Annotated in this window: 42 protein-coding genes and 1 tRNA gene; 30 read left to right on the top strand and 13 right to left on the bottom strand. The window is 64.3% G+C overall.

Annotation, left to right across the window (positions count from 1 at the left end):
- Both DB708_RS22530 and DB708_RS22525 read left to right on the top strand, forming a co-directional pair.
- The coding region (locus DB708_RS22530) for a condensation domain-containing protein (protein ID WP_235616898.1) at positions 1-1,619 on the top strand (1,619 nt) is incomplete at its 5' end.
- Positions 1,616-2,503 carry a hypothetical protein gene (locus tag DB708_RS22525; RefSeq protein ID WP_108925703.1) on the top strand — a complete coding sequence of 296 codons (888 nt, stop codon included), beginning with the start codon at positions 1,616-1,618 and terminating at the stop codon, positions 2,501-2,503. The genes DB708_RS22530 and DB708_RS22525, both read left to right, overlap by 4 nt.
- 134 nt (positions 2,504-2,637) lie before the next feature.
- On the opposite strand, the gene DB708_RS22520 is transcribed toward DB708_RS22525, so the two are convergent.
- Together DB708_RS22520 and DB708_RS22515 are read right to left on the bottom strand one after the other, a co-directional pair.
- Complete coding sequence (locus DB708_RS22520; RefSeq protein ID WP_108925702.1) at positions 2,638-3,030, bottom strand: Fur family transcriptional regulator; 393 nt, start codon at positions 3,028-3,030, stop codon at positions 2,638-2,640.
- The gene (locus DB708_RS22515; protein WP_409347623.1) at positions 3,027-3,431 is read right to left on the bottom strand and encodes an ArsR/SmtB family transcription factor; all 405 of its coding nucleotides are present in this window, start codon (positions 3,429-3,431) and stop codon (positions 3,027-3,029) included. Before DB708_RS22515 ends, DB708_RS22520 begins: the two co-directional genes overlap by 4 nt.
- Before the next feature lie 184 nt (positions 3,432-3,615).
- Here DB708_RS22515 and DB708_RS22510 point away from each other — a divergent pair, with 184 nt between their 5' ends.
- The 5 genes from DB708_RS22510 to DB708_RS22490 all read left to right on the top strand — a co-directional run bounded on the left by DB708_RS22510 (position 3,616) and on the right by DB708_RS22490 (position 7,928).
- Complete coding sequence (locus DB708_RS22510) at positions 3,616-5,007, top strand: glycine--tRNA ligase (protein WP_108925700.1); 1,392 nt, start codon at positions 3,616-3,618, stop codon at positions 5,005-5,007.
- 155 nt (positions 5,008-5,162) lie between these two features.
- Positions 5,163-6,341, top strand: a complete 1,179-nt coding sequence (locus DB708_RS22505) for a PPE family protein (RefSeq protein ID WP_108925699.1) — start codon at positions 5,163-5,165, stop codon at positions 6,339-6,341.
- 640 nt (positions 6,342-6,981) lie between these two features.
- Positions 6,982-7,227 carry a hypothetical protein gene (locus DB708_RS22500; protein WP_108925698.1) on the top strand — a complete coding sequence of 82 codons (246 nt, stop codon included), beginning with the start codon at positions 6,982-6,984 and terminating at the stop codon, positions 7,225-7,227.
- 71 nt (positions 7,228-7,298) lie between these two features.
- Entirely contained in the window at positions 7,299-7,595 is a 297-nt protein-coding gene (locus tag DB708_RS22495) for a WXG100 family type VII secretion target (RefSeq protein ID WP_108925697.1), read from the top strand.
- 48 nt (positions 7,596-7,643) lie between these two features.
- Complete coding sequence (locus DB708_RS22490; protein ID WP_108925696.1) at positions 7,644-7,928, top strand: WXG100 family type VII secretion target; 285 nt, start codon at positions 7,644-7,646, stop codon at positions 7,926-7,928.
- A gap of 96 nt (positions 7,929-8,024) precedes the next feature.
- Here DB708_RS22490 and DB708_RS22485 read toward each other — a convergent pair whose 3' ends face one another.
- On the bottom strand, positions 8,025-10,001 hold the full coding sequence (locus DB708_RS22485; RefSeq protein WP_108925695.1) for a TPM domain-containing protein: 1,977 nt from the start codon (positions 9,999-10,001) through the stop codon (positions 8,025-8,027).
- A 65-nt stretch (positions 10,002-10,066) separates the two neighbouring features.
- Here DB708_RS22485 and DB708_RS22480 point away from each other — a divergent pair, with 65 nt between their 5' ends.
- From DB708_RS22480 to dnaG, 3 genes are read left to right on the top strand one after another with little or no spacing between them, the layout of a single operon-like run.
- Positions 10,067-11,329 carry a deoxyguanosinetriphosphate triphosphohydrolase gene (locus DB708_RS22480; protein ID WP_108925694.1) on the top strand — a complete coding sequence of 421 codons (1,263 nt, stop codon included), beginning with the start codon at positions 10,067-10,069 and terminating at the stop codon, positions 11,327-11,329.
- Positions 11,330-11,370: 41 nt separating this feature from the next.
- The gene (gene sodC, locus DB708_RS22475; RefSeq protein WP_108925693.1) at positions 11,371-11,976 is read left to right on the top strand and encodes a superoxide dismutase[Cu-Zn]; all 606 of its coding nucleotides are present in this window, start codon (positions 11,371-11,373) and stop codon (positions 11,974-11,976) included.
- 44 nt (positions 11,977-12,020) lie between these two features.
- Entirely contained in the window at positions 12,021-13,955 is a 1,935-nt protein-coding gene (gene dnaG, locus DB708_RS22470) for a DNA primase (protein ID WP_108925692.1), read from the top strand.
- Here dnaG and DB708_RS22465 read toward each other — a convergent pair.
- On the bottom strand, positions 13,930-14,208 hold the full coding sequence (locus tag DB708_RS22465) for a hypothetical protein (protein ID WP_108925691.1): 279 nt from the start codon (positions 14,206-14,208) through the stop codon (positions 13,930-13,932). The genes dnaG and DB708_RS22465 overlap by 26 nt on opposite strands.
- A 173-nt stretch (positions 14,209-14,381) precedes the next feature.
- Between DB708_RS22465 and DB708_RS22460 the strand changes: the two genes are divergently transcribed.
- Positions 14,382-14,454, top strand: a tRNA-Asn gene (locus DB708_RS22460).
- Between the two features lie 158 nt (positions 14,455-14,612).
- Positions 14,613-14,894, top strand: coding sequence for a DUF3349 domain-containing protein (locus tag DB708_RS22455; RefSeq protein WP_165839898.1), 282 nt, complete (start codon positions 14,613-14,615; stop codon positions 14,892-14,894).
- A 43-nt stretch (positions 14,895-14,937) separates the two neighbouring features.
- Here DB708_RS22455 and arr read toward each other — a convergent pair whose 3' ends face one another.
- From arr to DB708_RS22430, 5 genes are all read right to left on the bottom strand, one after another.
- Positions 14,938-15,366 (bottom strand): NAD(+)--rifampin ADP-ribosyltransferase, encoded by a 429-nt coding sequence (arr, locus tag DB708_RS22450; protein ID WP_108925689.1) that lies wholly within the window; start codon positions 15,364-15,366, stop codon positions 14,938-14,940.
- A gap of 10 nt (positions 15,367-15,376) precedes the next feature.
- Positions 15,377-17,023, bottom strand: coding sequence for an NAD-dependent malic enzyme (locus DB708_RS22445; RefSeq protein WP_108925688.1), 1,647 nt, complete (start codon positions 17,021-17,023; stop codon positions 15,377-15,379).
- A 92-nt stretch (positions 17,024-17,115) separates the two neighbouring features.
- On the bottom strand, positions 17,116-17,802 hold the full coding sequence (gene cysE, locus DB708_RS22440; protein ID WP_108925687.1) for a serine O-acetyltransferase: 687 nt from the start codon (positions 17,800-17,802) through the stop codon (positions 17,116-17,118).
- Positions 17,803-17,804: 2 nt separating this feature from the next.
- The gene (cysK, locus tag DB708_RS22435; RefSeq protein WP_108925686.1) at positions 17,805-18,737 is read right to left on the bottom strand and encodes a cysteine synthase A; all 933 of its coding nucleotides are present in this window, start codon (positions 18,735-18,737) and stop codon (positions 17,805-17,807) included.
- Complete coding sequence (locus DB708_RS22430) at positions 18,724-19,986, bottom strand: thioester domain-containing protein (RefSeq protein ID WP_108925685.1); 1,263 nt, start codon at positions 19,984-19,986, stop codon at positions 18,724-18,726. Before DB708_RS22430 ends, cysK begins: the two co-directional genes overlap by 14 nt.
- A 371-nt stretch (positions 19,987-20,357) precedes the next feature.
- Between DB708_RS22430 and DB708_RS22425 the strand changes: the two genes are divergently transcribed.
- From DB708_RS22425 to DB708_RS22360, 14 genes are all read left to right on the top strand, one after another.
- Positions 20,358-21,281 carry a family 2A encapsulin nanocompartment shell protein gene (locus DB708_RS22425; protein ID WP_108925684.1) on the top strand — a complete coding sequence of 308 codons (924 nt, stop codon included), beginning with the start codon at positions 20,358-20,360 and terminating at the stop codon, positions 21,279-21,281.
- Positions 21,268-23,184, top strand: coding sequence for a family 2A encapsulin nanocompartment cargo protein cysteine desulfurase (locus DB708_RS22420; protein WP_108925683.1), 1,917 nt, complete (start codon positions 21,268-21,270; stop codon positions 23,182-23,184). The genes DB708_RS22425 and DB708_RS22420 overlap by 14 nt, the downstream gene beginning before the upstream one ends.
- Positions 23,185-23,756: 572 nt before the next feature.
- Entirely contained in the window at positions 23,757-24,524 is a 768-nt protein-coding gene (locus tag DB708_RS22415; protein ID WP_108925682.1) for an MlaE family ABC transporter permease, read from the top strand.
- Positions 24,521-25,369 carry an ABC transporter permease gene (locus DB708_RS22410; protein ID WP_108925681.1) on the top strand — a complete coding sequence of 283 codons (849 nt, stop codon included), beginning with the start codon at positions 24,521-24,523 and terminating at the stop codon, positions 25,367-25,369. Before DB708_RS22415 ends, DB708_RS22410 begins: the two co-directional genes overlap by 4 nt.
- Positions 25,370-25,373: 4 nt before the next feature.
- A complete protein-coding gene (locus tag DB708_RS22405; protein WP_108925680.1) occupies positions 25,374-26,642 on the top strand; it encodes an MCE family protein in 1,269 nt (422 codons plus the stop codon).
- Complete coding sequence (locus DB708_RS22400) at positions 26,639-27,667, top strand: MCE family protein (protein WP_108925679.1); 1,029 nt, start codon at positions 26,639-26,641, stop codon at positions 27,665-27,667. The genes DB708_RS22405 and DB708_RS22400 overlap by 4 nt, the downstream gene beginning before the upstream one ends.
- Positions 27,664-28,839, top strand: coding sequence for an MCE family protein (locus DB708_RS22395; RefSeq protein ID WP_110980746.1), 1,176 nt, complete (start codon positions 27,664-27,666; stop codon positions 28,837-28,839). Before DB708_RS22400 ends, DB708_RS22395 begins: the two co-directional genes overlap by 4 nt.
- Positions 28,836-30,191, top strand: a complete 1,356-nt coding sequence (locus DB708_RS22390; RefSeq protein WP_108925711.1) for an MCE family protein — start codon at positions 28,836-28,838, stop codon at positions 30,189-30,191. The genes DB708_RS22395 and DB708_RS22390 overlap by 4 nt, the downstream gene beginning before the upstream one ends.
- Positions 30,188-31,309 carry an MCE family protein gene (locus DB708_RS22385; protein WP_108925678.1) on the top strand — a complete coding sequence of 374 codons (1,122 nt, stop codon included), beginning with the start codon at positions 30,188-30,190 and terminating at the stop codon, positions 31,307-31,309. Before DB708_RS22390 ends, DB708_RS22385 begins: the two co-directional genes overlap by 4 nt.
- The gene (locus DB708_RS22380) at positions 31,309-32,778 is read left to right on the top strand and encodes an MCE family protein (protein ID WP_108925677.1); all 1,470 of its coding nucleotides are present in this window, start codon (positions 31,309-31,311) and stop codon (positions 32,776-32,778) included. Before DB708_RS22385 ends, DB708_RS22380 begins: the two co-directional genes overlap by 1 nt.
- A gap of 17 nt (positions 32,779-32,795) precedes the next feature.
- Positions 32,796-33,473, top strand: coding sequence for a tetratricopeptide repeat protein (locus DB708_RS22375; protein ID WP_108925676.1), 678 nt, complete (start codon positions 32,796-32,798; stop codon positions 33,471-33,473).
- Positions 33,470-34,075 (top strand): hypothetical protein, encoded by a 606-nt coding sequence (locus DB708_RS22370; RefSeq protein WP_108925675.1) that lies wholly within the window; start codon positions 33,470-33,472, stop codon positions 34,073-34,075. The genes DB708_RS22375 and DB708_RS22370 overlap by 4 nt, the downstream gene beginning before the upstream one ends.
- A 14-nt stretch (positions 34,076-34,089) precedes the next feature.
- The gene (locus DB708_RS22365; protein WP_108925674.1) at positions 34,090-34,584 is read left to right on the top strand and encodes a CAP domain-containing protein; all 495 of its coding nucleotides are present in this window, start codon (positions 34,090-34,092) and stop codon (positions 34,582-34,584) included.
- Between the two features lie 67 nt (positions 34,585-34,651).
- Positions 34,652-36,043 carry an MBL fold metallo-hydrolase gene (locus DB708_RS22360; protein ID WP_108925673.1) on the top strand — a complete coding sequence of 464 codons (1,392 nt, stop codon included), beginning with the start codon at positions 34,652-34,654 and terminating at the stop codon, positions 36,041-36,043.
- Positions 36,044-36,197: 154 nt separating this feature from the next.
- Here DB708_RS22360 and DB708_RS22355 read toward each other — a convergent pair whose 3' ends face one another.
- A complete protein-coding gene (locus DB708_RS22355; protein WP_108925672.1) occupies positions 36,198-36,416 on the bottom strand; it encodes a hypothetical protein in 219 nt (72 codons plus the stop codon).
- Between the two features lie 113 nt (positions 36,417-36,529).
- On the bottom strand, positions 36,530-40,732 hold the full coding sequence (locus tag DB708_RS22350) for a bifunctional nitrate reductase/sulfite reductase flavoprotein subunit alpha (protein ID WP_108925709.1): 4,203 nt from the start codon (positions 40,730-40,732) through the stop codon (positions 36,530-36,532).
- Between the two features lie 338 nt (positions 40,733-41,070).
- Between DB708_RS22350 and DB708_RS22345 the strand changes: the two genes are divergently transcribed.
- Together DB708_RS22345 and DB708_RS22340 are read left to right on the top strand one after the other, a co-directional pair.
- A complete protein-coding gene (locus tag DB708_RS22345) occupies positions 41,071-41,538 on the top strand; it encodes an LppP/LprE family lipoprotein (RefSeq protein ID WP_108925671.1) in 468 nt (155 codons plus the stop codon).
- Between the two features lie 306 nt (positions 41,539-41,844).
- On the top strand, positions 41,845-43,242 hold the full coding sequence (locus DB708_RS22340; RefSeq protein ID WP_235616899.1) for a nitrate/nitrite transporter: 1,398 nt from the start codon (positions 41,845-41,847) through the stop codon (positions 43,240-43,242).
- Between the two features lie 18 nt (positions 43,243-43,260).
- Here the strand turns inward: DB708_RS22340 and DB708_RS22335 are convergent, their stop codons facing one another.
- On the bottom strand, positions 43,261-45,210 hold the full coding sequence (locus DB708_RS22335; RefSeq protein ID WP_108925669.1) for an acyl-CoA dehydrogenase family protein: 1,950 nt from the start codon (positions 45,208-45,210) through the stop codon (positions 43,261-43,263).
- 99 nt (positions 45,211-45,309) lie between these two features.
- Here DB708_RS22335 and DB708_RS22330 point away from each other — a divergent pair, with 99 nt between their 5' ends.
- Both DB708_RS22330 and DB708_RS22325 read left to right on the top strand, forming a co-directional pair.
- Positions 45,310-46,032, top strand: a complete 723-nt coding sequence (locus DB708_RS22330; RefSeq protein WP_108925708.1) for a VIT1/CCC1 transporter family protein — start codon at positions 45,310-45,312, stop codon at positions 46,030-46,032.
- Positions 46,029-47,159, top strand: coding sequence for an esterase-like activity of phytase family protein (locus DB708_RS22325; protein WP_108925668.1), 1,131 nt, complete (start codon positions 46,029-46,031; stop codon positions 47,157-47,159). The genes DB708_RS22330 and DB708_RS22325 overlap by 4 nt, the downstream gene beginning before the upstream one ends.
- Here DB708_RS22325 and DB708_RS22320 read toward each other — a convergent pair.
- On the bottom strand, positions 47,118-49,133 hold a 2,016-nt coding region (locus DB708_RS22320), incomplete at its 5' end, for an ATP-binding cassette domain-containing protein (RefSeq protein ID WP_235616896.1). The genes DB708_RS22325 and DB708_RS22320 overlap by 42 nt on opposite strands.

Raw genomic sequence — 49,133 nt, 5'->3', positions numbered from 1 at the left:
CACCAACACCACCCCAACCTCCCACCCAAACCCAAACCCCGCCCGAGAACTCAGTGGAGCAGCTGCTGGTTGCCGTGTGGCGCAAGGCTTTTGAGCGTGATGTGGTCGGCGTACACGACAATTTCTACGCATTGGGCGGACACTCGCTGAAGGCATTGGAGATTGTCGGCCTGCTACAAAGGGATGGATACACTATCTCCGCCAACGATTTGTTCCGACATCCGACCATACGGGAGTCGGCGCATGCCGTCCGGCCAGTGGTGACCAGCCCCGGCGTGTCTACCCGGCCGAACCCCGATGAAGGCTTCGCTTTATCGCCCGTGCAGCATCGGTTCTTTCAACGAGATCTCTTTGATCGCAACATCTTCAATAGCCCGTACCTCATCGCGCTGAACGAACGCGTCGATCCCGACATCATCGAGGAGGCCGTGCGCAAAGTTGTGCAAACGCATCGCATCCTCACCGCGCGGTTCCAGGAGCAGGCTCCTGGCGAATGGCGACAGTGTTACCAAGAGCCCCGGACAGAGCGATCCATTGCCCGCGTCGACCTCGGCAGCATCCCGCTATCGGAACACGAATCCACCATCTCGGCGCGTTGCGCCGCACTGCAGCACGAATTTGACTTGGGCACAGGTCATCTCTACCGGGTAGTTCTGTTCGAGGATTACCAACATCGGCGCCAGCAAGTGCTCTTCTTCCTGTTTCATCACTTGGTGTTCGACCGCACGTCATGGGAGGTCTTTCTCGACGAGTTTCGACGACACTGCGTGGGCGAACGGGTAACTCCCAATCGCAGCATTTCCTATGACGACTGGTGTCTGCGTCTGGAGCGCTACGCAAACGACGGGTCATTCACCGACGCCGTCACTCACTGGCAGACGGTGGTGGCGCGCGGCGAGCCGTTCTTGCCGGACAAAAGGCCACGCTCGTATGCGCTACAGAAGGAAATGGTCCATCACACCACGCGCCCACTTTGCAGCGCTGACCATGTGTCGAGCCTGGACCGTGCCGTACAGACCTACCAGGCGAACGCCTTTCATTTGGTACTGGCCGCGTTTAGTCACGCCTGCCACGATCTGCAGCCGCGCACGTCGTTGCCGCTCTACTTGATAAGCGCCCAGCGTGAATCGTTTCTCGCGGATGCGGACATCACGCGATCGGTGGGGTTCTTCGCGGGCGCCTATCCGCTTCGCATCGACATATCGGCCGACGGAAGCATCCCGAAGACTGTCGAGAATGTAAAGGAAGCCGTCTTTAGTACCCCCAGCGGCGGGCTCGACTATTTGATGTTGAGATACATGCCCTCGCTTCAGCGACGGTACGACGGATTGGATCACCCGTACCCGATGCTATTTCACTACGCGAATGATCGCGACGCCACTCCGCACGGTTTCTCCACGCCGTTAAAGCTACCGATTGGCTTGACGCACTCACTGAATAACCCTTCGGCGTACCTCATGAATGTAACCGCAGTCCTAGATTCAACGGGCCTGGATCTGACCATTTATTACAGCCGAGTCCACTTCCGCGCCGCTACCATCCGGCAGCTTGCCCGGTCCTTCGAACAACACCTCAAACATGTCATTCTGGCAGATGGTGATCCGGGAGTCGCACCGTGAAGATATTCGAATTTTGCCCATACTTCAAAGAACGGAAGATAGCAGAGCTCAAGATCAAAGAGGCTAGCTACTGGATAGACGAACTAAATTTCTGCGAAGCGGGTAAGACGTTCAGTTACAATGACAAGCCCTTGAATTTTGACACTGCACTCGTGAGTTCCCGGGTCAAATACCATCGGCTCAACGCCGAAGAATGCTTCGATCCTGTTCAGCCGGATGTTTCGTACTATAACCCAGATACATGCGGTACCCAGTTTTTCGACGAGTGGTATTGGCACTTACTCTCGCATAACTATGGATATTTCAACGAGGCCGTGCAGCGCAATCATTGCACGCTGCTCAATGATATCGTCAACGACGACGATATTGTGATTCTTTCTGATGTTGACGAATTCCTTGATAGTCGCTTGGCTGACCGTATCATCGATACCGTAAAACGGCACCAAGTAATCACAGTGCGGCTCCATTTCTCGGTGTTCTACTTGGATCTATTCTGCGACAAGAGCCATGGTCCAGACGACTTCAGCTACCGCACATATGTGATGACCGGTAGGTATTTTCGGAAGATGCCCTTCACCTCCGACTATCTGCGTAAGAAGGGAGTATCCGGGGGCCTCGCTCGCACTGTGCACTGCCCCGAGGGCTTCATGGGTTTCCACCATTCGTGGCTGCAGCATCAAAGCCATGCCTTCGAAAAGCAGAAGGCAGTCCAATCGAATATCCAAGACAAAGGGCTCATTCGAAGCGACTTCGCCGAGCAATGCATCCGCGACATGCGGCTGCCGCACCTCGACGCGAACCTCTACATCGCCAACGACAAGCCGTTCTTGCGTTCCGTCCTGGAATCGGACACGCAGGGCTTCTGGTTAGGGCACGCCCCATAGCAGCCGGCGGTAAAACGCAGCCGCCAGGGCAAAAAGGACGAATACCGCTTCCCGACCGAAGGGGTGCCCAGATGTGGCTCCGACCGGCTGAGCCCGCTGCACCGCCGAGTGTGCGGGCAGCCGCACACTCGCGATCAGCGCCCGCAGTCCGAGCAGGTGCCGAAGATCTCGATGGTGTGGCTCACCTCGGAATAGCCGTGCTTGGTGGCCACTTGCTCAGCCCACTCCTCGACTTCGTGGTCGCCGACCTCGATGGTGGACCCGCAGCGGCGACACACCAGGTGGTGGTGATGGTGCTCCGAGCAGCGCCGGTAGACCGACTCGCCGGTGTCGGTGCGCAGCGTGTCGACCATTCCCGCCGTCGCCATCGATTGCAGCGTTCGGTAGACCGTGGTCAGCCCGATGTTCTCGCCGCGGCGGCGCAGCTCGTCGTGCAGCTCCTGGGCGGAGCGGAATTCGTCGAGGGTCTCCAACAGCGTGGAAATCGCCGCCCGTTGCCGGGTGGAGCGGACGCTGGGTCCTGTCATGGTGTTTCCTCGCTGGCGTGGGCAACGGCGTCGACGACGATGTGCGCCAGGTGGTGGTCGGCCAGCCGATACAGCACCTCGCGGCCGGATCGCTCCCCGGCGACCACCCCTGCGGCTTTGAGAATCTTCAGATGCTGGCTGACCAGCGGTTGGGGCACGCCCAGCGCGTCGACCAGCTCGTGCACGCAGCGCTGGGATTCGCGCAGTTGCAGCACGATGGCGATGCGCACGGGTGCGGCGAGCGCGCGCAGCAGCTCACCGGCGGCATCGAGAATTTCGCGCGACGGCGGCACCGGATAGTCGACGAATGGGGAGTGCTCGCCGGGTGGCGCGCCGGCGTGCCGGTGGGCGCCCAGATTCGACGCGGGGCCATGGTCGGCGGTCGGCGTTGAGGAGGGCATCACCATGCGAGAGTCATCACCTTGGGAAGTGCGGGTACTCGGCTGCGCACACGGCAGGGAACGACATCCACTTTCACATGCATGATGACGCATGTCAAAGACCCCGGCTCGGTCTATACCATTGCTGATGTTTCGCGGGGCGACGATTCACCGCCCCGCGCCTCGCAATAATCGGAGAAAGGGAGTGGACCACCCCGTGGCGTCCGTCATCGACACCGTCGTTAACCTGGCCAAACGGCGGGGATTCGTCTTTCCCGCGGGTGAGATCTACGGCGGCACCAAGTCGGCGTGGGACTACGGGCCGCTGGGCGTGGAACTCAAAGAAAACATCAAGCGGCAGTGGTGGCGCGCGGTGGTCACCGGCCGCGACGACGTCGTGGGACTCGATTCGTCGATCATCCTGCCGCGGCAGGTCTGGGTGGCTTCGGGCCATGTGGAGGTGTTCCACGACCCGCTGGTGGAGTCGCTGATCACCCACAAGCGCTACCGCGCCGACCACCTAATTGAGGCCTACGAAGCCAAGCACGGGCATCCGCCGCCGAACGGACTCGCCGATATCCGCGACCCGGAGACCGGGGAGCCTGGTCAGTGGACCGAGCCGCGCGAATTCAACATGATGCTCAAGACCTACCTCGGGCCGATCGAGACCGAGGAGGGGCTGCACTACCTGCGGCCCGAGACCGCGCAGGGCATCTTCGTCAACTTCGCTAACGTGGTCACGACCGCGCGGCGCAAGCCGCCATTCGGCATAGGCCAGATCGGCAAGAGTTTTCGCAACGAGATCACCCCGGGCAACTTCATCTTCCGGACCCGCGAGTTCGAGCAGATGGAGATGGAGTTCTTCGTCGAGCCGTCCACCGCCAAGGAATGGCACCAGTACTGGATCGACACCCGGCAGCAGTGGTACATCGACCTCGGCATCAACCCGGAGAACCTGCGCCTGTACGAACACGCGGCAGACAAGCTGTCGCACTATTCCGACCGCACCGTCGACATCGAATACAAGTTTGGTTTCCAAGGCAATCCGTGGGGTGAGCTGGAAGGTGTCGCAAACCGCACTGACTTCGACTTGTCAACGCACGCAAAGCATTCCGGTGTCGACCTGTCCTTCTTCGATCAGGTCAGCGACACCCGGTACACGCCTTACGTGATCGAGCCCGCGGCCGGCCTGACCCGGTCGTTCATGGCGTTTTTGATCGATGCGTACGCCGAAGACGAGGCCCCGAACGCCAAGGGCGGTCTGGACAAGCGCACGGTGCTTCGCCTCGACCCGCGGCTGGCGCCGGTCAAGGCGGCCGTGCTGCCGTTGTCCCGGCACGCCGACCTGAGCCCCAAGGCCAAAGACCTGGCCGCCGAACTGCGGAAGTCCTGGAACATCGATTTCGACGACGCCGGCGCGATCGGACGCCGTTATCGGCGCCAGGACGAGGTCGGGACGCCGTTCTGTGTGACGGTCGATTTCGACTCGCTGGAAGACAACGCCGCAACCGTGCGTGACCGTGACGCGATGACGCAGGAACGGGTGTCGATGGATGCCGTCGCCGACTACCTGGCGGTTCGCCTCAAGGGCGCCTAGGAGCCCGCAATCCAGCCATTTCGACAAATGGGCCAATTTTGGAGTAGTGCTGCCCACGCTCCGGCCTTAGTCTTATACGCAGTGTCCAGTCGCAGTGATGACTGTCGGGGTGCAGTTGTTAGGCCGTAGAAGCGGCGGGGCGTATCGAGGTGCGGATGGTTCTGGATTTTGCGTTTTTGCCGCCGGAGATCAATTCGGCTCTGATGTACGCCGGTGCCGGCTCTGGGCCGCTACTGGCGGCTGCCGCGGCGTGGGACGGGTTGGCCGCGGACATGTGGGCGTCGGCGTCGTCATTCGACTCCGTGGTCTCGGGCCTGGCGTCGAATGGGGAGTGGACGGGTCCGTCGGCTGAGTCGATGACACAGGCGGCGGCGCCGTATCTGCAGTGGTTGCACGGCGCGGCGGCGCACGCCTCCATGTCAGCCGTGCAGGCGCGGGTGGCGGCGACGTCGTACGAGTCGGCATTCGCGGCGACGGTGCCGCCCGCGGCGATAGCGGCCAATCGCATTCAGCTGATGATTTTGATCGCGACGAACATTCTGGGCCAGAACACCGCAGCAATTGCGGCCACCGAATTCGAATACATCCAGATGTGGATTCAGGATGTGGCGGCCATGTTCGGGTATCACGCCGGGGCGCAATCGGTGGTGTCGGCGTTGCCGTCGATCAGTTCGGCACCGTCGAGTTTGGCGGGATTGCTGACGACGCCGCTGAGCAGCTTGGCGTCGCAGTTTGCCGGGGCGTTGTCGTCGGTGGGCGGTCAAATTTTCGGCCCGGGCTTCTCGTCGGCGGTGACCGCGATTCAGTCCGCGCTGACCCAGGTCGGGTCGATAGTTTCGTCGGCACCGGTGTCGTCGTTGATGTCGGTCGCCCAGATCGGCGTGTACCCGGCGAGCGCGTTGATGTCGCCGATGATGGCGCTCTCGCAAGGCGCGGCACCCATCGCTTCGCTGGCCGGTGCCTCGAATGTGGCCGCCGCCAGCGCGTCGCAATACATCAGTTCGACCGCCCCGTCGATGAACGTGGTCGGCAACGGCGGGGGTTGGGGCTCTTCAATTACCGCTGGTCTGGGTAGGGCGCGGCTGGTGGGGGCGATATCGGTGCCCCCGGTGTGGCAGGGGTCTACGCCGGCACCGATTGTCAGCTCGGCAATGGCGGGGGCGGGAGGCGCCGGTGTCTCGGCCCCGCCGACCGGATCCACCAGTGGCATGCCGGTGGCGGCACGGACGGCGGTCGTTGACAACAAGCCGACCGGCATGGTGGGCCGCGCGGGGGCCAGCCCACCCCATGTGGTGCAGTCCCGGCCCAAGGTGGTGCCCCGCAAGGGCGCCTGAGAGGGCAGGGCGCAATTGCCGAAGCGCCCAAACCACTGAAATCGGGGGACGCGCACATTTTTCGACATGCCGCCAACGCGTATTCATCGGTTATACGCTTAATCAAACTATTAGGTACGGTTTGCGGCGGCGAATGAATCGACGCGCGCAATACTCACCCGAACACCCGTACCGTGGGTAGCGACGTCGTTGGCCGCCGGTCCCGTTGTGTGGTCCGGCAACCTCGAACCGATTGCCATCGCGCTGGGGTAGTGCGGTGAACACCCTCCTGAACGCAATCGCTGATTTCCCGCAGAATTGCTGTCGAGCAACATTTTTCGCTCTTGGCGGGGCGGTCGGTCCTGCCAGGCGCACCGCCCCACGCGGTGGCGTTCGTCCATGCCAGGATCGACCGGCTCGCCGACGATCGCGTTCGCGCGTTCCCGCGCGGACGAATTTTGTGTTTAACGCCGACAAAAACCAGAAATTTCCGACAAATGTCCTTAGGTTTGCTTTAGTATGAAAAATACTCGGCGGCCATTAGTGCGCCGTTGGGGTCTGTGTGAACAGAGTTTCGGGTGTGGAAGGGGGCGTCATGCTTTTGCCTCTTGGTTCGCCTCTGCCGGACGATTCGGTGTCGGCAGTTCGGGGTGAGTCAGGCATGCTCGGTCGCTTAACGGTTCCGCTCAGCTGGGGCGTGGCCGTACCGCCGGACGACTATGACCATTGGGCACCGGAGCGTGAAGAGCTCTCCGATACCGATGACATGGCGATCGACGGGCCGGATTCAGAGGCGGCTGCCGACGGCATGAGTGAAAAGAAGGAATGGGGGAAGTGGGAAGACGACGTCGAACCTCGCTTCCTGCCGCGAGTCAGCGTGGTACCGCATTCTCCAGCAGCTGGTTAAGAGCGAAGGACGGTCGGGCAACCGGTCCGGCACGTCTGTGGGTTAGTCCGCATAGCTAAGGAACAGCCAATATGGCAACACGTTTTATGACCGACCCGCACGCGATGCGTGCGATGGCCGGCCGCTTTGAGATGCACGCGCAGACGGTGTCGGATGAGGCTCGCAGGATGTGGTCGTCGTCGATGAACATCGCCGGCGCGGGCTGGAGCGGTCAGGCTCAGGCCACTTCTTACGACACCATGGGTCAGATGAACCAGGCGTTCACCAACATCATCAACATGCTGCACGGCGTGCGTGACGGGCTGATCCGTGACGCCAATAACTACGAGACGCAAGAGCAGGCCTCGCAGCAGGCCCTCGGCCACTAGCCGCGAAACTCGCTGCTACCCAAACACTTTCAAGGGAGGACGTAGATAATGTCGATCAATTATCAGTTCGCAGATGTGGACGCCCACGGCGCCGTGATCCGCGCGCAGGCTGCTTCGCTGGAAGCCGAGCACCAGGCCATCGTTCGCGATGTGCTGGCCGCCGGTGACTTTTGGGGTGGCGCCGGTTCGGTGTCTTGCCAGGAGTTCATCACCCAGTTGGGTCGTAACTTCCAGGTGATCTACGAGCAGGCCAACCAGCACGGCCAGAAGGTGCAGTCCGCGGGCAACAACATGGCCAGCACCGACAGCGCCGTCGGGTCCAGCTGGGCCTAACGCGATTTCGAGCAGTAGGGGTGCACCGATTCGGTGCGCCCCTACTGCTGTTTTAAATCGTCTGCCGGCTCGGAAGAGCGCGCCACTACGTATTGGTTAGAAGCGTCCACCGCCGCCGATGAAGCCGCCATCGGAGCCGCCCGGCGACGAGCTCGAAGAGCCGCCGAACGACGCGGGGCTCCAACCGCCGAATCCGCCGCGCATGCCCCCGCTGAGGAGGTCTCCGATGATAATGCCGCCGAGCATCGCGCCGGTGTCGTTGCCGCCGCGGGTGTAGGCGCGCTGTGCCGACATCACGTCGGCGTTGGCGAGCGATTGAGCGTTGGCAGCCAGTGTCGATGCCGCATTGGCGTGGGCAATCGCCTCGGCCGGGTTGGTCGGCTTTTGGTCGTTTGCAGCCTCCAAATGCCGTTGGGCTTCAGCGAGCCGGGTTCGAGCGTCGGGTCCGATGCTGCCGCGACGGGTGTCGATGAACTCCGAGACACCGCGCACCCGCGCCTCCGCCGTGAACAACGCCTGCTCGAGTGATCGATTGAGCCGGTCGGCGGCCGCCTGCTCCTTGGCCAGGGTGGCCAACTGCCGGTTGAGGTCGGAGTCCGCCTTGGCCAGCGCGGCGAAGGTGCCCAGGGGATCGACGGATCCACCGCCGGCGGCGGCGACGGCTCTGCTGGCGGCGTCACGGGCCGCCACCAGCTCGCTGGTATGCGCGGATTTGACGCCGTGGCTTTGCAGTTGCTCGGTAGCGTGCGCAATGCCCGCCTTGATGTCGGTCATCACCGACGGCAACCGCTCGACGGCACGCCGAATGTCGTTGTCCGCGTTGTCCACCGCGTCGAGCAGCGCGCGGGCCTGCCCGAGCGCCGACTCGGCGGCGCGCACCGCGTCGACCAAACCGCTCTGCTGTCCACTCACGGCCTGGCCGGCCAGCGTCCGGGCCGAGCCGATGTTGCGGTCGGCGAATGCCAATCGCTCCTTGGCGGCGGCGATATTGCCCGACACCGAAGTCAGTGCCGCAGGGCCGAATTCGTTGTTCAACTCGGCCAGCCGCTGTTCGGCCGGCGTGATGCGGGCGGTGAGTTCGACAACCTGCTGGGTCAGCGCGTCCAGCCGCGATGCGGCGTTGACCACCAAATCCCGCAACTGCTCGAACGCCTCGGTCTGGGCTTCCAGCTCGCGGTCGGCGCCGGCCGCCGACACGATCACCTGGGTGAGTAGCTGGCGCTGCTGCGCGGGTGTCTCGGGAGTGTTGTCGTCAAGTTGCTGGCGCACGGTAAAAGCCTGGGACAGAGCTGCTTTGGCGTTGTCGACGGCCTGAGTGAAGGGCTCGGTGCGCTCGGCGCCGAACTCGTCGATCGCGAGGGCGAGCTCGTTGGAGCTGGTCCGCACTGCGTTGTCGACCTCCACCACCATCGCGCGCGACAGGTCGTCGAGTGCTCCCAGCGGCACGGCGGCGAGTGCGGTCGGGTCGGTGGGGTCGACACGCCGGGCGGCAGCCAATTCGGCGGCGCTGCGTCGCCGGCGGCGATAGCGCATGACGAGTAGCAGGGCGACTACCGCGAGAACGATCACACCGAGTGTGCCCAGCAGCCAGAATCGGTTCGACGAATTCGGTGTCGAATTGAGTCCGTCCGCCGCGGAAACCGCTGCACCACTCCAGTCGCCGTCGCGCAGATCGGGTTCGATCCCGTTATGGCGCAGGTCGTCCACCTGAGTCTGGGTCACGCCTTTGACCCCGGATGGCACCAGGAACGCATAAGCGCGTCCGGTGGTGGCCACCGCGAGCAGCGCGTCGTAGGCGCCCAAATCGCTTTCGTGGACGGTGCGCTGTGCCCAGTTCATCGCGTTCTGGCCGGAGAAGTCCTCGACGTAGACCACCCACAACCGGATGTGGCGGTCGGCGTAGAGCTTGTCGATCGCCGCGTCGACCTCGGCGCGACCGGAGATCGACAGCGCGCCCGCGTTGTCGGTGACGTACCCCGCCAGCCGGAACGGGGGCTGCGCTTCGACCGGCGGTGCCACCAGCAGCCCGGTGATGAGCATTGTCAGGATCACGCCGAGTAAGCGGGTGCGCATAGGTCAATTTAGCGCCGAGGCGCAGCACGGCCACTGCCCGGCATTCCCTGGCAGACTGTGCGTCGGTGATCACGAACCTGCAAGACCTATACGACGACTTCGACCGTCAACGGCGGGTGGGCGAAGCGCCGAAGACTGCGGGTCTGCCGGGCACCGACGGTCAGCACCGCACCGACTTCGCCCGGGATCGGGCGCGCGTGTTGCACAGTGCCGCGTTGCGTCGCTTGGCGGACAAGACGCAAGTCGTCGGGCCTCGTGAAGGTGACACCCCGCGCACCCGGCTGACGCACTCGCTGGAGGTCGCGCAGATCGGGCGTGGCATGGCGATCGGACTGGGCTGCGATCTCGATCTCGTCGAGCTGGCCGGGCTGGCTCACGACATCGGGCACCCGCCCTACGGGCACAACGGCGAGCGCGCACTCAACGAGGTCGCCGACCAGTACGGCGGTTTCGAGGGCAATGCCCAGAATTTCCGGATCCTGACCAGTCTCGAGCCCAAAGTGCTTGACGCGCAAGGCAATAGCGCCGGGCTGAATCTGACCCGCGCCTCGCTGGACGCGGTCACGAAATATCCGTGGACGCGTCGTGAGGGACGCAAGTTCGGGTTCTACGAGGCGGACCGCGACACCGCGGACTGGATGCGTGCGGGCGCGCCGACGGACCGAATGTGCCTGGAAGCACAGGTGATGGACTGGGCCGATGATGTCGCCTACTCGGTGCACGACGTCGAGGACGGCGTCGTCTCGCAGCGCATCGATTTGCGGGTGCTTGCCGACGACGACGAGGCGGCGGCGCTGGCGAAGCTGGGGGAGAGCGAATTTTCCCGGGTGAGCGCCGACGATTTCATGGCTGCCGCGCGCCGGCTGTCGGGGCTGCCGGTGGTGGCGGCGGTCGGCAAGTACGACGCCACGCTGGCCGCGTCGGTCGCGCTCAAGCAGTTGACGAGCGAACTCGTAGGCAGGTTCGCCTCGGCCGCGATCGCCACCACGCGCGCGGCGGCCGGTGCCGGGCCGCTGGTGCGTTTCCAGGCTGAGCTGCAGGTGCCCGACTTGGTGCGCGCCGAGGTCGCCCTGCTGAAAATACTGGCGTTGCAGTTCATCATGTCGGACCCACGGCATCTGGAAACCCAAGCCCGCCAGCGCGACCGCATTCATCAAGTGGCGCAGTGGCTGTACGCCGGAGCCCCCCGCACGCTCGATCCGATGTTCGCCGCGGCGTTCGCCACGGCCGCCGACGACGGTGCCCGGTTACGGGTCGTCATCGACCAAATCGCCTCCTACACCGAGGGGCGGCTGGAACGAATCGATGCCGGCCCGACGAGCCCGTAACGGCATTCTTAGGCTGGACTACACAAGTTAGGCTGCGGGGCATGAGCACAAACACCACCGTTGCCGCCCTGTTGTCGATTCCGGTCGTGGCCATCGCCGGCTGCAGTTCGCCCCAGCATGCGAGCACGCAGCCGGGCACCACGCCGCCGGTCCACAACGAGCCGCTGCAATCGTCGGCGACACCCAACGCGTCGCCCAGTGGCCAAGCCCTCAGCGCTGCACTCAAAGCACCCGACGGTCGGCAGGTGGCCACGGCCACGTTCGACTTCACCGACGGCTACATCACCGTCACGGTGAAGACGGACACCCCCGGCATCCTGGCACCCGGTATCCACGGAATGCATGTGCACCAAGTCGGCAAGTGCGAGCCGAACTCGGTTGCGCCGACGGGCGGTCCGGCAGGAAACTTCCTGTCGGCAGGCGGTCACTACCAGGCACCAGGACACACCGGAAAGCCCGAAAGCGGCGACCTGGCGTCGCTGGAGGTGCGTCAGGACGGTTCCGCTTACCTGGTCACCACCACCGATGCGTTGACCAGGGATGATCTGCTGGGCGGGACAAAGACGGCGCTGATGGTGCACGGCCCTCAGGACACCGACATAGCGATGGACCGCGTTGCCTGCGGCGTGATCGGCCCGGCCAGCTGACCTGGTCGGCTACGCCGCCGGATGCGGCGTCCTAGACTGAGCCGATGGCTGGCCGGATCTCCGATCGTGATATCGCCGCCATCCGTGAACGTGCCCGCATCGAGGAAGTCGTCGGCGACTACGTCCAGCTGCGACGCGCGGGCGCCGACTCGCTGAAGGGCTTGTGTCCCTTCCATAACGAGAAGTCGCCGTCGTTTCACGTCCGCCCCAACCACGGCCACTTCCACTGCTTTGGCTGCGGCGAAGGCGGCGACGTGTATGCGTTCATCCAGAAGATCGAACACGTCAGCTTTGTCGAAGCCGTCGAACTGCTCGCCGACCGGCTCGGCCACACGATCACTTACACCGGCGCCGCGGCCACCAACGTGCAGCGCGATCGCGGCAGCCGCAGCAGGCTCATCGCGGCCAACGCCGCCGCCGCCGAGTTCTATGCGGCCGCGCTGGAGTCCGACGAGGCGGCACCGGCCCGTCAGTACCTGAAGGAGCGGAACTTCGATGCCGAGGCCGCTCGACGCTTCGGTTGCGGATTTGCGCCGTCGGGCTGGGAGATGCTGACAAAACATCTGCAGCGCAAGGGCTTTGAGTTCAAAGAGCTCGAGGCCGCCGGCCTGTCCCGAGAGGGGCGCCGCGGGCCGATGGACCGCTTTCACCGCAGGCTGCTGTGGCCGATCCGCAGCTCGGCCGGCGAAGTGATCGGGTTCGGGGCCCGACGGCTGTTCGACGACGACCCGATGGAAGCCAAGTACGTCAATACACCCGAGACGCTGCTCTACAAGAAGTCGTCGGTGATGTTCGGCATCGACTTGGCCAAACGCGACATCGCCCGGGGACACCAGGCCGTCGTCGTCGAGGGCTACACCGACGTGATGGCGATGCATCTGGCCGGGGTCACCACCGCGGTCGCGTCGTGCGGCACCGCATTCGGCGACGAGCATCTGGCGATGCTGCGCAGGCTGATGATGGACGACAGTTTCTTCCGCGGCGAACTGATCTATGTTTTCGACGGCGACGCGGCCGGCCGCGCGGCCGCGCTCAAGGCCTTCGGCGGTGAGCAGAACCTGGCCGGACAGTCCTTCGTCGCGGTCGCCCCGGACGGCATGGATCCCTGCGACCTCCGGCTCAAGTCTGGCGACGGCGCACTGCGCGACCTGGTGGCACGACGAACCCCGTTGTTCGAGTTCGCGATTCGCACCGCGATCGCCGAGTTCGACCTGGACAACGCCGAAGGCAGGGTCGCCACACTGCGCCGCTGCGTACCGATGGTGGGTCAGATCAAAGACCCCACGCTGCGCGACGAGTACGCCCGCCAACTCGCCGGCTGGGTCGGTTGGGACGACGTCGCGCAGGTCATCGACCGGGTGCGGACCGAGGCGAGGACGTCCAAGGCCTCGGCGACCCGGGGTGGTTCCGCGCCCGCTCCGCGGCGTCGCGGTGCCGAGCCGCAGCCGGCGGAAAGCCTCCCCGCCGAGCCCGCCGCCGCCCGTCCCGACCCGCGCGACCCGACACTGTGGCCGCAACGCTTGGCGCTCAAGGCGGCGTTGCAGTACCCGGCGTTCGCCGGCCCGGTGTTCGACACCCTGACAGTCGAGAGCTTCACCCACCCCGGGTATGTGGCCGTGCGCGCGGCCATCGAAGCGGCGGGCGGCACGTCTTCGGGTCTCATCGGGGCGGAGTGGATCGACGCGGTGCGCCAGCGCACCACATCGACCCTGACCGCGGGCCTGGTCAACGAGCTCGGCGTGGAGCCGATTCCGAATGAAGATGACGAGAAGCTGCCCCGCTACATCGCCGGGGTGCTGGCTCGTTTGCAGGAAGTCTGGATGGGCCGGCAGATCGCCGAGGTCAAGTCGAAGCTGCAGCGCATGTCACCCATCGAGCAGGGCGACGAATATCACGCGCTGTTCGGCGACCTGGTCGCCATGGAGGCATACCGGCGCAGCCTGCTGGAGCAGGCTAGCGGCGACGATCTGACGGCGTAAGGGCTTCGTCGGCGGGTCGCTCGACTTCACGCTGCACCACGGCCGTCTCGTTGTCGATCTCGGCCACGGTAACGAACCCCGCGTCGGGTGAGATCCGATTCGCGATCTTTCGCCGGCCGCCTTCGATCACCGACTGCGCCACCGGACTGCTGGTCAGCGCGCGATAGGTACCGACGAGCTGCTCGTATCGGCGACGTCCGGCTTTGGAGCCCAGCACGTAGCCCAGTCCGAGCACGACGACATATCGGATCAAAGCGTCCCTCCCCGACGATGCGGATGGGTCCATCCTGCCTCACGCGGCTGGGTGCGCGCGCGCCCGATTGGTCTAACTGGGCACGAACGGCTGGCCTTGAACTTGGGCGCGGGTGTGCCAGTACGCTAGAGTCGTCCAGCGATCCGCGCCAGAGTTCGTGTGGACCGAGTTAATCCCCTGTAGCTCAATTGGCAGAGCATTCGGCTGTTAACCGAAGGGTTGGTGGTTCGAGTCCACCCGGGGGAGCAGGTAACGGCGATGGCTCGGAATTCAACAAGCGTGGAACGTGCGTTGCGCGCACGTCACCGACTGTTCAGTGGCGGCGCGTACGGTTTGGCCGTCGGACTCGTGTGTCCGCACATGACGGCCGGAGGGGGTGTGGTCCGGTGCCAATGAGCGGTTTGGTGACCACATTCGACGCCTTCATTCGCGCCGGCTACCCGCAGGGTGTGCCGAAGGCCGACTGTGTCCCGCTGTTGGCGTTGTTGCGCCGCCGGATGTCCGACAACGCGGTGGCGGCGGTGGCCGCTCACGTGGCGGCGCGCGGCGACCTGAACATCGATGCCGCCGATATCGGCGCGGCCATCACCCGGGCTGCCGATGAGCTTCCCTGCGCCGCCGATCTCGAGCGCGTCCAGCGTCGGCTCGCGGCGATCATCGAACTGACCCGGCAGCGCGCGTCCTGATCTAGCGGACTCACCTGCACTCGAAAGGCATTTGCGCTCAACGCTAGTCGTAGATAACGGCAAGTCCTCGCCGCTCCAGGTCGGCCAGGCTGTCTCGCATGGCTTGCAGTTGTTCGGATGAATGCCCCACCCAGTCCGTGATCTCACCAATGATTTTCACGGGTTCGGTCGTGCGGTAGGAGCGAGTCGGGTTTCCGGGAAACTTTTTGTCGGTCACGTTCGGGTCGTCCTCCAGCGTGCCCTGCGGTTCCACAATGTAGATGCGGCGCTTGCCTTCTCCTTTAGCCAGCTCGGCTCCCCATACCGCGGCATCCAATGTCCGCGTCACGTAAACGTGGTTCGCCAGACGTCCGCCGCCGAAATTGGACCGACGACCCACCACCAGCAGGTCGCCCACCGCAAGGTCGGCCTTGGTGCCGTGCAAAAGCGCGCCCGACTCGTGCACTTCAAAAGGTTTCGGCGTGCTCGTCACAGCATCGACGCTAGTCGTATTCGGGTCGCCACATCGTGTCGAGGACGACCTGTGCGACGTCGTTGTGGGTCCGGGTAGCCACTCCGTCGTCGACGGCGGCGTGATAGACGGCCTCGGCGACCGCGGTCGAGACGGCGCATAAGTTCTGCACGTCCGGCAACAGCGAATCCCCGGGATTGGTGGGGCTAGCCTGTCCCGCAATGGCTTTCGCGGCCGCGTGCAACATAGCCCGGGTCAGCCGCTGGGCGCCGGCCACGATAATGCCCAGCCCCAGCCCCGGGAACACCAGCACGTTGTTGGCCTGGCCGATGCTGTAGCTGACACCGTTGTATTCCGCAGCGGCAACCGGGGTTCCGGTCGCAACCAGCGCCCGGCCATGCGACCACTCCAGCACATCGGCCGGCATGGCTTCCATGCGTGAGGTCGGGTTGGACAACGGGAAGATCATCGGTCGTTCGCAGGACGCCGTCATCGCCTCCACGACCTCGCGGTTGAACGCGCCGAACACCGTTGAGCAGCCCAGCAAGAGCGTGGGGGAGGCCAGCTTGATCGCCTCGACGAGCCCGATCCGTTCGTCGGCGGCCACCCCCAGCTGCTGGCGGTTCTTGGCGTAGGGCACCTGGAAGTCCTGTAGGTCGTCCATGTCGTCGAACAGCAAGCCCTGCTTGTCGATCGCCCAGATCGCGGCCGTGGCCTGCTCGATCGTGGCACCGTCGTCGACCATCGCGTCGCGGATTTGGTCGGCGACGCCGATTCCGGCAGTTCCGGCGCCGAACACAATCGTTTTCTGGTCGCGCAACGGCACACCTGTGACGTGCGATCCGCCGTGTGCGGCGGCCACCACCACGGCGCCGGTGCCCTGCACGTCGTCGTTGAATACGCAGTAATGGCCGCCGTAGGTCCGCAGAATATTTCGCGCGTTGATCGGGCCGAAGTCCTCGAAATGCAGTATGGCCCGCGGGAATAGCGTGCTGGCGGTCTCGATGTAGCGCTTGACGAAGGCGTCGTATTCGTCGCCCTGGCGGCGTGCGTGGCGATTGCCCAGATAGAACGGATCTTGCAGCAACTGTTCGTTATTCGTGCCGACATCGAGTGATACCGCGATGCAGCGCCGGGGATCGATACCGCCTCCGGCCGTGTAGAGCGCCAGTTTTCCTACCGCGATCTGAATGCCGCCCACACCCCAGTCGCCGATGCCCAGGATGGCTTCGGCGTCGGTGCACACGATCAGGTCGACATCATCGGGACCCAGCCCGAACGTTTGGAAGGCCTCGCGGATCTCACCGGGTTCGTCGATGCTCAGGAACAGCCCGCGCTGGCCGCGGTACTCGTCGGAGAAGCGCTGAATGGCCTCGCCGACCGTGGGTGTGTAGACCACCGGCATCAGCTCGGGCAGGTGGGCTTCGAGCACCTTGTAGTAGAGCAGCTCGTTTCGGTAGTGCAACTGCTCGAGCAGCAGGTTTCGACCGAGATCGGTTGCCATGCTTTGCAATTGGTGCCAAACCCGGTCGGCTTGCTCTTCCAGAGTCAGCACCGCGGACGGCAGCCGGCCAGTCAACCCGAGCCGCCGTCGCTCTTCATGGGTGAAGCCGACACCACGGTTGATACTCGGTGATGACATCGCTATCGGAATCCGTGGCACGTGGCCGTCGCCCATCCCCAACCTCCGTCGTCGAGTCGCTACGTCAAGTCACGGTAGCGCTGATCGGGGTGAACGCATCTTCAAGAGCGGCTGACAGCAGGCGTTGTTCAGATGGAGAAGTCCTCGCCGTGCCAGACGCCGGCTTCGGGCGGCCGGATCACGCGGCCGGTTTGCGTGTCGTCACCACTCAACTTTTCGAGCCGGGCCACGCGGGTGAGCAAGGACTGCAGGCTGACACCCACCAGGTCGGGCATCAGCGCGTCGTCCTCGTTGCCGCGGGCGAGCCGAGTGATGACCTGTCCGGGCACCCCGATCACAACGGAGCTGGTCGGCACCTCTTTGACGACGACGGCGTTGGCGCCGATGCGGCTGTCGTCGCCGATTTTTATCACTCCGAGGATCTTGGCCCCGGCGCCGATGATCACCCGGTCACCGATCGTGGGGTGACGCTTGCCGATGTCGGCGCCGGTGCCGCCGAGCGTGACGCCGTGGTAGATCGTGACGTCGTCACCAACCTCCGCGGTTTCCCCGATCACTATCCCGGTGGCGTGGTCGATGAACAGTCGCGAGCCGAGGACCGCGCCGGGGTGGATCTCGACGCCGGTGAGGATGCGGGTGAATTCCGCCAAAACGCGTGCGGCTACCCGGGCGCCGCGGTTCCACAGGCGGTGGCTGATCCGGTGTCCCCAGATGGCGTGCACACCGGGGTAGGCGAGGATGACCTGCAGCGTGCCGGGCCGGGCCGGATCTCGGTCCTTGGCCGCCCGGATGTCTTGCCGCATGGTCGCGAACATGGCTAGTCCGCCAAATCGGCGAAAAGCGGCGTGCTCAGATACCGCTCGCCGAAGTCGGGGAGGACGACGACGATCAGTTTGCCGGCGTTCTCGGGCCGGCGGGCCACTTGCAGGGCGGCCACCACGGCCGCGCCCGAGGAGATCCCGACGAGCAGCCCCTCTTCCCGGGCCAGCCGCCGGGCCAGGTCGATCGACTCGTCGTTACCGACGGTGACGACCTCGTCGACCACATCCTCGTCGTACACCAGCGGGATGAATCCGGCGCCGAGGCCCTGGATGGGATGGGGCCCCTTTTTGCCGCCGGACAACACCGGTGACGCGGCCGGCTCGACCGCGATGAACTGCACGGACGGCTTGCGCTCCTTGATGACCTGGGCCACCCCGGTGATGGTGCCCCCGGTGCCCACCCCGGCCACGAAGATGTCGATCTTCCCGTCGGTGTCCCGCCACACCTCCTCGGCGGTGGTCTTGCGGTGGATCGCGGCGTTGGCCGGGTTCTCGAACTGTTGGGGCACGAAATAGCGCTGGTCGCTCTTCGCCAGCTCCTCGGCCTTGGCGATGGCGCCCGGCATGCCCTCCGGGCCCGGGGTGAGAATGATTTCGGCGCCGTAGGCGCGCAACACCTTGCGGCGCTCGATACTCATCGTCTCCGGCATGGTCAGCACCAGCTTGTAGCCACGGGCCGCGGCCACCATCGCCAGCGCGATGCCCGTGTTTCCACTCGTCGGCTCGAGGATGATGGTGTCGGGGTTGATCAGCCCCGCCTCCTCGGCGGCGTCGATCAGTGCCAAGCCCAGGCGGTCCTTCACGCTGTTTGCCGGGTTGAACGATTCCAGCTTGGCGACAACGTCTGCGCCCGCGGCGTCGGTGACCCGGTTCAACCGGACCAGTGGGGTGTTGCCGACTAGTTGCGTGATGTTCTCAGCGATGGTCACAGACGCCATTCCAGCGAATGTCGAAGTGGATTGCAACGTCGGAGGGCACGGCGAGGGCGACCGGAGTGAATTGTTCGGGTGCCTGCGGCGCCACTCCGGTCAGCACTCTGCCGGCGAGTCGGTCCGGAGTTGTTGCGGTCAGGGTTGTCGCCGAGGTGCCCGGCGCCGGGCGCAGGTAGAAGTCCGTATCCGGGTGGACCACCCCATCAATGGCGAAGCCGTCGGCGTCAATCAGCGAGTGGCCGTCGGAGACATTGAGCGCCAAGGAGATTCGCGCCCGAAATGGGCCCACCAGCTCCGGCCCGGCGGTGGCCTCGGTATCGACGAGGAGCGGCTCGTCGGCTTCCTGCGGTTGCTTCAGCGCACCGGAGAGCAGGTAGTTGTAGAGGTGTACAACGCCATCGGCGTTGCGGTAGTGGCGAGTACCGGTGAGCCAGAAGGCCACGTGGCCGATCCTGGGTGTGGTGCCGGCCGCTGTCTCGGCGATGAGCCGGTAGTAGCGGTAGCCGCGTCCGCGGTGGCCATGGCTGCTGCTCGACAACGTGCTGCCTATTCCCAGTGCGCGTTGGTGACGACCCTTGGTCGGGCCCGTGGTCAGCTGCGAACCGGAAACATGTTGCCAGTCAACGCCATTGGCGGACTTCTGCAGGCGTAGCGTGACGGTGCCATCGGTCCACACCGAGTAGCCGCCGAGCTGGGGTTCGCCGTCGAATTCGAAGGTGATTACCGGTCCGGGTGCCCGGTGCACCGCGACGGGAATGTTGAGCGGCTGGGTGTCCAGAGCCAAGCCGTTGGTCAGGTACCAGATCGCAGCCTGAGTAGCAGCGATGGCTTCGTGTTCATCGAGATTGGCGTGCCCCAGCGGGTAACCGGCCTCGCGTAGCCGTTGACTCAGCTCCGCGGTCGTGCGCATCGGATACGAGTGGCGCAGAATCCAATCCACCTCGGCTTCATAGTCGCGACTGCGCAGATGCGGCAGCGCGGACCAGCTCCCCATGCGGTAGCGCGACGGCAGGTGCGGTGCGATGCCGCCGAAGTCCAGTGAATAGGCGCGCAGATTGGGATGCAGGCGGATCAGGTCGGTCCGCGCGGTGCTGCCGTCGCTGAACACGATCCTGTCGACCGTGTGGGAGTAGGTGCCGCCGCGGTAGCGCGTCATGTGCGGTAGTTCGGTGGCCGGCCGGACCACAATGCGCTGGCGAGTCGCCACAGGCGCCAGGGCGCGGCTGGGTATGGATAACACGGTCATAGCTGGTTGTTCTTCCTGAAGCTTTCGACTGGGGCGCGCCTGAAGTACGCGCGGGCCTGTCTGCCCGCTAGCGGGAAAAAAGCGCGACGATTAGAACGTCAGAATTGGGTCGTCAGGTAATCAACAACAGCAACAACAGTCCACGGCAAGGCAGCGCGAAGGAATAAGGCGCAACTGTGCAGCGTGGTGCATGCGACCACTATAGGGCAAGATCTGTTTTGGGTTTGCTTGACCAGTCACAACCACCCCGCTGTACATAAAATCTCGATGAGTTTTACACTTGCCTCGGTTCAGCGCGACGCCCTCAGTTGGTCGCCGCCTTTTTGGCTCGACACCCGCGCTGGCTACTCGATGACGATGGAAGGATCAGGATGACCTCGGCTCAAAACGAGTCTCAAGCACTCGGGGATCTCGGTGCCAGGCAGCTCGCGAACGCGACCAAGACCGTTCCGCAGCTCTCGACGATCACCCCTCGCTGGCTGCTGCACCTGCTCAGCTTTGTGCCGGTCGAGGCCGGTATCTACCGGGTGAACCGGGTGGTCAACCCCGAACAGGTCGCCGTCACCGCGCAAGAGGGCGCCGCTCTGGACACGCCGCTGTCCGAGACCTTCGTCGACTACGAGACCAGTCCCCGGGAATACACGCTGCGCAACATCTCCACGCTGCTCGACGTCAGCACCCGTGTCTCCGACCTTTATTCCAGCCCGCACGACCAGGTCACCCAGCAGCTGCGGCTGACCATCGAGACGATCAAAGAGCGCCAGGAATCCGAACTGATCAACAGTCCGGAGTATGGGTTGCTGGCCCAGGTGACCCCGGAGCAGACCATCCAGACGCTCGGTGGTGCTCCGACGCCGGACGACCTGGACGCGCTGATCACCCGGGTGTGGAAGACGCCGAGCTTCTTCTTGACCCACCCGCAGGGCATCGCCGCGTTCGGCCGCGAAGCCACCTACCGCGGCGTGCCGCCCGTCGTCGTCAGCCTGTTCGGTGCGCAGTTCATCACCTGGCGCGGCATTCCGCTGATCCCGTCGGACAAGGTGCCAGTCGAGGATGGCAAGACCAAGATCATCCTGGTGCGCACCGGTGAGGAGCGCCAAGGAGTTGTAGGCCTGTTCCAGCCGGGCCTGGTCGGGGAGCAGGCGCCGGGCCTGTCGGTGCGGTTCACCGGCATCAACCAGTCGGCGATCGCGCGCTACCTGGTGACTCTGTACACGTCCTTGGCTGTCCTCACGGACGACGCGCTGGCCGTCCTCGACGGTGTCGCAGTGGACCAGTTCCATGAGTACAAGTGAGTTCCGGTCGGTAGACGCCGAAAGCGACCTGCCTTTGGGCGCTGCGGAACTCGCAGCACTGGCCAGCCAGCTATATGCGGCCAGCATCCGGCCAGGCCCGGACAGCCCACCGCAGGCGGCGCCAGTCGCCCCGCGCGGGAGCGTGCCGGACACGACTGCGGCCACCTCGGCAGGGCAGACCGCAGCGGGTAGCGCCGATCTGTACTCGGCACCAGTTCCGCTACTCGGTATCACCGACATCTATGTCCCCGCTCCAACGTCTCCGCAACCCGAACCGCCACCGCAGGCGGTGCCGGTCGCTTCGCGCGGCAACGTGCCGGACACGACGGCAGCGCCCTCGGGCGCACACGCGGCCGGCAGCGTCGCCGACCCTCATTTGCCGCCAGCCGATTTCAGTGCGTTCGAGGTTCCCAGCGCGGGCATCGTTCCGACGGTGCCGGGTGTGCTGGCCGGGGCACCGCCGAGCGCTCCGGTGGCACCGCGGGGTTCGGCGCCGTATGCGGGGATCGGGTGGCTGCCCGATGCGCCCTCCGTTGGCGACCTGGGCTGGTCGGATGCGGTGCCCGCCGCGCCGGCGGCGCTGAATGCGCCCGCCGACAACGAGTACAGCTACCACTTCCTGACCTCACCCGTCGCCGAAGCCAACCGGGTGCCGCGGTTGCCGGACAACCACGAAGTGTTCGACGTCAATGCGATCCGGAAAGACTTTCCGATCCTCAAGGAGCAGATCAACGGAAAACCGCTGATCTGGTTCGACAACGCCGCGACCACGCAGAAACCGCAGGTGGTCATCGACCGGTTGTCGTACTTCTACGCGCACGAGAACTCCAACATCCACCGGGCGGCGCACGAATTGGCGGCCCGCTCGACAGATGCCTACGAAGAGGCCCGCGAAACCGTGCGGCGGTTTATCGGTGCGCCCAAGGCCGAGCAGAACATATTCGTGCGCGGCACCACCGAAGCCATCAATCTGGTGGCCTATGCGTGGGGTGGCAAGCACTTACTCCCGGGCGACGAGATCGTCATAACGCATTTGGAGCACCACGCCAATATCGTTCCGTGGCAACTACTTTCGCGGCAGACCGGCGCCGTCCTGAAGGTCGTGCCGGTGGATGAAGCGGGCAATCTGCTGTTGTCGGAGTTCGAGGATCTACTGGGTCCGAAGACGAAGCTGGTGGCGGCAACTCAGGTGTCGAACGCGCTGGGCACGGTGACGCCGGTGGAGAAGATCGTCGAGCTGGGCCATCGCTACGGGGCGCGCGTGCTGATCGACGGGGCGCAGTCGATTCCGCACCTGCCGATCGACGTCGCCGAACTCGGTGTCGACTTCTTTGTGTTCTCCGGTCATAAGATCTACGGCCCCACCGGAATCGGGGTGCTGTACGGGTCTGAGGAGGCGCTGGCCGAGACGCCGCCGTGGCAGGGCGGCGGCAACATGATCGCCGACGTCACCCTGGAACGCTCGCTGTACCAAGGACTTCCGAACAAGTTCGAAGCCGGCACCGGCAACATCGCGGATGCGGTCGGGCTGGGCGAGGCGCTGCGCTACGTCGAGCGAGTGGGTATCGAGCGCATCGCGGCCTACGAGCACGCGTTGCTGGACTATGCGACCCCGCGCCTGGCCGACATCCCCGGTGTTCGCCTGGTCGGCACGGCCGACGAGAAGGCCAGCGTGCTGTCCTTTGTGCTGGCCGGCCACGAGCCGCTCGAGGTCGGCAAGGCCCTCAACGCCGAAGGGATTGCGGTGCGCGCGGGACATCACTGCGCGCAGCCGATCCTTCGCCGGTACGGCCTGGAGGCCACAGTTCGCCCGTCGTTCGCCTTCTACAACACATTCGAGGAGATCGATGTGTTCCTCAAGGCGGTGCGCCGGATCGCCGAGGGCGGTGCCAACGTCGGCTGATCAGCCGACGAAATGCTTTTACTGACGACGAGTTAACGCTCACCCTGAACGAAACCCTTGTTTAGGGCTCGGCTCGTCACCGACTGTTGCATTCCGCGGCTGTAGCAAAATCCGATCGTGGCCGTGAACGCTCGAGTAGGTGTCGCCCGTGACGGACAGAAATTCGCATATCGGTTTCAGTCTCGGCGCCGGTGAACGGTCTTTTATCGATTCCTGCTGTCGCCGCGCCCTTTCCATTGCACGCTTCGCGAACCGCTGGCCGGGCCGTCGCCGCGGTCCTCCCTCAGGCGCGAGACCGCTTCTCCGATGCTGCTCAGCTAGCGATTCGGCACGAACGTCCGTCGGACGTTATCGCCATCCGCCAGATTTCTTCTGGTTGATTGCAACCCTAACGTTGGGTATCGCTGTGCCCGTAAATTGCACCGATGTTCTATGTGTGCAAACAGGCAGTGCGGTCCACATGTAAACAATGCTGATCCTTCTGGGTCGGACAGTTACCAGCGGGTAAAAGGCATTACGAATTTGGGGGACCGCATGAGCCAAATGGGCCGTCGATGGTCTGGGCAGGTTCTATGAACGGCGCGATCGTCGCGAAGCCGATGAACGCGCTGGGTGAGTTCTTCATGCTCAGTGCCGAAGCATTGGTGACTGCGCTGCGCCGGCCGTGGGCCTGGCGCGAGATTCTCGAACAGATTTGGTTTGTTGCCCGGGTATCGATCTTCCCGACCATCATGCTGTCGATTCCGTACACGGTGCTGATCGTGTTCGTGCTCAACATTCTGCTCGTCGAGATTGGTGCCGGGGATTTGTCCGGCGCCGGGGCCGGGCTGGCCTCGGTGACGCAGGTCGGGCCGGTTGTCACGGCGATGGTTGTCTCGGGCGCCGGTTCGACGGCGATGTGCGCCGACTTGGGCGCTCGCACCATCCGTGAGGAAATCGACGCGATGAAGGTCATCGGCGTCAATCCGATTCAGGCACTGGTGGTTCCACGGATCATTGCTGCCACCTTCGTCGCGGTCCTGCTGTACTCGGTCGTCGCGGTCACGGGGCTGACCGGCAGCTACATCTTCGTGGTGTTCGTCCAGCACGTGACACCCGGAGCGTTCATTGCGGGCATGACACTGGTCACCGGGCTTCCGCAGGTGGTGATCTCGCTGATCAAGGCGACGTTGTTTGGGCTGTCTGCCGGTTTGATCGCCTGCTACAAGGGCTTGTCGGTGGGCGGCGGCCCCACCGGCGTCGGCAACGCGGTGAACGAGACCGTGGTGTTTTCCTTCATGGCCTTGTTCTTCATCAACATCGTGACTACCGCGCTCGGAGTGAAAGTGACTGCCAAATGACCGATCTCGCACGCGGGCCATCGTGGTTGGACACTTTTGGCCCGAGACTGGTTGCTGGCACCCGCAAGCTGGGTGAGCAGACCGAGTTCTACGGAAAGTCGTTGGTTGCCACCGTCGACGCGGTTCGGCGCTACCCCAACGAGCTGCTGCGGCTGATCGCCGAGATGGGCATGGGCACCGGCGCATTGGCGGTGATCGGCGGCACCGTCGGCATCATCGGCTTCCTAACTTTGACGACCGGCGCTCTTGTCGCCGTGCAGGGATACGACACGCTGTCCAACATCGGCGTCGAGGCGCTGACCGGATTCTTATCGGCATTCTTGAATGTCCGTATGATCGCGCCCTGCACGGCCGGGCTGGCATTGGCGGCCACGATCGGTGCCGGTGCGACCGCGCAGCTGGGCGCGATGCGCATCAACGAAGAGATCGATGCTCTGGAAGTCATGGGCATCCGGTCGATCACCTACCTGGCATCCACCCGGATTATCGCCGGCGTGCTGGTGGTGATCCCGCTCTACGCCGTCGCGGTCCTGATGTCGTTTATCGCGGCGAAGTTCCTCACGATTTACGCCTACGGCCAGTCCCGGGGCGTCTACGAACACTACTTCTCCACCTTCCTGCGTCCCAGCGACCTGATGTGGTCGTTTCTATCGGCGCTGACGATGGCGACAGGTGTGATGGTCGTGCACACCTACTACGGCTTTACCGCGACAGGTGGTCCCGCGGGTGTGGGAGAGGCTGTTGGTCGTTCAGTGCGGTCATCGATGATCGTCACGGCGTTTGTGTGCCTGATGATTTCGCTGTCCGTCTACGGGCAGTCCGGCAATTTCAACCTGTCGGGGTAGCCGGATGACCAACCACAGAGAGAACGAACCCGCACGGCGAAACAGGGTCCGCAGCAGCAAGATTGACCCCATCTGGTGGGCGCCGACCTTGTTCATTGTTGTCGCGGGGCTGATCGCAGTGACCGCGGGGGCGTTCTCCGGAAAGTTTGCGGACTTCATCCCGTTGACGCTGGTGTCGGACCGGGCCGGGCTGGTGATGGAACCGGGTGCCAAGGTGAAGTTGCGTGGTGTGCCGGTCGGTACGGTCGCGTCGATCGGCACCGACGTGAAAGCGGCTCAGCTGCAGTTGAAGATGGACCCGGGCCCGTTCAAGTATCTGCCGAGCAACCTCGAGGCCGAGGTCAAGTCGACCACCGCGTTCGGATCCAAGTATGTCGACTTGATCGTGCCCGAGCAGGCCAGCCATACAAGTCTGCAGCCCGGCGCTGTGCTGCACTCCCGCAATGTCACCGTCGAAGTCAATACGGTTTTCCAGAATCTGCAATCCGTGGTCCAGGCGCTGGACCCCGCGAAGCTGAACTCGATCCTGTCGGCGTTCGCACAATCGGTGCGCGGTAAGGGCGACCGGCTCGGCCAGGCGATCACCAATGCGAACAACATACTGCTCACCGTCAACCCGCGGATGGACACTATCCATCGGGACTGGCAGCTTTTCGGCAAGACCACGGCCATCTATTCCGATGCGGCGCAAGACATCCTGTCGATCCTCGACTCGGCGACGACCACCAGCGCCACCCTCACCGAAAACCAGCGCTCGCTCGACTCGCTCCTGCTGTCCGCGATCGGCTTCAGCCAGACCGGCATCAATGTCATCGGCAGAAACGAACCCAACATCGTGCGGTCGATGAATCTGCTCGACCCGACGCTGACTCTGCTGAACAAGTATTCGCCGACCTACACGTGCCTGTTCCAGGGTGCGCAATGGTATGTCGACCATGGCGGCCGAGACGCGCTGGGCGGCAACGGGCATTCGGTAATCCTCGACGCCGCGCTGCTCTTCGGCGACGACCCGTACCGGTACCCGAAGCACCTGCCAAAGGTGAATGCCACGGGCGGCCCGGGCGGCCGGCCCAGCTGTGGCTCGCTGCCCGACCCGAGCGCGAACTTCCCGGTGCGTGCGCTGGTCACCGACACCGGTTGGGGTGCGGCGCCGAACGAGATTCGCACCAACGTGGCCGCTGGCAATCCATGGTGGGGCAACTGGTTCCCGACCACCAAGAATCCTCCCGAGCCGCCACGCTACTTCTGGCGCGGGGGGCAGCCGCCGCCATGAGAAGAAAACTGTCAAGCATCATTGCGCGGGTCGCGATCTTCACGGTGGTGTGCCTGCTCTTCACCTTTACGTTGGTCGCGGTGTTCGGGCAGCTGCGCTTTGAGGACCGCACCGACTATTCTGCGGTCTTCACCAACATCTCCGGTCTGAAATCCGGCAACTTCGTTCGCATCGCCGGGGTGGAGGTCGGCAAGGTCGGCGACCTCGACCTGCATCGCGACGGCACGGTCACCGTCGGCTTCGCGATCGACAGGGGAATACGGCTCAGCGAGGGCACCAAAGCCGTCGTGCGGTACGAAAACCTGATTGGTGACCGGTATCTCGCGCTAGAAGAAGCTCCCGGACCGCCGCGCCGGCTGCCGGCGGGGGCAACGATTCCGCTGGCGCGAACGTCGCCCGCGCTCGACATCGACGCACTCATCGGGGGCTTCCGCCCGTTGTTCCGGGCGCTGGATCCCGATCAGGTCAACGCGTTGTCCGGTCAGTTGCTGCGCATCTTCCAGGGCCAGGGCGGCACGCTAGCCTCCGTGCTGTCGCAGACCTCGATACTGACCTCGACGCTGGCCGGGCGCAGCGAGTTGATCGGCGAACTGATCACCAACCTGAACACCGTGTTGCACACCTTCGCCGCGCGCGACCACGAGTTCTCCGACGGTTTGGACAAGCTGGCCCAGCTCGTGGAGGGTTTGGCGCAGCGCAAGGACGACATCTCCACGGGGCTGGCGTACATCAACGCGGCGGCCAGCTCGGTCAGCGATCTGCTTGTGCAGTCCCGCCAGCCGATCAAGGACGTGGTGCACGAGACGGATCGCATGTCCGGGCAGGTGCTTTCGGACCGCGACTACTTCGACAAACTTCTCAAGGACCTCCCCGATATCTATCAGGTGCTGGCCCGCCAGGGTCTCAATGGTGACTACTTCGGCTTCTACTTCTGCGAAGTCCTGCTCAAGGTCAATGGCAAAGGGGGCAACCCGATATTCGTCAAGCTCTTGGACCAGCCCAGCGGGCGGTGCACGCCGCAATGAAGCTGAAGCTGCAGACGCTTGGCCGTCGGAGTCCCTTCATGTTGGGGGTGATGGGCACCGCGATCTTGACCTGCGTGACCGTCGTCGCCTTTCAATACAACAAGCTGCCCTTCGTCAAGAACACGGACGATTACGCCGCCTATTTTCCGGAGGCGGGTGGCATCAAACCCGGTAGCACGGTGCGGGTTTCGGGGATGGGGGTCGGCAGGGTCTCCGACATCCGGCTCGAGGGCACCAAGGTCCGGGTGGGCTTCACCGTGCGCCAGGGCATCGTGCTGGGCGACCGGACCGAGGCGGCGATCAAGACCGAAACGATCCTGGGCTCCAAGATGCTTGAGCTTACGCCGCGTGGGGAAGGGCAGCTGTCGGGCACCATTCCGCTGACACGTACTCACTCGCCCTATGACCTTCCCGACGCGCTGGGCGACCTGACGACCACGATCAGCGGCCTGGATACTGCCCAATTATCGTCGGCCCTAACAACATTAGCTAATACATTCAAGGAAACGCCGGCAAACCTACGACCCGCATTGGAGGGCGTGGCCCGCTTCTCGGACACCCTCAACGGTCGTGACGCACAGCTGCGGAACCTGCTGGGCAATGCCAACAAGGTGTCGACGGTGCTGGGCAAGCGCAGCCAGCAGATCGCAGGCCTGGTGTCCAATTCCAACGCGCTGTTAGCCGCACTGCTTGACGAGCGGGATTCGCTGGACGCCCTGATGAACAATCTCACCGCGGTGTCGCATCAGATCTCCGGGCTGGTCAACGACAACAGAACCCAACTCAAGCCGGCCCTGGACAAGCTCAACGGTGTGCTCGAAATCCTGGACAACCGTAAGGAAGATATCCAGAAGACCCTGCCCAAGTTCAAGCGATACGCGATGTCATTTGGTGAATGCTTAGGCTCCGGTCCATTTTTCAAGGCATACGTGGCCAACCTGGTTCCCGGCCAGATCGGTGGGCCGGTCCTCGACGCAGACATGTACGACCGCTTCCTGGATCCCAACCAAAAGCTGCCCTCCGAGGCGGTGGACCCGCCAACCGGAACGCCACCCGTGCCGCCGGAGAACGCACCGGTCCCGCTGTGGTCGCAGCCGCCGTCACCGCCGCCCTCGACGCCGCCGGTGCGGACCATCCCGCCGCCCTCGCCCCACGATTTCGACGGGCCATGACCATGAGTCGAGACACCGTACGCAAAGCAACAGCGGTCAGCCTGGTGCTGACGCTGGCCGTGGCGTCGTTCCTGGTCGGCAAGAAGTTGTGGCAAGACGTCGAAAGGAACACGTACTCGGCGTATTTCACCGAAGCCAACGGGTTGTTCGTGGGTGATGAGATTCGGATCCTCGGCGTCGCTGTCGGTGTGGTGGACAAGATCGAACCGCAGCCTGCCAGCTCTAAGGTGACGTTCTCGGTTGACAAACAGTACTCGGTTCCGGCCGATGCGCGGGCCGCGATTCTGTCGCCTTCGCTGGTGACCTCGCGGGCAATTCAACTCGTACCCGCGTACTCCGGCGGGCCCAGATTGAGCCCCGGCGCGTCGATCCCGCTGAATCGCACCGCGGTGCCAGTCGAGTGGGACGATTTCCGCAGGCAGCTGGAGAAGCTGACCGATGCGTTGCAGCCCACCAGCCCGGGCGGGGTGAACTCCGTCGGCGAGTTCGTCAACTCGGCCGCGGACAACCTGCGCGGCCAGGGAGACACCGCTCGCGACACCGTCATCAAGCTCTCCCAAGCCATCTCGGCGCTCGGCGATCACGCCGACGACATCTTCAGCACGGTGCGCAATCTGCAGCTGCTGGTGTCGGCGCTGTACTCCAGCAGCGATCTGCTGGCTGCCTTCAATCAGAACCTGGCCAGCGTGACGACGGTGCTGACGAATAGCCCCAATGAAATCGGCAGCGCGCTAAAGGGTCTCGACGGGGCGTTGACGGATGTCCGCGACTTCCTCGCGGAAAACCGCGAAGCAATGGGCGTCACATTCGACCGGCTCGGTTCGATCACCACCGCGCTGAACGACAGCCGGGGCGATATCAAGCAGATCCTGCACATCGCGCCGACGGTGTTTCAGAACTTCCTGAACATCTACCAGCCCGCTCAGAGCGCGATGACCGGCATCATCGCGCTGAACAACTTTGCCGACATCCCGCAGTTCATTTGCAGCTCAATCGAAGCGGCGTCCCGCGCGCGCCTGGCCCGGGTGTCGAAGCTGTGCCTGCAGTACATCAACCCGATCATCAAAAACCGGATCTACAACTACATTCCCGCAGGGATCAACCCGTTTGTCGGGACGCAGGCGAGGCCCAACGAGATCACCTACAGCGAGGATTCGCTTCGGCCCGGAAACCCGCCGCCATCGGACGTGCCGCCGCTACCCGGGCCACCGCCACCGGACGCGCCGCCGCTACCCGGGCAGGCCGGGCTCGCTGATCAGCCGCCACCGGTCGAGGCGCCGTCACCGAATGCCGGGATGAGCTCGATCCAAGTACTGCAGAACCTGATGTTGCCGACGGGGCCTCCGTCATGAGACGCGCGATAGCCGTAGTGCTGAGTCTGGTGTGCATCTACGCACTTTCGGCGTGCGGCTGGCGTGGTCTGAATTCGTTTACCCTGCCCGGTACTTCTGGTGGCGGGCCGGGCGCCTACACGATCCAGGCGCAAATGCCCGATGTGGTCACCATTCAGCAAAACACCCGTGTTCGGGTCGATGACGTCAATGTCGGCAACGTCACCAACATCGAGCTGCAGGATTGGCACGCACTGGTCACCATGCGCATCAACGGCGACGTCCGGCTACCGGCGAATTCGACCGCAAAGTTGGGCCAGACCAGCCTGCTCGGTTCGATGCACATCGAGCTCACGCCGCCCAAGGATGAGCCGCCCGTCGGCCAACTCAAAGACGGATCGGTCATCGCGTTGTCCCGGGCGAGCTTGTATCCGAGTACCGAGCAGACGTTGGCGTCGGTGTCAATCCTGCTCAACAGCGGGGGAATTGGGCAGTTGCAGGAGATCAACCAGGCCATCGCCAAGGCATTCGCGGGCCGTGAAAACGACATGCGCAGCCTGCTGACCCAATTGGACGTGTTCATCGCGAAGACCAACGACCAGACCGACGACATCGTCAAGGCCAGCGAGAGTCTCAACGCCTTAGCGGGGCAGGTTGCCGCCAAAGATCTAGTCGTCGACAAGGCGCTGACCACGGTGCCCAAAGCGCTTGCCGTATTGGCGGCGGAACGCGCCAAGATCGCCGATGCGATCGACCAGGTCGGCAAGTTCAGCGCGGTCGCGGCCGACACCATTCACCAGAGCAGGGAGTCTCTGGTCAACAATCTTCGCAATATCGCACCGGTACTGCGCTCCCTTGCCGACGCGGGCCCCTCGCTGACCCGGGGCCTGGACGGCTTGGCGACCTACCCCTGGCCGACATCCACGGTGCGGAACTGGTTTCGCGGCGACTATGCCAACCTCACCCTGGTCGTCGACTTGACCCTGAGCCGCATCGACCAAGGGCTCTTCACCGGCTCGCGGTGGGAAGGGAACCTGACCCAACTCGAAATGCTGTGGGGGCGAACCATCGGCATGCAGCCCAGCCCGGTCACGGGAGGCAACCCGCTGACCTACCCGTATCACTTCGGGGGGTACTGATGCTGCGCCTCAATCGCAGAACCTGGATCCAGTTGGCCGTGTTGACCCTGGTGACCGTGGTTTCTTGTGGCGCAATGGCGTTCAACTTCATGAAGCTGCCCGCGACGTTATTCGGGATCGGGGAGTACAACGTCACCGTCGACCTGCCCCAGTCGGGCGGGCTCTACCAGACTTCGGTCGTCACCTACCGCGGCACTGACGTGGGCCAGGTCAAGTCGGTCGAGGTCACTGCCACCGGGGTGCGGGCGGTACTCGCCATGAGATCGGGGGTCAAGGTGCCTGCCGATGTTCAGGCTTCGGTGCACAGCCGCTCGGCGATCGGTGAGCAATACATCGACTTGACCCCGCAACAGGGCAAGGATGGCGCCCAATCGCGGATGCTGCAGGCCGGCGACGTCATTCCAGCCGGCCACGTCGATGTGCCCGTCGACATCGGACACCTGCTCGACCTGACTAATCGTGCGCTGCAAGCGATTCCGCGGGACAACCTGCGTACGGTGATCGACGAGAGCAACCGGGCGGTCGGAGGCCTTGGTCCTGAGCTGTCCCGGATCGTGGACGGATCAACCACGTTGGCCATTGCGGGTGGCCAGACCATCGACCCGCTCGCTTCCTTGATCGATCAGTCCCCGGCGGTGCTGGACTCACAGGTGCAGACGTCGGATGCGATTGCCACGTGGGCCAGTAGAACATCGGCACTGATGGCGCAGTTCAAGGCGCAGGATGCGGCGGTGCGGGATCTGTTGACGCAGGGCACTTCCGGCATCGAGGAAGGCCGCGCATTGCTCGACCGGGTGTCGCCGGCGTTGCCGGTGTTGTTCGCCAACCTGGTGAGCCTCGGCGACATCGCCGTCGTCTACCGCCACGACATCGAACAACTGCTGGTGCTGCTTCCGCAGGGCATCGCGGCCATGGCCGCGATCATCGTGCCGAGCTCGAACACCAAGCAGGAGTATCGCGGCGCGCAACTGGACTTCAACCTCAACATCAACTTGCCGCCACCTTGCACCACGGGGTATCTGCCCCCGCAGCAGCGCCGTTCACCGGCCAGCGTCGATGCTCCGGATCGCCCGGCGGCGGACCTGTTCTGCCGGGTGCCGCAGGATTCGGAGTTCAATGTGCGTGGGGTGCGCAACATCCCGTGTGAGACCAAGCCGGCCAAGCGTGCTCCCACCATCGAGATGTGCGAGAGCGACGAGGAGTATGTGCCGCTCAACGATGGCTACAACTGGAAGGGCGACCCCAACGCCACCACGTCGGGCCAGGGTGTCCCGATGTATCCGCCGGGACAGGATCCGCGGCTACCACTGCCACGGGGCACCGCGCCGTCGACCCCGCCGCTTTCCGTGACCACCTATGACCCGGCCACCGGTGACTACATAGGTCCCGACGGAAAGCGCTACACCGAATCCGACTTGGCGCACCCGCGTGCCAAAAACTGGCAGTCGCTGCTGGTGCCGCCAGCCTAGGAGTGTGAAGGAGAAACATGACCGACGAGCCTGACACCCCCGAGACCGAAAAGGTCACTGAGTCAACGACTGCCGAAGTCGACGACTACGACGGCGCGCAAGACGACGGCGCTGCACCGGTCGACGAGGCAGCACCGGTTGACGAGGCAGCAGAAACTGAAAGCGAATCCACGGGCCGGCTCGCCCGCTTGCGGCACCGGGCTCGCCCGCGGCCCCTTTCGCGCGTCGCGACCGCGCTGGTCGCCAGTGCCGCGATCGTGGCGGTGCTGAGCGGATTGGCGGGCTGGGTCGGATATCGCGCTTACGAAAGGCATCAAGCCCAGGCGCAGCGCGATCTGTTCGTCCAGGTCGCACGCCAGGGCGCGGTGAACCTCACGTCGATCAACTACACCGAGGTCGACGCGGATGTGCAGCGAATCCTTGACATCGCCACCGGAGCGTTCCGTGACGATTTCGAGCAGCGGGCCAAGCCGTTCACCGAGGTCGTCAAGGCGGCGCAGTCGAAATCAGAGGGGACGGTCACCGATGCCGGTCTGGAATCCCAGCGGGGCGACTCCGCCCAAGTCCTGGTCGCGGTCGCGGTGAAGTCGCGGACGGCGGGCGGCGAAGAAGCGCCGCGGGAATGGCGGATGCGCATCGAGGTCCGCTCGGTCGGCGACGACGCCAAGGTGTCGAACGTGGTGTTCGTGCCATGACGACACTTCGCGACGACATCGAGAACGGCACCCCCGACGAGGAGATCCTCGAGGAGGCAACAGATTCCATCGAGCCGACGGATGCGGCCTTAGCGGAACCCGCGCATGAGCGGCGGGCGATCCCGTGGTCGCGGGTGCTTGCTTACGGGGTGTTGCCGGCGATCGCATTGGTGCTGGCGCTGGGCGCCGGCTACTTCCGATGGGTCCTCGGCTCATCCGATGAGCTGGCACTGGCTCGCACCGAATCGGTCCGGGCGGCAAGCGAAGACGCCGCCGCATTGCTGTCGTACCGGGCGGACTCGGTCGACAAGGATCTCGGTGCGGCACGCGAACGGCTGACCGGCGAGTTCAAGGACGCCTACACCGCGCTGATCCACGAGGTGGTGATCCCGGGTGCGAAAGAAAAGCGCATCTCGTCGGTGGCGAAAGTGAGTGCGGCGTCCTCGGTTTCGGCAGCCGCCGACCATGCGGTGGCTCTGCTGTTCGTCAACCAGACCGTGACGATTGGCGGCGGATCTCCCACCGATACCCAGCCCGTCATCAAGGTGACGCTGGACAAGGTCAATGGCCGATGGCTCGTCGCGCGCTTCGACCCGGTGTGATTCGGGGAGGTTAGATGACCGGATGGATACGCTTGCTGCCCGTCGTCGTGATTCTTTCGGCGGCGTCAGGATTAGCGGTACCGGCCGCGCATGCCGACAACAAGCGGCTCAACAGTGCCGTCGTCTCGGCCGTCTACACCCTGCAGCACCAGGCGGGCTGCACCAACGACGTCATCCGGAACAATGCGCTGACGCTGGCCGCGCAATGGCATGCCGACGACATGCTTAACAATCGAAACATCAACGGCGATAACGGATCTGATGGTTCGACACCACAGGATCGCGCCAACGCGGCCGGCTTCCGCGGCAGAGCCGCCGAGACGGTAGCGATCAATCCGGCTATCGCCATCAGCAGCCTGGAACTGGTCAACCAGTGGTACTACAACCCCGACGACATGGCGATCATTCGGGACTGCGCCAACACAAATATCGGGGTGTGGTCGGACAACAGCCTAGACCGCACCGTCGTGGTCGCCGTGTACGGTCAGCCCACCCCGCCAACGCGGTAGGCGTGCCGTTCGAAGTATCCGCAGTTCAGGACCTCTGACCGGAAGTGGACTAAAGGAGGACCACCCGATGATCTTTACCCAGCACTATCTGGACTGCCTGTCACAGGCGTCTTACCTTATCGGCGATGAAACCACCGGCCGCGCAGTCGTTGTCGATCCACGGCGGGATATCGGCATCTACCTTGAGGAAGCGGCACTAAACGGGCTCCGCATCGAACGAGTCATCGAGACCCACATCCATGCAGACTTTCTCAGCGGTCACTTGGAGTTAGCACGGGCCACCGGGGCGGTAATCTCATTCGGCGACAAGGCGCATGTTGAATTTCCGATCGAGCCACTGCGTGACGGCCAGCGAATCGCACTGGGAGAAGTGATATTCGAGGTTCTTTCGACCCCCGGCCACACTCCCGAGTCCATCTCGATCGTCGTTTACGAGCATCCCGACGACGAGGTACCTTACGGCGTTCTCACCGGTGACACGTTATTCGTTGGCGACGTAGGACGTCCAGACCTTTGCTCGTCGGACGGCATAACCGCGGAAGAGCTCGCTGCCTCGCTCTACCGATCGCTGCACGACAAGCTGCTGAAGTTGCCCGACGACACGCGGGTATTTCCTGCTCATGGCGCCGGGTCCTCGTGCGGCAAAAGTCTTTCAAGCGAGACCAGTTCGACGATCGGCAAGCAAAAAGAAACCAACTATGCGCTGAAAAAGACCGATGTCGACGGATTTGTCGCCGCGGTTACCCAAGGGCAGTCGGTGCAACCGCCGTACTTCGAGTATGCGTCGCATTGCAATGCTCAGGCCCACCCACTGCTTCAAGACGATTCTCCGCCACTCCTCGGTATCGGTGACGTGCTCCAGCACTCCGCGGCAGGGGCGATTCTCCTGGACACCCGCCCACCGGGCGACTACGCATTGGGCCACCTCCGCGGTGCGATCAATGTCGGCCTGCAGGGACGTCTCGCCGAGTGGGCGGGCAACGTGTTGTCATCGGAGCGCGACATCGTGCTCGTTGGCGACCCGGTTCACGCACGCGAGTCCAAGGTCCGCCTGTCGCGCGTGGGATATGATCGCGTCATTGGCCAATTACGCGACCTTGCAGAGGTTGTCGCGGGTCGGCAGGATCTCGTAATAGCCGCGTCGCGGTTGAGCGTGCACCAGCTCGCCGGACTGCGCGACCGTGGATCGCGCCTACAGATCGTCGATGTGCGCGGCCCGGCAGAAGTGGAAGAAGGGGCCATCCCCGACGCCCTCAAGATTCCGCTGCCGGCGCTCGTTGACTCACTTGCGACACTCGACAAAGCGATTCCAGTCGTTACCTACTGTGCCAGCGGCTCACGCTCAATGGTGGCCGCCAGTGTGCTTCGAACGTCAGGCTTTAACGACGTGTCGGACGTGTTGGGAGGATATGGTGCCTGGGCTGACGCCGACCTGCCTACATCGGGCGGCATGAAGTGAGTTCTACCAACGAGTTCTTCCGCTACTGGCCGTCAGTTCTTCTTCAGTTTCTCGGCGAGCATCACGATAGTGCCCCTGGGACCTCGGATTCGTGTCATTCGATCCAGTCCCCAGCCAGGTCACGCCACGCGAATTGAGGGGATCGGCTGCCGCCCTAGCCCGCCTCGGCATCGAGCGGCTGCAAGTCCGCGGCGGCGTCGCGCTCGCGTGCCTGGGTGCGTAGCGCGCGCCAGCGCTCACGTGTCAGGTGTTGCGTGTAAACCTTGTCGCGCTGTGCCTGGGAGAACGCCCAATCCAAGTTGACGGGCAACCCTGCCCAGGCGACTTGCGCCAGCGGCGATTCATGGTCGCCCAGTCGGTCCTCGGTTGCCATGTGGGCACCCCTTCATCGAGTACGCACCAAGTTGTTGAGCACATGGTGCGACAGCGATGTTTCGGCCGCGGGTGTGCCGCGTTTCGGCCGTATTACGGGTTTAGCAAGGTGACTCAGTAGACATCGCGGTGGTAGCGCTTATCAGCGCTCAGCGACTGGACGTAAGCCGTGGCCGCGTCCGGGTCGAGGTTGCCGTGCTCGGCCGCGATGTCGCAGAGCGCTCGATCGACGTCTTTGGCCATCGGGTCGGCGGTGCCGCAGACGTAGAGTTGTGCGCCGTCCTGCAACCAGCTCCAGAGCTGGGCCCCGCGCTTGCGCATCAGGTGCTGGACGTAGACCTTCTCGGTCTGGTCCCGGGAGAACGCGAGGTCCAACTCGTTGAGCACCCCGTCGTTACGCATCTGCTCGAGCTCGTCGCGGTAGTAGTAGTCGGTCTCGGCGTGCTGCTCGCCGAAGAACAGCCAATTGGCCCCCGTGTGGCCGAGCGCTCGGCGCTCCTGCAGGAAGCCGCGGAACGGCGCGATACCGGTCCCGGGGCCGACCATGATCATCGGCGTGTCCGACTCACTCGGCGGCCGGAAATTGCTCGATTGCTGTAGATAGACCGCGACTCGATCGCCGGGGGAGCGGTCGGCGAGGTAGGTCGAGCAGACCCCGCGCCGTGGGACGCCCTGGTAGTTGTAGCGCACCGGTGAGACGGTCAGATGAACTTCCCCCGGGCACTCTTTGGGGCTCGACGATATCGAGTACAGCCGCGGCTGAAGGCGTTTGAGGACTCTCAGCCACTCGTGGGCCGATGCGGCGACCGGCAGCGTAGCCAGTAGGTCCACGGACTGGCGTCCCCAGATCCAATTGCTCAGCTCGGCTTTGTGTTCCGGCCTCAGCAGCTGTGCGAGTTTGGCGTTGCCGGTGCGCTCCTGCACGAACCGCACCAGGTCCCGGCTGATGTGGGCGATCTCGATTCGTTCGGTGAGCGCGGAGCGCAACGACATCAGGCCGTGTTCGCCCACCTCGACCGGTGTCTGCGCGTCCAGTCCGGTGACCGACAGCCATTCGTCGACCAGCTGGTCGCTGTTGCGCGGCCACACCCCGAGCGCGTCGCCCGCTTCATAGCTGGCGGTCTCGTCGGAGAGGTCAAATACGATCTGCCGCACGTCTTTTGCGGAGCTCGGTCCACTCAGCGTGGTGTTGCGGATCATGTCGGTGACCAGCGGGCGCTTTTTGTTGTAGGTCGGTGTCTCGGGACGGGTTGCCGGACGCGGCGCGGACGTAGCGGGCGCCGGCGCGTTGCCGCCCTGGCCGACCCGGGTGGGCGTGCGCGTCAGCGCCTCGATCACTGCGCCCAGCCAGCTGCCGGCGGCTTCCTCGAAATCGGGCTCGCAGTCGACGCGGTTGACCATGCGGGTCGCGCCCAGCTCCGCCAGCCGTTCGTCGAGTTTGCGCCCGTATCCACAGAAGTCGTCGTAGTTGGAGTCCCCCAGGGCCAGGACGGCGTAACGGGTATTGGTGAGCTGCGGTGCGCCGTCTCCGCTGAGCGTCCGCCACAGTCCGGTGCCGTTGTCGGGTGCTTCGCCGTCACCGGTGGTGCTCGTGACTATCAGCAGCTCTTGGGTTGTCGGCAAGTCGGCCAACGGGAAGTCGTCCATGCCGTGCAGCACGACGGGCAGCTGGGCCGCGCCGAGCTGGGCGACGATATCGGCGGCGAGTTCCTCGGCGTTGCCAGTCTGCGAGGCCCACAACACCACCACCGGAGCTTGCTTCGGCTTGGCCTCGGCTCGCGGGGGCTTGGGCGGCTGCGCCGGCGCCTCGATGGCGCCCGATGCCAGCGCTACCGTGGGCATCGAGGCAGGCACTTCAGTACGCGCGAACATCCCCGCGAGCAGGCCGTCCACCCACAGCCGGGTGGTGGTGTCGAGCGGGGCGTTGAGCGGCAGGGTCGGCACTCCGACGGCGCGCCGACCGGCCTCCGAGCGCAATCCGGCTAGCACCCCGGCAAGGTAGCTGCGGCCGAGCGGGCCGAGCACAGGAGTCGGTTCGTTTGCCACACCGAGAATTTCGGCGATGGCGTCAACTTGGGACAAGCTGATTTCCGTAACCTCCGTAGGTGCGGGTGCCGCAGTGTGGGTGGCCGCCGAGGGTGCGGGCTCGGTGACGAAATCCGCAGTGGTGGCGGCGATCTTCGTGATGGTGACCGCACACGCCTTGAACTCCGGTTGGTAGGACACCGGATCCACCGCGTCGTTGGTAACGGCGTTGATCGACAAGTATTCGCCGAAGGCGTCGTTCCAGTGGAACGGCGCAAAGCAATTGCCCGGCCGCACCCGGTCCGAGACCACCGCAGGCAACACGGCACGGCCACGGCGCGAAGCGATTTCGACCTGATCGTCATCGCTGATCTCGAGCCGCGCGGCATCCTCAGGATGGATTTCGACGAACGGTCCGGGATTGAGCTTGTTGAGTTTGGCGACCTTGCCGGTCTTGGTCATCGTGTGCCATTGGTGCGGCAGGCGCCCGGTGTTGAGCAGGAACGGGTAGTCGTCGTCCGGCATCTCATCGGGCGACAGGTGCGGCCGGGCGAAGAACATGGCACGACCGCTCGCGGTGGGGAAGACCAGCCGCGGCGCGCTGCCGTCCTCGCGGACCATCCGGGTCTGGCTGACACCGTCGTTCAGGTAGCGAATGGGGTTGCGGTCGTCGGTGCTCCCGGGTGGGCACGGCCACTGCAGCGGCGTCTGCCGCAGCAGGTCGTAGCTCGCGCCGCGCAGGTCGTAGCCGGTCCTGGGGTTCCAGAATCCCTTGATCTCCTCGAATATGTCCTCGGCGGAGTCATAGTTGAAGTGATCCGAAAAGCCCATCTCGCAAGCGATGCGGGCGATGATCTGCCAGTCCGGCATCGCCTGGCCGGGCGCCCGAACGGCCGGCTGGAACAGCGTCATGTTGCGCTCGGAGTTGATCATCACGCCTTCGGACTCTGTCCACAGGGCGGCGGGCAGCAATACGTCGGCGTAGCCGTTGGTCTCGGTCTCGAAGAACGCGTCCTGGGCGATCACCAGCTCCGCGCTCTCCAGGCCTGCCAACACCGTCTTTCGATTGGCAACGCTGGCAACGGGATTGGTGCAGATGATCCAGCAGGCTTTGATCTCCCCATTGGCCATGCGGGAGAACATGTCGACGGTGCCGGTACCGACCTCGCTGCGCAATGATCCGCGGGGGATGCCCCACTGGTCCTCGACGAAGTCGCGGTCAGCCTGCGACGTCACCGCGCGCTGGCCCGGCAGACCCGGCCCCATATAACCCATTTCGCGTCCGCCCATCGCGTTGGGCTGGCCGGTGAGTGAGAACGGGCCGCTGCCCGGCTTGCAGATCGCGCCGGTTGCTAGGTGCAGGTTGCAGATCGCATTGGTGTTCCAGGTGCCGTGCGTGCTTTGGTTGAGCCCCATCGTCCAGCAGGTCATGAAGTTTTCGGCTTCGCCTATCCAGCGGGCGGCGGTACGGATGTCTTCGGCTGGGATGCCGGTGGTTTCGCTGACGTTGTCGGGGGTGAACTGCTCGAGGAAACTGGACATCTCTTCCCAGCCCTCGGTGAACTCAGCGATGAATTCGGGGTCGGTGTGGCCGTTTTCGACGATCAGGTGCAGCAGCCCGTTGAGCAGTGCGAGGTCCGCGCCGGATGAGATCTGCAGGAAGAGGTCGGCTTTCTCCGCGGTTGCGGTGCGCCGCGGGTCAACCACGATCAGCTTGGCGCCGGCCTTGACACGCTCCATCATGCGCAGGAACAGAATTGGATGGCAGTCAGCCATGTTGGCGCCGATGACGAAAAAGACGTCGGCCTTTTCGAAGTCCTGATAGGAACCGGGCGGCCCGTCCGCGCCGAGTGACAGCTTGTATCCCGAGCCCGCACTGGCCATGCACAGCCGTGAGTTTGACTCGATCTGGTTGGTGCGGATGAATCCTTTGGTCAGCTTGTTCGCCAGGTACTGCGCTTCCAGCGACATCTGCCCGGACACGTACAGGGCGAAGGAGTCCGGGCCGTGCTCGTCGACGATTGCGCGCAACTGCTTCGCGGACTGGGTGATCGCGGCGTCGACATCGATCGGGGCAAGGGATTCGCCGCGCTCGGCGCGCCAATGGGCTGACTCCATCCGCCCGGGGGCGGCCAGCATGTCTGCGGTGGTTGCGCCTTTGGTGCACAGCCGGCCGAAGTTGGCGGGGTGAGTCTTGTTTCCAACAGATTTCGCGACGTGACGGCGGTCGCTCTGGGGATCGGTTGTGATCTGAAGCACCATGCCGCAGCCCACGCCGCAGTAAGCGCACATGCTGTTCACGGTGTCCTGACCGTGCTCCGCAGTCACGCTTACTTCCCTCCTTTCGAGCGCGCAAGGGTCTATCCGCTAAATCGTGCGACAAGGATGTTTCGGCGTCGGGCGTCCGATGTTTCGGCCGTTTTACGGCTTCCTCTCACCGGATCCAGACTGATATGTGAAGTGTCTGGAAAAGCCCGTCGCCAAGCGTGTAACCGCAGGTCAGCATCGATCTGCGATTGAGGCCAGATTACCCGCGGGTCTTTCGAAATTCCCTATCAGAACAGGTGTTCCGACGAAACAAATGGGACATTCACAGTCTTCGCTAAGCTCACAATGTGCATCGTCACTTTGTGATTTTTCTGGTTTTGTTGGCCGCGGCTTGCGGAGGAAAGCCCCCGACACCGGCGGCGTCGCGGGCCGATACCTGCAAAGATTCCGACGGGCCGAGCGCCGACACGGTGCGCCAGGCGATCGCGTCGATTCCGGTCGAGATTGCGGGCTCGAGCTGGGTTGAGATCGCCCGCGGACACGCCAAGAAGTGCAGGTTGTACTGGGTGCAGGTGATTCCGACCATCGCGAGCGAGTCGACTCCCCAGCAGCTCGTATTCTTCGACCACAACCGGTCGTTGGGCACGCCGACGCCAAAACCCAAGCCCTACATCACCGTGCTGCCCGCGGGCGACGATGTGGTCACGGTGCAGTATCAATGGCAGGTGGGCAACGAAGAACCCTGCTGTCCCAAGGGAATCGGGACGGTCAAGTTCCAGATCGGGCCGGACGGCAAGCTGCAGGCACTCGGCAAGATTCCGCACCAATAGGTTTATCGCACATAATGTTCCGATATTTCGCCGTATTCGGTCTCGGTATCGAAGCGATTGCAGTGCCCGGCCCGGAGCATGCATCCAGTATTTTTTCAGGAATTCACCAGGAATTTCGGGCCGACAATGTCAGCTACCCGCCTGCCGGCCTGGCACCCTGGAAGGCCGGTGTAGCGCCCGGATGTGAGGAGAGTGATGGGACCGCAGGTGCTGCTGCACGGCGAAGGATTGCCGCGCGCCTCATCGACGGCAGCAGCCGTCCTGCAAGTCAATTGGCGAGTCAACATCCTTCGAATGGTCAAACGAGTGGGTAGATCTCGTCACCTGTCCCATTGGGACGCAGAAGACCTGGTGGCCTGGGAGGCGGGTGGCAACGCCATCGCGCGACGCAACCTGTTCTGGTCTGCCGTCATCGTGCATCTCGGTTACGCGATCTGGGCGCTGTGGCCGGTGATGGCACTGTTCATGCCCAGGGAGGTCTACGGCTTCTCTGCCGGCGACAAGCTGCTGCTCGGCATGACCGCCACCTTGGTCGGGGCGTGTCTGCGCCCGACGTATGCCGTGGCCACCGCAATATTCGGCGGCCGCAACCTGGCGGTGTTCTCGGCGTTCGTGCTGGTGATTCCGGTGATCGGCGCGATGGTGTTGCTGGCTCATCCGGGTCTGCCGCTGTGGCCTTACCTGGTGTGCGCGGCGCTGTCGGGCATGGGCGGCGGTAACTTCGCGGCCTCGGCGAGCAACGCCAACTCTTTCTATCCGCACCGACTCAAAGGCGCGGCGCTGGGGATTGCCGGTGGGATCGGCAATCTCGGGGTGCCGATGATTCAAATCGCTGGACTGGTGGTTATCGCCATCGCGGGCGACCGGCAGCCGTACTGGGTGTGCGGCCTGTATCTGGTCTTGTTGATCACCGCGGGCGTGGGCGCCACCTTCTTTATGAACAACGTCGCCCAGCACCGAGTGGAACCGAGCCGGCTGCGCTCGATCCTGTCCGCGGTGGTCTCCACTCGTGACACCTGGCTACTCTCGCTGCTCTACCTCGGGACCTTCGGCTCGTTCATCGGATTCTCGTTCGCATTCGCTCAGGTACTGCAGACCAGTTTCGTGGCCGGCGGACAAGCCACCTCCCAGGCCTCGCTGCACGCCGCCGAATTAGCCTTCATCGGACCGTTGCTCGCCGCGCTGGCCCGCGTGTACGGCGGCCGGCTGGCCGACCGGATAGGCGGCGGACGCGTCACGTGCGCGGTCTTCGTCGCGATGATTCTGTCCGCCGCGATGTTGATCACCGTTGGCACCCTCGAGGATCCGCACGCGGGTCCGGTCAGCGGCTCGGCGATGGCCGGTTACGTAGCCTGCTTCATCGCCTTGTTCACCTTGGCCGGGCTGGGCAACGGATCGGTCTACAAGATGGTCCCGACGGTTTTCGAAACGTGCAGCCAGACATTGCATATGAGCGAAGCCGAACAGCGGCAGTGGTCGCGCCTGATCTCGGGTGTCGTCATCGGATTCGTCGCCGGCTTTGGGTCGTTGGGTGGCGTCGGCATCAACGTGGCACTGCGGCAGTCCTATGTCAGCACCGGCACCATGACGTCGGCGTTCTGGATCTTCCTGTCCTTCTACGTCTTTGCCGCCGTGCTGACGTGGGTCAGGTACGTACGCCGACCGTTGAGCACTTCTGCCCAACAGGCTGTCGGAGCCGGTTGAGCCGACCGCGATTCAGTCTCAGTCGGAGTCGGTCAGATTTTCCGGGTGCAGCATCTCGGCGTGGCGTAACGGCTCCGGGATGCCGAAGCCGTCGACCAGGGTCTCGGCGTGCGGGCGTAGCGCCCGGCACCGGTCGTTGATTCCGCGGGTGACCGCCTTAGCCCGCCCGGTGGACAGATATCCGTGCTCGATGTACCAGGCCTTGTCCTCTTCGATCACCGACAGCGCGTACAGGTCGCAGATGATCTCCAACAGCTCACGGGCTTCGGCATTTTCGCACGCGTCGATGCCGGCGACGAACGCTTCCAGCACGACCCGGTCGATGTGCGCGCTGGCGGTGTGCAGCACGTGGTCCTGCACCGCATTGAATGCGTCGAACGCCGACATCTCCTTTGACTTGCCCTGTAGGCGCCGCGCGACCGAGGACAGCAGGTATTCCTCGCGTGCTTCGAACATGTTCACCTGGGTACCGCGGTTGAACAGGCTGCCCTCTTCTTCGCTGTCCTGACGGGCGTCGACGATCCTTTGCATAATCGCCTCGGCCGCAGTCCGTTTCATTACCCGATCGCCGACGGTGTTGGCGGCAAACCATACCCAGTCGACCGGACTCATACTCTTGATGTCGTCGGCGTAGGCGGTCAACAGCTCCTTGGCTACCAGCTGGGTCAGCACGTGATTGTCACCCTCGAAGGTGGTGAACACGTCGGTGTCGGCTCGCAGTGCGATCAACCGGTTCTCGGCCATGTAGCCGGCGCCGCCGCATGCTTCCCGGGCTTCCTGAATGGCCTTCGAAGCGTGCCAGGTGTTGGCCGCCTTCAGGCCGGCGGCCCGTGATTCCAGCTCACGCTGTTCCTCGGCGTCGGGGAAGTCCGACGTCTGCAGGTCGTGACACTTGGCCACCAGCTCATTCTGCGCGAACTGCAGCGCGTAGGACTTGGCTATCAACGGGAACAGCCGCCGCTGATGCACCAGGTAGTCCATAATCAGCACTTCACTATCTTCGTCATCAGGCGCGCTGAACTGCCTGCGCTGCAAGGCATATCGAGTGGCGATATCCAGCGCGACGCGTGCGGCGTTGCCCGCGCTACCGCCGACCGTGACCCGGCCGCGGATCAGGGTGCCGAGCATCGTGAAGAACCGGCGGTTGGCATTGTCGATCGGCGAACTGTAGCTACCGTCGGCTGCGACGTCACCGTACTTGTTCAGCAGATTTTCGCGCGGTACGCGAACGTGGTCGAACATGATGCGACCGTTGTCGACACCGGGCAGGCCGCCCTTGTAGTCGCAGTCCGACGTCGTCACGCCGGGCAGGTCGTTACCGTCGGCGTCGCGGATCGGTACCAAGACGCAGTGCACGCCGTGATTGACCGGCTTGCCGTCTTTGGTGGTGATCAGTTGTGCGAAAACCGATGCCATGGTTGCGGTTTCGGCGGCGCCCCCGATGTAGTCCTTGCGGGCGGACGGGGTCGGGGAGTCGACGATGAACTCTTCGGTCTCGGGGTCGTAGGTCGCGGTGGTCTCCAGCGACTGGACGTCGCTGCCGTGCCCGGTTTCGGTCATCGCGAAACAGCCGCGCAACTCGAGGCTGATGATTTTGGGCACGTAGGTCTCGTGGTGGCGCTCGGTGCCCAGGTTCTCCACGGCGCCGCCGAACAGCCCCCACTGCACGCCGGCCTTCACCATCAGCGATAGATCCGACATCGCCAGCATCTCGATCATCGTGACCGCCGCGCCCACGTCGCCGGTGCCGCCGTGTTCCTTGCGGAACGAGTCGGCGGCGGCACCGAACGCGGCCATGATCCGCATTTGCTCGGCAACCTTGGTGCGTGCGATCACCGTGTTCGGGGTGTAGTGCGGGCGGAATAGGTCCTCGGTCATCGCGGCCCGCATCCGGTTCTTCACGTCGCGCCAACGCCCGTCCAAGGCGTTGCGCAGATATTCCGCAGTGTTCGTCGTGTCAGGCGCCATACCCGACGGTAACCTGCCGTCCGCGTCGCGGGAATAACCAGTGGTGGCGCTGTGGGGAAGGTCGGTGCGCACGCGACCGGATCGCGATTAGATGGCGACATGTCACAGCCCGACACCTCATCTCCGAACCCGGCGTACGACGTCGGTCACACCCACCCCGATGTCAGCGGAGGCTGGCTGCGAGCTGCCACCTTCGGCGCCATGGACGGCCTGGTCAGCAACACCGCCCTGATCGCCGGGGTGGCCGCCGGCGAAAGCGCCCACACCACCCTGGTCAGCGGCATCGCCGGCCTGCTCGCCGGCGCGTTCTCCATGGCACTGGGCGAATACTCGTCGGTGACCACTTCGAACGAGCAGATCGACTCCGAGGCCCACGTGGAACGCCGCGCCCTGCGCCGCCACCCGAGCGCCGAGCGGGCCGAACTCGTCGACATGCTCGTCGACATGGGCATGAGCAAAAAGACGGCCGAGACGGCGACCGACGAGATCCACCGGGACGAGAACCGGGCGGTCAACTTCCATCTCGTGCAGGAGATCGGTCTGGATCCCAGCGAGAAGCCCTCGCCGCGGCTGGCCGCGTTCGCGTCTTTTTTCATGTTCGCGATCGGCGCCGTCGTTCCCTTGATCCCTTACCTGCTCGGATATGGATTCCTGGCGCTGGGCCTGGCATGCGGCGGGGTCGGTCTGCTGATCGCCGGCGGCCTGACCGCTCGGTATACCCGCAAACCGGTGTGGTGGGCCGCGGGCCGGCAGCTGTTGTTCGGCGGGGTCGCCGTCGCGGCCACCTATCTGCTCGGTCTGCTCGTCGCGGCGGCGATGTGACGTCGGCGCTGGGCAGGTTGCCGGCGCTGGCGGTGCTGTGCCTTGGCTGGCTGCTCGCCGGCTGCGACTCGGCGCCCCCGCCGGCGCCGTCGAACACGCCGCGACCAGTGCTGGCTTATCTCGGTCAGGCGCAGCTCGCGTTTGGCGCCACCTTCGCGGACACGGTGGTCGGCGGGTTGTCGGCGATCAGCTACGACGCGGGACGCCAGCTCTATTACGTGATCAGCGACGACCGCTCGGAGAAAAGTCCCGCTCGGTTCTACACCGCGCAATTGTCCTTGTCGGACAAGGGAATTAACCGTGCCGCCATCACTGGCATCCACCCGTTTCTGGACCAGTCGGGTCAGCCGTTTCGGCCATTGATGTTGAGCACCACGCCACCGGTGGTGCCTCCCGACCCCGAGGGCATCGCCTTTGATCCCATCCGCCAACGGCTCTATTGGAGTTCAGAGGGTGAGCGGTTGCCCGAAGGCCCGGTGCTGCTGGACCCGTGGATCAGGACCGCGGCACTCGACGGCGGTTATCTGGGCCAGTTCACCTTGCCGCCCAATCTGGCCGTGTCCGCGCAACAGACCGGACCGCGGAGTAACCGGGCGCTGGAGGGGGTGACACTGACGCCCGACGGCCAATCACTGTTCGCCGCAATGGAAGAACCGGGCTACAACGACGGACCCGAGACCGGCGACGGGCACCGGGTCCTGACCCGGTTCACCAAATTCGACGTCGCCACCGGAACGCCTACCGCCCAATACGCGTATCCGATGGACGCGCCCACACCGCCCGTCGACGAGAACGGCGTCTCGGATCTGGTCGCGCTGTCGGACACGGCGTTCCTGGTACTGGAACGGACCATCGCCGTGCCACCGGAGATCCGGGTTTATCGTGTCGAAATCGGCTCCGCCACAAACGTATTGAACATGCCGTCGATCATCGGCGTCGCGGTGACGCCGATGGCCAAATCCTTGGCCGTCGACATGAACACGATGCCGGGGCTCTCGCCACTGGGCAACATCGAAGGCATAACGCTGGGACCGAAGTTGGCCGATGGCCGTCAATCCGTGGTGTTGGTCAGCGACAACGACTTCTCACCGAGGAAGGTCACTGCCTTCCTGCTGTTCGCGATGTAGTGGCCGCTTGCGAATTTCGCGGATGGGCGGCCGAAGCCGGAATCGGACAAAACCGGCCCACGCCGCGCCGAAGACGGCGAGCACGGTCATGTCGAACATCCACCAGCCCGCGTAGTGGGTCCACGTCAAGATCTCGGTGGCCTGGGTGTCGACCCGGTGTAGGTCGACGGTCGAGGCTGAGGCCGCGAAGCCCCACTGCGCCGGGATGAACCAGGAGATCTGGTCGTAGCCCCAGGTGCCCACCAGCGTGATCAGGCCGCCGGCGAACAGCAGCGACGCCAGGATCACCGGCACCACCAGTGGCACAACGTTTCGCAGCGACTTGCCCACCGTCGACAGTGCCAGTCCGACGATCGCCGAGACGATGGCCGTCAGCGCCACGCTCATATACAGCTCGGCGGTGGCGTTCTCTAGTAAGACGGCACCGTGCACGGGCCTGCCCATGTCGGCGATGACGATGGTGAACGCGATGGCGGCCAGGATGGCCGCGGCGACGCTGAAGACGAGGATCTTGGCCGCCAGATAGGCGGACGTGGAAAGCCCGACTGCTTGCTCGCGGCGAAAGACGCGTCGCTCGCCAACCAGCTCGCGAACGGTCAGCGCGGTACCCAGGATCACCGCGGTGATGTTCAGCGCCGCCAGAATCTCGACGGCTTCGTGCGGATTGTGGCTGCGTGCACCGGGGCGGGCTAGGCCGGAATCACCTGGAATCAAAAGAGTTAACGCCGCCAATGCAAACGGCAGCGCGATCAGGAACAGAGCGTAGACGGGATCGGCGACCAGCAGCCGTACTTGCCGACGCGCCACCAACCAGCCTTGCCGGGTCATCGTGAGCGTTAGCGGCGGCGGCCACGGTTCGGAAAGCTCGGACGGTTCCGGCGGGCCTTGTGCCTGTTGCCGGGCGCTGAACGTGCGGTGCGCACCGTCGGGATCGGCATTAATCCGCGCGAGAACTTCCGCCCAGTGGGCGGTGCCCATCGCGGACTCGATCTGCTGGGGAGCTCCGGCGAAGGCCATGGTCCCGGCGGGCGTGAGCAGCAATACCTGGTCGCACATGTCGAGGTGGGTCAGCGATGTGGTTGCCAGCACGACGACACAGCCGAGGTCGGCCTGGCGTCGCAGCACCGACATCACGTGCGCTTCCTGCGTCGCATCCAGGCCGGCGCTCGGCTCGTCGACCACCAGCAGCGTGGGTCTGGTGATTAGTTCGATCGCCACCGATGCGCATCGGCTCAGCTCCGGCGATAGTTTGCCGATCCGAGTCTTGCGGTGCGCAGTCAGCTCGAGTTCTTCGAGAACCTGGTCGACCACTCGCTGCCGGTGCTCACCGGAGGTGTCTGGTGGCAGCCGCAGTTCCGCGGTGTAACTGAGCGCCTGTTCGACGGTCAGCCGGCGGTGAATTCGGTCCTCTCGCGGCACGATTCCGATACGGGTGCGCATGGATTCGGGTTCGGCGTACACGTCGTGGCTGTCGACAGCAACCAGCCCGGTGCTGGGTCCCTTGGTGCCGGCGAGCACCCCGAGCAGCGTCGAGTTGCGGGCGGCCGACGGGCCGGCGACCGCGGTCAGCGTGCCCGGCCGCGCCGTGAACGAGATATCCCTGAGTAGTTCGCGCCCGTCTGCGGTGAGTCCCAGCCGGTACGCGTCGACGCCGACCGTGCGTGCCGCGGCCTTGAGCGGCAGCCGATAGGTCGTGTTGGGCTCTTCGGTGCGGACGCTGGGGCGACTCGCCCGCAGTTTGCGTGTCGCGTCGGTCACCCGCTCGATCAGGCCGCGGCTTTTGGGCTGTTCGTCTCCCTGTTCCGCCGGTGGCGGCGACTCGAATGGCGCGGGCGGCGTCGGGGGCGGACCCACCGGCGGCGGCGCCATCGGTGGGATCGGGCGCTCGGCCGTCGGTTGTCGCGAGGGGGCGATCCGCATGCGCTGGGTGCCCCGCTCGGTTGGGACCTGCGCAGGCGCAGGTGGTGGCATCGG

The sequence above is a fragment of the Mycobacterium montefiorense genome (genome assembly GCF_003112775.1).
Lineage (GTDB): Bacteria > Actinomycetota > Actinomycetes > Mycobacteriales > Mycobacteriaceae > Mycobacterium > Mycobacterium montefiorense.
The sequence above is the reverse complement of the archived record's forward strand: the minus strand, read 5'-3'. Positions and strand labels throughout refer to the sequence as shown.

Bases quoted from the DNA above. Each gene is read 5' to 3' on its own strand.
- DB708_RS22520 (WP_108925702.1), bottom strand. From the start codon at position 3,030: ATGACAGGACCCAGCGTCCGCTCCACCCGGCAACGGGCGGCGATTTCC.
- DB708_RS22515 (WP_409347623.1), bottom strand. From the start codon at position 3,431: ATGCCCTCCTCAACGCCGACCGCCGACCATGGCCCCGCGTCGAATCTG.
- DB708_RS22505 (WP_108925699.1), top strand. From the start codon at position 5,163: ATGGTTCTGGATTTTGCGTTTTTGCCGCCGGAGATCAATTCGGCTCTG.
- DB708_RS22500 (WP_108925698.1), top strand. From the start codon at position 6,982: ATGCTCGGTCGCTTAACGGTTCCGCTCAGCTGGGGCGTGGCCGTACCG.
- DB708_RS22495 (WP_108925697.1), top strand. From the start codon at position 7,299: ATGGCAACACGTTTTATGACCGACCCGCACGCGATGCGTGCGATGGCC.
- DB708_RS22490 (WP_108925696.1), top strand. From the start codon at position 7,644: ATGTCGATCAATTATCAGTTCGCAGATGTGGACGCCCACGGCGCCGTG.
- DB708_RS22485 (WP_108925695.1), bottom strand. From the start codon at position 10,001: ATGCGCACCCGCTTACTCGGCGTGATCCTGACAATGCTCATCACCGGG.
- sodC (WP_108925693.1), top strand. From the start codon at position 11,371: ATGAGCACAAACACCACCGTTGCCGCCCTGTTGTCGATTCCGGTCGTG.
- dnaG (WP_108925692.1), top strand. From the start codon at position 12,021: ATGGCTGGCCGGATCTCCGATCGTGATATCGCCGCCATCCGTGAACGT.
- DB708_RS22445 (WP_108925688.1), bottom strand. From the start codon at position 17,023: ATGGGCGACGGCCACGTGCCACGGATTCCGATAGCGATGTCATCACCG.
- cysE (WP_108925687.1), bottom strand. From the start codon at position 17,802: ATGTTCGCGACCATGCGGCAAGACATCCGGGCGGCCAAGGACCGAGAT.
- DB708_RS22430 (WP_108925685.1), bottom strand. From the start codon at position 19,986: ATGACCGTGTTATCCATACCCAGCCGCGCCCTGGCGCCTGTGGCGACT.
- DB708_RS22425 (WP_108925684.1), top strand. From the start codon at position 20,358: ATGACCTCGGCTCAAAACGAGTCTCAAGCACTCGGGGATCTCGGTGCC.
- DB708_RS22420 (WP_108925683.1), top strand. From the start codon at position 21,268: ATGAGTACAAGTGAGTTCCGGTCGGTAGACGCCGAAAGCGACCTGCCT.
- DB708_RS22415 (WP_108925682.1), top strand. From the start codon at position 23,757: ATGAACGGCGCGATCGTCGCGAAGCCGATGAACGCGCTGGGTGAGTTC.
- DB708_RS22410 (WP_108925681.1), top strand. From the start codon at position 24,521: ATGACCGATCTCGCACGCGGGCCATCGTGGTTGGACACTTTTGGCCCG.
- DB708_RS22405 (WP_108925680.1), top strand. From the start codon at position 25,374: ATGACCAACCACAGAGAGAACGAACCCGCACGGCGAAACAGGGTCCGC.
- DB708_RS22400 (WP_108925679.1), top strand. From the start codon at position 26,639: ATGAGAAGAAAACTGTCAAGCATCATTGCGCGGGTCGCGATCTTCACG.
- DB708_RS22395 (WP_110980746.1), top strand. From the start codon at position 27,664: ATGAAGCTGAAGCTGCAGACGCTTGGCCGTCGGAGTCCCTTCATGTTG.
- DB708_RS22390 (WP_108925711.1), top strand. From the start codon at position 28,836: ATGACCATGAGTCGAGACACCGTACGCAAAGCAACAGCGGTCAGCCTG.
- DB708_RS22385 (WP_108925678.1), top strand. From the start codon at position 30,188: ATGAGACGCGCGATAGCCGTAGTGCTGAGTCTGGTGTGCATCTACGCA.
- DB708_RS22380 (WP_108925677.1), top strand. From the start codon at position 31,309: ATGCTGCGCCTCAATCGCAGAACCTGGATCCAGTTGGCCGTGTTGACC.
- DB708_RS22375 (WP_108925676.1), top strand. From the start codon at position 32,796: ATGACCGACGAGCCTGACACCCCCGAGACCGAAAAGGTCACTGAGTCA.
- DB708_RS22370 (WP_108925675.1), top strand. From the start codon at position 33,470: ATGACGACACTTCGCGACGACATCGAGAACGGCACCCCCGACGAGGAG.
- DB708_RS22365 (WP_108925674.1), top strand. From the start codon at position 34,090: ATGACCGGATGGATACGCTTGCTGCCCGTCGTCGTGATTCTTTCGGCG.
- DB708_RS22360 (WP_108925673.1), top strand. From the start codon at position 34,652: ATGATCTTTACCCAGCACTATCTGGACTGCCTGTCACAGGCGTCTTAC.
- DB708_RS22355 (WP_108925672.1), bottom strand. From the start codon at position 36,416: ATGGCAACCGAGGACCGACTGGGCGACCATGAATCGCCGCTGGCGCAA.
- DB708_RS22350 (WP_108925709.1), bottom strand. From the start codon at position 40,732: ATGTGCGCTTACTGCGGCGTGGGCTGCGGCATGGTGCTTCAGATCACA.
- DB708_RS22335 (WP_108925669.1), bottom strand. From the start codon at position 45,210: ATGGCGCCTGACACGACGAACACTGCGGAATATCTGCGCAACGCCTTG.
- DB708_RS22330 (WP_108925708.1), top strand. From the start codon at position 45,310: ATGTCACAGCCCGACACCTCATCTCCGAACCCGGCGTACGACGTCGGT.